General features: G+C 60.2%; 53 protein-coding genes (2 of these 53 cut by a window edge). 29 read left to right on the top strand and 24 right to left on the bottom strand.

What is annotated here, in order from left to right; genetic code table 11:
- Positions 1 to 736, top strand: the 3' portion of a protein-coding gene (gene lipA, locus AC07ZE_RS26145; RefSeq protein WP_095197246.1) for a lipoyl synthase. It extends 287 nt beyond the left edge of the window; the window shows 736 of its 1,023 coding nt (coding positions 288-1,023); its start codon lies beyond the left edge, outside the window; the stop codon is at positions 734 to 736.
- Positions 737 to 911: 175 nt separating this feature from the next.
- On the top strand, positions 912 to 1,862 hold the full coding sequence (locus tag AC07ZE_RS26140) for a S66 peptidase family protein (protein ID WP_207267202.1): 951 nt from the start codon (positions 912 to 914) through the stop codon (positions 1,860 to 1,862).
- A 93-nt stretch (positions 1,863 to 1,955) separates the two neighbouring features.
- On the opposite strand, the gene AC07ZE_RS26135 is transcribed toward AC07ZE_RS26140, so the two are convergent.
- From AC07ZE_RS26135 to leuS, 5 genes are all read right to left on the bottom strand, one after another.
- Positions 1,956 to 3,278, bottom strand: coding sequence for a lytic murein transglycosylase (locus tag AC07ZE_RS26135; protein ID WP_207267201.1), 1,323 nt, complete (start codon positions 3,276 to 3,278; stop codon positions 1,956 to 1,958).
- Positions 3,279 to 3,340: 62 nt separating this feature from the next.
- Positions 3,341 to 3,505 (bottom strand): alternative ribosome rescue factor ArfA, encoded by a 165-nt coding sequence (gene arfA, locus AC07ZE_RS26130; protein WP_207267200.1) that lies wholly within the window; start codon positions 3,503 to 3,505, stop codon positions 3,341 to 3,343.
- A 140-nt stretch (positions 3,506 to 3,645) separates the two neighbouring features.
- Positions 3,646 to 4,683: a DNA polymerase III subunit delta gene (holA, locus tag AC07ZE_RS26125; protein ID WP_207267199.1), complete on the bottom strand. Its 1,038-nt coding sequence runs from the start codon at positions 4,681 to 4,683 to the stop codon at positions 3,646 to 3,648.
- Between the two features lie 39 nt (positions 4,684 to 4,722).
- Positions 4,723 to 5,328, bottom strand: a complete 606-nt coding sequence (locus tag AC07ZE_RS26120; RefSeq protein ID WP_207267198.1) for an LPS-assembly lipoprotein LptE — start codon at positions 5,326 to 5,328, stop codon at positions 4,723 to 4,725.
- An 88-nt stretch (positions 5,329 to 5,416) separates the two neighbouring features.
- Complete coding sequence (gene leuS / locus AC07ZE_RS26115; RefSeq protein WP_207267197.1) at positions 5,417 to 8,023, bottom strand: leucine--tRNA ligase; 2,607 nt, start codon at positions 8,021 to 8,023, stop codon at positions 5,417 to 5,419.
- 280 nt (positions 8,024 to 8,303) lie between these two features.
- On the opposite strand from leuS, the gene AC07ZE_RS26110 reads away from it, so the two are divergent.
- Together AC07ZE_RS26110 and AC07ZE_RS26105 are read left to right on the top strand one after the other, a co-directional pair.
- Complete coding sequence (locus tag AC07ZE_RS26110) at positions 8,304 to 8,624, top strand: hypothetical protein (protein ID WP_207267196.1); 321 nt, start codon at positions 8,304 to 8,306, stop codon at positions 8,622 to 8,624.
- A 106-nt stretch (positions 8,625 to 8,730) separates the two neighbouring features.
- Complete coding sequence (locus tag AC07ZE_RS26105; protein WP_207267195.1) at positions 8,731 to 9,510, top strand: YdcF family protein; 780 nt, start codon at positions 8,731 to 8,733, stop codon at positions 9,508 to 9,510.
- Positions 9,511 to 9,628: 118 nt separating this feature from the next.
- On the opposite strand, the gene lnt is transcribed toward AC07ZE_RS26105, so the two are convergent.
- From lnt to miaB, 5 genes are all read right to left on the bottom strand, one after another.
- A complete protein-coding gene (gene lnt / locus AC07ZE_RS26100; protein WP_207267194.1) occupies positions 9,629 to 11,152 on the bottom strand; it encodes an apolipoprotein N-acyltransferase in 1,524 nt (507 codons plus the stop codon).
- Positions 11,153 to 11,167: 15 nt separating this feature from the next.
- Complete coding sequence (locus AC07ZE_RS26095) at positions 11,168 to 12,007, bottom strand: CorC family transporter (protein WP_095197255.1); 840 nt, start codon at positions 12,005 to 12,007, stop codon at positions 11,168 to 11,170.
- 5 nt (positions 12,008 to 12,012) lie between these two features.
- On the bottom strand, positions 12,013 to 12,507 hold the full coding sequence (gene ybeY / locus AC07ZE_RS26090) for an rRNA maturation RNase YbeY (protein WP_207267193.1): 495 nt from the start codon (positions 12,505 to 12,507) through the stop codon (positions 12,013 to 12,015).
- Complete coding sequence (locus tag AC07ZE_RS26085; protein WP_095197265.1) at positions 12,500 to 13,504, bottom strand: PhoH family protein; 1,005 nt, start codon at positions 13,502 to 13,504, stop codon at positions 12,500 to 12,502. Before AC07ZE_RS26085 ends, ybeY begins: the two co-directional genes overlap by 8 nt.
- 207 nt (positions 13,505 to 13,711) lie before the next feature.
- A complete protein-coding gene (gene miaB / locus AC07ZE_RS26080) occupies positions 13,712 to 15,040 on the bottom strand; it encodes a tRNA (N6-isopentenyl adenosine(37)-C2)-methylthiotransferase MiaB (RefSeq protein ID WP_207267192.1) in 1,329 nt (442 codons plus the stop codon).
- A gap of 135 nt (positions 15,041 to 15,175) precedes the next feature.
- Between miaB and AC07ZE_RS26075 the strand changes: the two genes are divergently transcribed.
- On the top strand, positions 15,176 to 15,505 hold the full coding sequence (locus AC07ZE_RS26075) for a DUF1820 family protein (protein ID WP_003185742.1): 330 nt from the start codon (positions 15,176 to 15,178) through the stop codon (positions 15,503 to 15,505).
- A gap of 122 nt (positions 15,506 to 15,627) precedes the next feature.
- Here AC07ZE_RS26075 and AC07ZE_RS26070 read toward each other — a convergent pair whose 3' ends face one another.
- The 4 genes from AC07ZE_RS26070 to AC07ZE_RS26055 all read right to left on the bottom strand — a co-directional run bounded on the left by AC07ZE_RS26070 (position 15,628) and on the right by AC07ZE_RS26055 (position 19,157).
- Positions 15,628 to 16,182 carry a tetratricopeptide repeat protein gene (locus AC07ZE_RS26070; protein WP_095197258.1) on the bottom strand — a complete coding sequence of 185 codons (555 nt, stop codon included), beginning with the start codon at positions 16,180 to 16,182 and terminating at the stop codon, positions 15,628 to 15,630.
- Positions 16,183 to 16,408: 226 nt separating this feature from the next.
- Positions 16,409 to 17,692 carry a glutamate-1-semialdehyde 2,1-aminomutase gene (hemL, locus tag AC07ZE_RS26065; RefSeq protein WP_207267191.1) on the bottom strand — a complete coding sequence of 428 codons (1,284 nt, stop codon included), beginning with the start codon at positions 17,690 to 17,692 and terminating at the stop codon, positions 16,409 to 16,411.
- A gap of 22 nt (positions 17,693 to 17,714) precedes the next feature.
- Entirely contained in the window at positions 17,715 to 18,341 is a 627-nt protein-coding gene (gene thiE / locus AC07ZE_RS26060; protein ID WP_207267190.1) for a thiamine phosphate synthase, read from the bottom strand.
- An 18-nt stretch (positions 18,342 to 18,359) separates the two neighbouring features.
- Complete coding sequence (locus tag AC07ZE_RS26055) at positions 18,360 to 19,157, bottom strand: hydroxymethylpyrimidine/phosphomethylpyrimidine kinase (RefSeq protein WP_207267189.1); 798 nt, start codon at positions 19,155 to 19,157, stop codon at positions 18,360 to 18,362.
- 313 nt (positions 19,158 to 19,470) lie between these two features.
- On the opposite strand from AC07ZE_RS26055, the gene AC07ZE_RS26050 reads away from it, so the two are divergent.
- The 4 genes from AC07ZE_RS26050 (at position 19,471) to AC07ZE_RS26035 (ending at position 25,869) form a co-directional block, all read left to right on the top strand.
- Positions 19,471 to 21,855, top strand: a complete 2,385-nt coding sequence (locus tag AC07ZE_RS26050) for a hybrid sensor histidine kinase/response regulator (protein ID WP_207267188.1) — start codon at positions 19,471 to 19,473, stop codon at positions 21,853 to 21,855.
- A 74-nt stretch (positions 21,856 to 21,929) separates the two neighbouring features.
- Entirely contained in the window at positions 21,930 to 23,579 is a 1,650-nt protein-coding gene (locus AC07ZE_RS26045) for an acyl-CoA dehydrogenase family protein (protein ID WP_207267187.1), read from the top strand.
- Between the two features lie 86 nt (positions 23,580 to 23,665).
- On the top strand, positions 23,666 to 25,165 hold the full coding sequence (gene amn / locus AC07ZE_RS26040; RefSeq protein WP_170948728.1) for an AMP nucleosidase: 1,500 nt from the start codon (positions 23,666 to 23,668) through the stop codon (positions 25,163 to 25,165).
- A gap of 68 nt (positions 25,166 to 25,233) precedes the next feature.
- The gene (locus AC07ZE_RS26035) at positions 25,234 to 25,869 is read left to right on the top strand and encodes a pseudouridine synthase (RefSeq protein WP_259331995.1); all 636 of its coding nucleotides are present in this window, start codon (positions 25,234 to 25,236) and stop codon (positions 25,867 to 25,869) included.
- On the opposite strand, the gene AC07ZE_RS26030 is transcribed toward AC07ZE_RS26035, so the two are convergent.
- Complete coding sequence (locus AC07ZE_RS26030) at positions 25,864 to 26,073, bottom strand: DUF2788 domain-containing protein (protein ID WP_095196702.1); 210 nt, start codon at positions 26,071 to 26,073, stop codon at positions 25,864 to 25,866. The two genes, AC07ZE_RS26035 and AC07ZE_RS26030, sit on opposite strands and share 6 nt — an antisense overlap.
- Before the next feature lie 197 nt (positions 26,074 to 26,270).
- A complete protein-coding gene (locus tag AC07ZE_RS26025; RefSeq protein ID WP_007937367.1) occupies positions 26,271 to 26,750 on the bottom strand; it encodes an Lrp/AsnC family transcriptional regulator in 480 nt (159 codons plus the stop codon).
- Positions 26,751 to 27,187: 437 nt separating this feature from the next.
- Here AC07ZE_RS26025 and AC07ZE_RS26020 point away from each other — a divergent pair, with 437 nt between their 5' ends.
- Positions 27,188 to 28,225 (top strand): DUF6515 family protein, encoded by a 1,038-nt coding sequence (locus tag AC07ZE_RS26020; RefSeq protein ID WP_207267186.1) that lies wholly within the window; start codon positions 27,188 to 27,190, stop codon positions 28,223 to 28,225.
- 39 nt (positions 28,226 to 28,264) lie between these two features.
- On the opposite strand, the gene AC07ZE_RS26015 is transcribed toward AC07ZE_RS26020, so the two are convergent.
- Both AC07ZE_RS26015 and pmcY read right to left on the bottom strand, forming a co-directional pair.
- Complete coding sequence (locus AC07ZE_RS26015; protein ID WP_207267185.1) at positions 28,265 to 29,158, bottom strand: cation diffusion facilitator family transporter; 894 nt, start codon at positions 29,156 to 29,158, stop codon at positions 28,265 to 28,267.
- A 23-nt stretch (positions 29,159 to 29,181) separates the two neighbouring features.
- Complete coding sequence (gene pmcY / locus AC07ZE_RS26010) at positions 29,182 to 29,601, bottom strand: periplasmic Zn2+ metallochaperone PmcY (protein ID WP_137804359.1); 420 nt, start codon at positions 29,599 to 29,601, stop codon at positions 29,182 to 29,184.
- Between the two features lie 109 nt (positions 29,602 to 29,710).
- Between pmcY and hrpB the strand changes: the two genes are divergently transcribed.
- The 7 genes from hrpB (at position 29,711) to argE (ending at position 37,560) form a co-directional block, all read left to right on the top strand.
- Positions 29,711 to 32,227, top strand: coding sequence for an ATP-dependent helicase HrpB (gene hrpB, locus AC07ZE_RS26005; protein ID WP_207267184.1), 2,517 nt, complete (start codon positions 29,711 to 29,713; stop codon positions 32,225 to 32,227).
- Positions 32,228 to 32,625: 398 nt separating this feature from the next.
- Positions 32,626 to 32,985: a DUF6124 family protein gene (locus AC07ZE_RS26000; RefSeq protein WP_207267183.1), complete on the top strand. Its 360-nt coding sequence runs from the start codon at positions 32,626 to 32,628 to the stop codon at positions 32,983 to 32,985.
- Positions 32,986 to 33,252: 267 nt separating this feature from the next.
- Positions 33,253 to 33,750, top strand: coding sequence for a hypothetical protein (locus tag AC07ZE_RS25995; RefSeq protein ID WP_137804356.1), 498 nt, complete (start codon positions 33,253 to 33,255; stop codon positions 33,748 to 33,750).
- Positions 33,747 to 35,156, top strand: coding sequence for a PAAR domain-containing protein (locus AC07ZE_RS25990; protein ID WP_207267182.1), 1,410 nt, complete (start codon positions 33,747 to 33,749; stop codon positions 35,154 to 35,156). Before AC07ZE_RS25995 ends, AC07ZE_RS25990 begins: the two co-directional genes overlap by 4 nt.
- A complete protein-coding gene (locus tag AC07ZE_RS25985) occupies positions 35,153 to 35,542 on the top strand; it encodes a hypothetical protein (protein WP_207267181.1) in 390 nt (129 codons plus the stop codon). Before AC07ZE_RS25990 ends, AC07ZE_RS25985 begins: the two co-directional genes overlap by 4 nt.
- A gap of 181 nt (positions 35,543 to 35,723) precedes the next feature.
- Entirely contained in the window at positions 35,724 to 36,401 is a 678-nt protein-coding gene (locus AC07ZE_RS25980) for a DUF1028 domain-containing protein (RefSeq protein ID WP_207267180.1), read from the top strand.
- Positions 36,394 to 37,560, top strand: coding sequence for an acetylornithine deacetylase (gene argE, locus AC07ZE_RS25975; protein ID WP_207267179.1), 1,167 nt, complete (start codon positions 36,394 to 36,396; stop codon positions 37,558 to 37,560). The genes AC07ZE_RS25980 and argE overlap by 8 nt, the downstream gene beginning before the upstream one ends.
- 137 nt (positions 37,561 to 37,697) lie before the next feature.
- On the opposite strand, the gene AC07ZE_RS25970 is transcribed toward argE, so the two are convergent.
- The gene (locus AC07ZE_RS25970; protein WP_207267178.1) at positions 37,698 to 38,624 is read right to left on the bottom strand and encodes a LysR family transcriptional regulator; all 927 of its coding nucleotides are present in this window, start codon (positions 38,622 to 38,624) and stop codon (positions 37,698 to 37,700) included.
- A 231-nt stretch (positions 38,625 to 38,855) separates the two neighbouring features.
- On the opposite strand from AC07ZE_RS25970, the gene AC07ZE_RS25965 reads away from it, so the two are divergent.
- The 6 genes from AC07ZE_RS25965 to AC07ZE_RS25940 all read left to right on the top strand — a co-directional run bounded on the left by AC07ZE_RS25965 (position 38,856) and on the right by AC07ZE_RS25940 (position 46,582).
- A complete protein-coding gene (locus AC07ZE_RS25965; protein ID WP_207267177.1) occupies positions 38,856 to 40,346 on the top strand; it encodes an aldehyde dehydrogenase in 1,491 nt (496 codons plus the stop codon).
- 132 nt (positions 40,347 to 40,478) lie between these two features.
- The gene (locus AC07ZE_RS25960; RefSeq protein WP_207267176.1) at positions 40,479 to 41,534 is read left to right on the top strand and encodes an ABC transporter substrate-binding protein; all 1,056 of its coding nucleotides are present in this window, start codon (positions 40,479 to 40,481) and stop codon (positions 41,532 to 41,534) included.
- Positions 41,535 to 41,673: 139 nt separating this feature from the next.
- Positions 41,674 to 43,119 carry an APC family permease gene (locus tag AC07ZE_RS25955; protein ID WP_207267175.1) on the top strand — a complete coding sequence of 482 codons (1,446 nt, stop codon included), beginning with the start codon at positions 41,674 to 41,676 and terminating at the stop codon, positions 43,117 to 43,119.
- Between the two features lie 29 nt (positions 43,120 to 43,148).
- On the top strand, positions 43,149 to 44,531 hold the full coding sequence (locus AC07ZE_RS25950) for an aspartate aminotransferase family protein (RefSeq protein WP_207267174.1): 1,383 nt from the start codon (positions 43,149 to 43,151) through the stop codon (positions 44,529 to 44,531).
- A 322-nt stretch (positions 44,532 to 44,853) separates the two neighbouring features.
- Positions 44,854 to 46,119, top strand: coding sequence for a flavin-containing monooxygenase (locus AC07ZE_RS25945; protein ID WP_207267173.1), 1,266 nt, complete (start codon positions 44,854 to 44,856; stop codon positions 46,117 to 46,119).
- A 37-nt stretch (positions 46,120 to 46,156) separates the two neighbouring features.
- On the top strand, positions 46,157 to 46,582 hold the full coding sequence (locus AC07ZE_RS25940; RefSeq protein WP_095196683.1) for a RidA family protein: 426 nt from the start codon (positions 46,157 to 46,159) through the stop codon (positions 46,580 to 46,582).
- 50 nt (positions 46,583 to 46,632) lie between these two features.
- Here the strand turns inward: AC07ZE_RS25940 and AC07ZE_RS25935 are convergent, their stop codons facing one another.
- Both AC07ZE_RS25935 and AC07ZE_RS25930 read right to left on the bottom strand, forming a co-directional pair.
- The gene (locus AC07ZE_RS25935; RefSeq protein ID WP_207267172.1) at positions 46,633 to 47,712 is read right to left on the bottom strand and encodes an endonuclease/exonuclease/phosphatase family protein; all 1,080 of its coding nucleotides are present in this window, start codon (positions 47,710 to 47,712) and stop codon (positions 46,633 to 46,635) included.
- 66 nt (positions 47,713 to 47,778) lie between these two features.
- Entirely contained in the window at positions 47,779 to 48,453 is a 675-nt protein-coding gene (locus tag AC07ZE_RS25930; RefSeq protein ID WP_207267171.1) for a YciC family protein, read from the bottom strand.
- Between the two features lie 178 nt (positions 48,454 to 48,631).
- Here AC07ZE_RS25930 and AC07ZE_RS25925 point away from each other — a divergent pair, with 178 nt between their 5' ends.
- From AC07ZE_RS25925 to AC07ZE_RS25915, 3 genes are all read left to right on the top strand, one after another.
- A complete protein-coding gene (locus AC07ZE_RS25925) occupies positions 48,632 to 49,414 on the top strand; it encodes a DUF2076 domain-containing protein (RefSeq protein WP_207267170.1) in 783 nt (260 codons plus the stop codon).
- A 188-nt stretch (positions 49,415 to 49,602) separates the two neighbouring features.
- Positions 49,603 to 50,082, top strand: coding sequence for an NYN domain-containing protein (locus AC07ZE_RS25920; RefSeq protein ID WP_207267169.1), 480 nt, complete (start codon positions 49,603 to 49,605; stop codon positions 50,080 to 50,082).
- Between the two features lie 22 nt (positions 50,083 to 50,104).
- Complete coding sequence (locus AC07ZE_RS25915) at positions 50,105 to 50,716, top strand: 3'-5' exonuclease (RefSeq protein WP_207267168.1); 612 nt, start codon at positions 50,105 to 50,107, stop codon at positions 50,714 to 50,716.
- Between the two features lie 63 nt (positions 50,717 to 50,779).
- Here AC07ZE_RS25915 and AC07ZE_RS25910 read toward each other — a convergent pair whose 3' ends face one another.
- Positions 50,780 to 51,238 (bottom strand): Lrp/AsnC family transcriptional regulator, encoded by a 459-nt coding sequence (locus tag AC07ZE_RS25910; protein ID WP_095196677.1) that lies wholly within the window; start codon positions 51,236 to 51,238, stop codon positions 50,780 to 50,782.
- Positions 51,239 to 51,403: 165 nt separating this feature from the next.
- Here AC07ZE_RS25910 and yedA point away from each other — a divergent pair, with 165 nt between their 5' ends.
- On the top strand, positions 51,404 to 52,357 hold the full coding sequence (gene yedA / locus AC07ZE_RS25905; RefSeq protein WP_207267167.1) for a drug/metabolite exporter YedA: 954 nt from the start codon (positions 51,404 to 51,406) through the stop codon (positions 52,355 to 52,357).
- Positions 52,358 to 52,423: 66 nt separating this feature from the next.
- Complete coding sequence (gene rhlE1 / locus AC07ZE_RS25900; protein WP_207267166.1) at positions 52,424 to 53,761, top strand: RNA helicase RhlE1; 1,338 nt, start codon at positions 52,424 to 52,426, stop codon at positions 53,759 to 53,761.
- Positions 53,762 to 53,859: 98 nt separating this feature from the next.
- On the opposite strand, the gene AC07ZE_RS25895 is transcribed toward rhlE1, so the two are convergent.
- Together AC07ZE_RS25895 and AC07ZE_RS25890 are read right to left on the bottom strand one after the other, a co-directional pair.
- Positions 53,860 to 55,101 carry a TIGR03862 family flavoprotein gene (locus AC07ZE_RS25895; protein WP_207267165.1) on the bottom strand — a complete coding sequence of 414 codons (1,242 nt, stop codon included), beginning with the start codon at positions 55,099 to 55,101 and terminating at the stop codon, positions 53,860 to 53,862.
- Between the two features lie 200 nt (positions 55,102 to 55,301).
- Positions 55,302 to 56,222, bottom strand: a complete 921-nt coding sequence (locus tag AC07ZE_RS25890) for a histone deacetylase family protein (protein ID WP_207267164.1) — start codon at positions 56,220 to 56,222, stop codon at positions 55,302 to 55,304.
- Between the two features lie 92 nt (positions 56,223 to 56,314).
- On the opposite strand from AC07ZE_RS25890, the gene AC07ZE_RS25885 reads away from it, so the two are divergent.
- Positions 56,315 to 56,475 carry the 5' end (the start) of a GNAT family N-acetyltransferase gene (locus AC07ZE_RS25885; protein ID WP_207267163.1) on the top strand. 409 nt of this gene lie beyond the right edge of the window, so only the first 161 of its 570 coding nucleotides appear in the window; its start codon is at positions 56,315 to 56,317; the stop codon falls past the right edge of the window.

Genomic DNA, 56,475 nt, shown 5'->3' with positions numbered 1-56,475 from the left:
CGGCGGCACCGCGACTTTCATGATCATGGGCGACATCTGCACCCGTCGCTGCCCATTCTGCGACGTCGGTCACGGCCGTCCGAAACCACTGGACGTCAACGAACCGGAAAGCCTGGCCATCGCCATTGCCGACCTGCGCCTGAAGTACGTGGTGATCACCTCGGTAGACCGCGACGACCTGCGCGACGGCGGTGCCCAGCACTTTGCCGACTGCATCCGTGAAATCCGCAAGCTGTCGCCGAACGTGCAACTCGAAACCCTGGTGCCGGACTACCGTGGCCGCATGGATATCGCACTGGAAATCACCGCCGCCGAGCCGCCGGATGTGTTCAACCACAACCTGGAAACCGTGCCACGCCTGTACAAGGCCGCGCGCCCGGGTTCGGACTACCAGTGGTCGCTGACCCTGCTGCAACGCTTCAAGCAGATGATGCCGCACATTCCGACCAAGTCCGGCCTGATGCTGGGTCTGGGCGAGACCGATGACGAGGTCATCGAAGTCATGAAGCGCATGCGCGAACACGACATCGACATGCTGACCCTGGGCCAGTACCTGCAACCGTCGCGTAGCCACTTGCCGGTGCAGCGCTTCGTGCACCCGGACACCTTCGCCTGGTTCGCCGAGGAAGGTTACAAAATGGGCTTCAAGAACGTCGCTTCCGGTCCGCTGGTCCGTTCCTCGTACCATGCCGACGAGCAAGCGAAGCTGGTCAAGGCTGAGCTGATGTCGTCCTGATCGACAACCTCTCATGAAAAATGGCCCGCAAGGCTTTCAGTCTTGCGGGCGTTTTTTTGCCTTGCCTACAGTAATGACTGCCGTTTCCTGCAACCTGCGGGGCGATGAACCCTCTTCTGTTTGTCCCCGTTCCTGACTACTGTGTGTTGAAGTTTCCACTCAGGGAGATTCATGGATGACCGTACGACCGACCCACACCTTTTGTCCTCACACCGCGGTTCCGGCCTTGCCCTCACAGGGGGTGATCGGCGTCATCGCGCCGGCCGGTCCTGCACCGTTGGACACCGATAAAGCCGTGCAATGGATGCGCGCCCGTGGCTATTCGCTGAAGATTTTTCCCGGAGTCTACGCCAGGGATGGCTATCTGGCCGGCAGTGACGAAGTGCGGCTCAACGACCTGCATACCGCGTTCGCCGACCCCGAGGTCGATGCCATCATTTGCCTGCGCGGTGGTTACGGTACACCGAGGTTGCTTGATCGCATCGATTTTGAACTGTTGCGCAACAACGCCAAGCCGTTCATCGGTTACAGCGATATCACCGCACTGCATCTGGCGATCAGTCGTTATGCAGGCTTCGTGACCTTCCATGGCCCGCTGCTCAATGCGGATCTGCTGGGTGACAAGCAAAAGCCCACCGAACCTTCGTTTTTCAACATGCTGCGCGGGCAAGTGAAGGCGGGCAGTGTATTGGCGCACCCCGTGGCCTATCCGTTGACCACGATCGAGCCAGGCATTGCCCACGGGCGCTTGCTGGGGGGTAATCTGTCGATAATCGCCGCGACCATGGGTACGCCTTATGAGATCGATGCCGAGGGTGTCATCCTGTTCATCGAGGACATCAACGAGCCACTGTATCGCGTCGACAGGCTGCTGACCCACCTTCGACTGGCCGGAACCCTGGGCAAGCTGCGGGGGGTGCTGGTGGGGGATGTGGCGGGGGTCGAGGTGCCTGCGCTGGAGCGTTTGCTCAAACAGACATTCGAGCCGTTGCGGATTCCGGTGTTGTCCGGGTGGCGCAGCGGGCATTGCGATCCGAACCTGACACTGCCCATGGGGGCGCTGGTCAGACTGGATGCGGGGAGCAAGGAGTTGGCGTTGGAGCAGGATGTGGTGATCAAGCGATAGATCGTTGGCGCCTGACAGGCAGTTTTCGCGAGCAGGCTCGCTCCCACAGGTTTTGCGTGAGCCCTGTGGAAGCGAGCCTGCTCGCGAATGCTTTTAGCGGTTGCGAAGGCCTTCGAGCAACTTGTGCGTCGGATAACCATCCGCCGGCCAGCCAAACGACTGCTGCGCGCTGCGGATCGCCTTGCGGGTATTGGCGCCGATAATCCCGTCCGCGGCGCCTGCGTCGTAATTCTGGGCGCTCAGCAGATTTTGCAGCTCGATCCGCTCGGTGCGGCTGAGCGGTAAATCATCCTTGGGCCACATGCCGCTGATCAGGCCCCCGCCATGGAAACGTTCGGACAACAGGCCCACCGCCAGCGCGTAGGACGACGAGTTGTTGTACTTGAGGATCGCCCGGAAGTTATCGAGCACCAGGAAGGCCGGGCCGCGATAACCGGCCGGCAGCAGCAATGCCGCGGACAAGTGCTCGGAACCTGCTGGAACCTGGCCGCCATTGGGCAGCGTGACACCCAGTTGCCGCCATTCGGCGACACTCTTGCGAATGGCGCCATCGGCCAGCACATAGTTGAAACCGCCCGGCAATTGCACTTCAAAGCCCCACGGCTGGCCTTTCTGCCAGCCGGAGCTTTGCAGGTAGTGCGCAGTCGAGGCCAGGGCATCGGTGGAGCTGCCCCAGATATCGCGACGGCCATCGCCATCGAAGTCCACGGCGTGGGTGTTGTAGGTGGTCGGGATGAACTGGGTCTGGCCCATGGCGCCGGCCCAGGAACCGAGCATTTTCTCGGGTTCGATATCACCCTGTTGCAGAATCTGCAGTGCGGCGATCAATTGCGCGTGGGCGAAACCCGGGCGCCGGCCTTCATAGGCCAGGGTGGCCAGCGAGTTGATCACTGACTTGCTGCCCTGGAACTGGCCGAAATTACTTTCCATGCCCCACACGGCGACGAGGGCTTCACGGTCAACGCCGTAGCGCTGTTCGATGCTTTGCAGGATGGCGGCGTTCTCGCTGACCAGCGCCTGACCTTTGCGTACCCGCAGCGGCGACAGGGCGCCGTCGAGGTATTCCCATACCGGCCGTGTGAATTCCGGTTGGCTGCGGTCGGCACGAATCACGCTGGGGTCGACGCTGACATTGGCGAAGGCTCGATCAAACAGATCGGCACGGATACCGGCGGCCAAGGCGTCCCTGCGGAAACCGGCCTGCCATTCGGCGAAGGTCTGGGTCGGCTGGATGTCGAGGTTTTCACCGCTTGGCACCACAGGTGCCATGATCGCCGGGGCAGTGGCGACAGGAGGGGGCTGAAGCGGCTGTGCGTCGGCGGCGGTTGGTTTTTCCGCACAGGCGACGAGCAAAATGAGGCTGGAGGCAGCAATCAATTGGCGTAGGTGCCAACGACGGGAAAGACAAAGGGGCATGCACGGGTCCAGGGAAAACGGATCAGGTGCAGACCTTAACATGTTGAGCGGATGCTTGCCTTTCAGGCCGCCAGAAAGTAAGAAGCCTCCCAGCTTTTAGACTGGAAGGCTTCGCGGCGGTAGCTGCCTTTGCCCTTGCCGGCTCGTTCCTGACGGCTACGGAACAGAGGCTGGGCGATGATGGATTTGGCCTTGTTGGGGCCATGCCTGGATGGCTTTTTGCTCATGATGGGTGCTCGCTAGTGAGTGATTTTGCGGGGCAAATCATCGGCTCAAGCGAGGCTTCTGTCTAGTCCCTGCGTTGTGCAGGACCTTTCGGGCGCCTTCGCGGACTTGCCCGCGAATGGCCGTTATGCGGTCGAACGCCTTACTCAGCGGGCAACGACAACCGCTGGCCAGCCATCAACAACGTCAACCGACTCAAGCTCATCCACGGCGACCCTGCCGCCTGGCCTTTGATCTGCGCGTCAATGCGCTGTGCTTCGAGCAGCAGCTGTGCCCAGCGTTGCGCCGAATAGCGCTGCAGGGCTTTGCTGATCAGCGGTTTGCGTTTGTCCCAGACGGGCGGCCGGGCCTGGCTGAAGGCTTTGTCCAGCGGTGTGCCCTGACTGTATTGCAGGGAAATATTGGCCAGCAAGCGCAGCTCCCGGGCCAGGGCCCAGAGAATCACCGGAGGTTCGACACCTTCACCGCGCAGCCCTTCAAGCATGCGCAGGGCGTGGGCGGCCTCACCGTTGAGAATCGCATCGGTCAGTCCGAAGACATCGAAGCGCGCACTGTCGGCCACCGCAGCCTGCACGGTTTCGACGGTGATTTGACCCTCTTCGGCCATCAGCTTGAGCTTTTCGATTTCCTGAGCGGCAGCCAGCAGGTTGCCCTCGACCCTTGCAGCGATCAACTCGACGGCGTCCTGGGTGGCCGAGAGTCCGGCCTGGGACAAGCGCTGACGGATCCAGCTCGGCAACTGGCTGGCGTCCACCGGCCAGATTTGCACGAACTGAGTCTGCTGGCCTTCGACCAGCGCCTTACCCCACTTGGTCTTCTGTGCGCTGCCATCGAGCTTCGGCAGGCTGATCAGGAGCACTGTGTCTTCGGCCGGTCGCGAACAGTACTCGATGAGCGCGGCGGCGCCCTTGTCACCGGGTTTGCCCGAGGGCAGACGCAGTTCCAGCAGACGCTTCTCGGCGAACAACGACATGCTGGCCCCGGCCTGCAACAACGTGCCCCAGTCGAAACTGGCGTCGGCGGCAAAGACCTGGCGTTCGTCGAAACCCTGATGGCGGGCAGCGGCGCGGATGGCGTCGGCGGCTTCCTGACACAGCAAGGGATCATCGCCACTGATGACGTAGACCGGCGCGAGGGCACCTTGCAGGTGTTTGGCGAGTTGGGCGGGGGCGAGTTTCATAAGAGAGGGCGAACGGGGCGCCTGAACGCCCCGTAAGTCTTACTGCTGCGGCAGTTCGATAGGCGACTGACGCGGCGTTTGCGCTTCAGCCTTCTGCGCCGCCTCCAGCGCCGCGGCTTCTGCCTTGGCTTTGGCTTCGGCGGTCTGTTGCAGCTGTTCCAACTGAGTCGGCGAGATCTGCTGCAGGCGCAGCATCATGCGTTGCACCAGTTCGCGACGCATGTCCTTGCGCGCATCGTTGGCTTCCTGGTCAGAACCCACCAGGTTGTTGCCGTCGTGGATGAAAACCTTCTGCACTTCCAGCTTGTCAGCCATCAGCGACAGGTTGCCCTGGCTGAGGATGTTGTAACTGAGTACGGTACTCAGTTGGTATTCGCCGGTACGACCTGCACCCGCATAGCTGAGAATGCGCTGGGTTTCCTGCTCATCCGTTAACACAAGCTTGAACGGCGCGCCGGTGTAGACCTTGACGCCGCTGCTATCGAGTACCTGGCGCAGTTGCGTCACGGTTTCGCCATAGGCGTTACGGGCGCTGAGGTCGAGCTCCTTGATCGCCAGTTCGGTGGTGCCGGTGCCGCGCAGCTGGAAACCGCAGGCGCTCAACAGGACCGCAAGGCCCATCACCAGCAAGTTGCGTTTGATCATTGTGTTGCTCCCCTTGAAACCATGTGGGCCGGTCAAGCGGCCCGAAAGGTTTTACTCGGCGCCAGGCTTGGCCTGGCGCCTGATCCAATTAGCTGGCGACGATGTTGACCAGTTTCCCGGGCACCACGATCACTTTGCGAATGGTCAGACCGTCGACAAAGCGCAGCACGTTTTCGTTGGCGCGTGCGGCGGCCTCGACTTCTTCGCGGCTGGCGCTGGCCGGCATTTCGATGTGGCCACGCAGTTTGCCGTTGACCTGAATCACCAGCTGCAGGCTGTCCTGAACCAGCGCGCTTTCGTCCAGTACCGGCCAGCCGGCGTCGATCACCGGGTCGGCGTGACCCAGTCGATGCCACAGCTCATGGCAGATGTGCGGGGTGATCGGGGCCAGCAGCAGCGTCACGGTTTCCAGACCTTCCTGAACCAGCGCACGATCCTGTTCGGTGCCTTGCGGGGCTTTTTCCAGCACATTCATCAGCGTCATCACCTGGGCGATGGCGGTGTTGAATTTGTGGTTCTGGCCGACGTCATGGCTGGCCTGCTTGATGGCCTGGTGGATCGAACGGCGAATGGCTTTCTGCTCGTCGTTCAGGCCGGCGACGTCCAGTTTGCCCGGCAGGCCCTGGGTAACGTGCGCTTGAGCCAGGCGCCAGACACGCTTGAGGAAGCGGTGCGAACCTTCCACACCGGAGTCGGACCATTCAGCGCTCATGTCAGGTGGCGAGGCGAACATCATGAACAGGCGGCAGGTGTCTGCGCCGAACTGGTCGATCATCGACTGTGGGTCGACGCCGTTGTTCTTCGACTTGGCCATTTTCTCGGTGCCACCGATTTCCACCGGCAGGCCGTCTGCGATCAGCTTGGCGCTGATGACCTTGGCCTTGCTGTCGCGTTCGAGTTCGACGTCAGCCGGGTTGAACCAGGTGTAGGCACCGTTGGCTTCGCGACGATAGTAGGTCTCGGCGATCACCATGCCCTGGGTCAGCAGGTTTTTGAACGGCTCGTTGGAGCTCACCAGGCCTTCGTCGCGCATCAGCTTGTGGAAGAAGCGTGCGTAGAGCAGGTGAAGAATCGCGTGTTCAATACCGCCGATGTACTGATCCACCGGCAACCAGTGGTCAGCCGCCGATTTTTCAACCAGCCCACCTTCAAAGTGCGGCGAGGCGTAGCGGGCGTAGTACCACGAGGACTCGACGAAGGTGTCCATGGTGTCGGTTTCACGCTTGGCAGGCTGGCCGCATTTCGGGCAGCTGCATTCGTAGAACTCGGGCATGCGTGCCAGTGGCGACCCGGCGCCGTCGGGTACGACGTCTTCCGGCAGCACGACCGGCAGTTGATCTTCCGGCACCGGCACGTCACCGCAGCTATTGCAGTGGATGATCGGGATCGGGCAGCCCCAGTAGCGCTGACGGCTGATACCCCAGTCGCGCAGGCGGAACTGGGTACGCGAGGCACCGAGATTTTTCTTGATCAGCGCCACTTCGATGGCGTCGAAGGCGCCGGCGAAATCGAGGCCGTCGAATTCGCCGGAATTGATCAGCGTGCCGTGCTCGCCGTAGGCGTCTTGCCATGGGGCCGGGTTGGTGTCACCAGAACTGGTGCGCACCACGGATTTGACCGGCAGGTTGTACTTGTGGGCGAACTCGAAATCGCGTTCGTCGTGAGCCGGAACCGCCATTACTGCGCCATCGCCGTAGTGCATCAGCACGTAGTTGGCGACCCAGACCGGCAGTTTTTCGCCGGTCAGCGGGTGCTCGACGAACAGGCCGGTCGGCAGGCCTTTTTTCTCCTGGGTGGCGACGTCGGCTTCTGCGACGCTGCCGCCCTTGCATTCGGCGATGAACGCTTGCAGCTCAGGATTGTTCTGCGCGGCCAGGGTGGCCAGGTGGTGTTCGGCGGCCACGGCGACGTAGGTCGCGCCCATCAGGGTGTCCGGGCGGGTGGTGAAGACTTTGAGCGCGCCGGTTTCGCCGATGGAGTCGACGTTGTACGGGAACTGCACTTCCATGCCGCGGGATTTGCCGATCCAGTTGCGCTGCATGGTCTTGACCTGTTCAGGCCAGCCAGTCAGTTCGTCGAGGCTCTCCAGCAGCTCATCCGCGTAGGCGGTGATCTTGAAGTAGTACATCGGGATTTCGCGCTTTTCGATCAGTGCGCCGGAACGCCAGCCGCGACCGTCGATCACCTGTTCGTTGGCCAGAACGGTCTGGTCCACCGGATCCCAGTTCACGGTGCCGCTCTTTTTGTAAATAACACCTTTTTCGAACAGTCGGGTGAACAGCCATTGTTCCCAGCGGTAGTAGTCCGGCTTGCAGGTGGTCACTTCACGCGACCAGTCCACCGCCAGGCCCAGGCTGCGCAGTTGGCTTTTCATGTAGGCGATGTTTTCGTAGGTCCATTTGGCGGGCGCTACGTTATTCTTCATCGCGGCGTTTTCCGCCGGCATGCCGAAGGCGTCCCAACCCATGGGTTGCAGGACGTTCTTGCCTTGCATGCGCTGATAGCGGGAGATCACGTCGCCGATGGTGTAGTTGCGCACGTGCCCCATGTGTAGCTTGCCGCTGGGGTAAGGGAACATCGACAGGCAGTAGTACGTCTCCTTGCCTGGCTGTTCACTGACTTCAAAGGACTTTTGCTCGTCCCAGAACGACTGGGCGGCGGCTTCGATTTCACGGGGCTGATATTGTTCGTGCATGGCTACTTTTGAACTGAATAGGGGTGGCCTAATCCTCTTCAATGCAACGCTGGACGATGAAGGCGCCAATTCGGCGTTTCGGTGTCCAGGCGAGCTGGAAGTGGAGTTACAGGAAGCGCCGTAGCATACATGACCGCACTCTACCGAGGGAAACCCTGATTACTGCCGCGCGTCTCGTGAAAACGGCTGCGAGGGCCGTTGGTCGCGGCGCTCAGCCGGTTTGTGCATGGAAGCTAAGCTCTAACTGGGGAGTAGGTCTTATCTTCCAATGAGGTGAGGGATGGTTGAGTCACAGCAAAAAGCTACAAAACCGGAGCTGTACGAAAGACTGATCGATCGTCTGGGCATGGCCTTGGAGGCGGCAAGAACCGCTGGTCGGCTGCGCGACGAACGCCCACTGGAACTGGAGTTGCGCGGCTTGAGCCCCGCAGAGTTTGCCCTGGTCAAGGCGTATCTGGATCGTAGTGAACGTGAGACACACGGATGTTTGTCCGAGGCAGTCAAGCAACTTGACGCACCACGTTCGGCCAAGATCATCTGGCTCAAGGATAAAGTACCTGGCAGAGACGCGGTAAAGGTCCGGTCACTGCGGTGCAAATAGGGCAACAGAGCCATGCTCCATGATTTTCTGAAGCATAGTCCTTCCGTATTTATTGTCGCATCGCGTCAACCCACTTAGGCTTCGAGCATCTTCATGGAGATGCTCGATGCCTTTTCGTTATTTTGTGAAACAACTTCTCTTGCCGCCCGGCATTCTGTTACTGCTGATTTTGCTTGCCTGGTGCTTGCGGCGCTCAAGACCGCGGCTCGCCGGCGTGTGTTTTGCACTTGGGCTAGGCGGTTTCTGGTTGATGAGCCTGCCGATTGTGGTGCAGTGGAGCGCCGAAATGCTCGAGCGTGAGCCGCCGCTGGCGTTCGAGGAGTGGGCGACGCTGAGTCAGCACGCCGATGCGATTGTAATCTTGGGCTCGGGGCGTGAGCGGGGCGATCCAGCGTGGGGAGACGATCAGCCGACGGGTGTTGGTCTTGAGCGCCAGCGCTATGCGGCGCGACTGGCCAAGGCCTCAGGCTTGCCGATTCTGACCAGTGGCGGCCTGCATTACGGCACGCCACCGACCGAAGCCCGATTGATGGCTGATTCATTGCGCGATGACTTTGGCGTGCCTGTTCGCTGGCAGGAAGGGCGTAGCCGTACGACCTGGGAGAACGCTCAATTCAGCGCACAGGTGTTGTTGCCCGAAGGGATCAAGCGAGTGGTGCTTGTGACTCAGGCCTGGCATATGCCGCGAGCGGTCTGGAGTTTCCAGAAGGCCGGGTTTGAGGTGGTGCCGGCGCCAATGGGCTTTTTAGGTGTCGATAACGCTCGGCCGTTTGGTGGCTGGTTGCCGGAGTTCAAGGCAATCTGGCAGAGTGGGCAATTGATGAATGAGGCGGTGGGGCAGGTCGGGTATTCGCTGTTTTATCGGGGAGATGTTGGCTCTGATTGAGGCGGTGCCTGTGATACTGCCTTCGCGAGCAAGCCCGCTCCCACATTTGATCTCTGACTCTCACATATCATGCGTTCACAGAAGATCCAAAGTGGGAGCGGGCTTGCTCGCGAAGCTTTTAAACGGTTTTGGCCATCCGGTTCGCCACCAGCGCCCAACCAAACAACAACACGCAAACAATGATCAACGGCCACGAGCGCCATTGCAGATAAGGCGTCAGGTTGTGCATCGGCACGACTTCACCATACAGGATGCCGCGTTCGAACTGCGGGATCTGCACGGTGATCTGGCCGAACGGGTTGATCAGGCCGGTCACGCCATTGTTGGTAGCGCGGATCATCCAGCGACCGGCCTCAAGTGCGCGCATCTGGGCCATCTGCAAGTGTTGCAACGGACCGATAGACGTGCCGAACCAGGTGTCGTTGCTGATGGTCAGCAGCAGATCGCTTTGCGCGGCCAGGCCGGCGGCGAACTCCGGGTATACCACTTCGTAACAGATGAAGGGTGCAATCTGGTAGCCCTTGGCTTGCAACATGGGCTGATCGGCGGGGCCGCGCGCAAAGTCCGACATCGGCAGGTCGAAGAAGGCAATCAATCCCCGTAAAACATCTTGCAGTGGAACGTATTCGCCGAAGGGCACCAATTTCTGCTTGAGGTAAGTACCATCGCCTTCGCCGACCACTGTGATGCCGTTGAAGAAGCGTTTTTCCTGGTGGACGATTTCACGGATCGGAACGCCGGTAATCATCGCTGAATCCCGCTCCGCAGCGAATTTTCCCATCATGTCCAGGTAACCTTGGGCAGACTCCTTGAGTACCGGGATCGCGGTTTCAGGCCAGATCAGCAGGTCGACGCGTTTGGAACTGAAGCTCATGTCGCGGTACAGCTCCAACTGTGCATTGAGCTGCGCCGGATCCCACTTCATGTTTTGTTCAATGTTGCCCTGAATCGCTGCGACGCTCAGCGGCGCGCCCGCGGGACTGGTCCAGGCATGATGTTTGAGTGCGATGCCAGCCACCCACGGGCCGACCAGCAGCAGGGCGCCCAGCGCGATGAAAGCCTTGCGGCCGCCACGGGCCAGGCGCAAGCCGTTGTAGATCAGCGCGGCGGTCAGGGCCAGCGTAAAGGAAATCAGCCACATGCCGCCCACGGGGGCGAGCCCGGCCAGGGGGCCGTCGAGTTGGCTGTAACCGGAATAGAGCCACGGGAAACCGGTGAGGAACCAGCCGCGAAACGCTTCCTGGCCAACCCACAACGCCGCGAAAGCCAGGGCGTCGGCCAAGGGCGCCTCGTTGCGCCGCAGCCAGCGCGCCCAGATCCACGCCGGCAAGGCGAAGAACCAGGCGATTGCCGCAGTGAAAATCAGCATCAGAAACCCGGCCAGCAGCACCGAGGCGCCACCGAAATGGTGAATGCTGTAATAGATCCAGCTGGTACCGGCGCCAAACAGGCCGAAGCCGAAACACCAGCCACGGCCGAGTGCCTGGCGGGGGCTCAGTTCACGCAGGGCGGCGTAGAAAAGCCCGACTGCCAACAGTGCCAGTGGCCAGATATCGAAAGGCGCCAGGGCCAGGGTGGTGATTGCACCGGCCGCCACGGCCAGCAGGTTACCGGGCCAGCCGGGGCGGGTTATCCAGCGCATTTCTATCCTTAGTGTTTACCGAGCAATAGGCGTCAGGCGCAGCAAATGAATCCGACGACTGTCGGCGTTCAGGATGCGAAAACGATAGGTGCCGATTTCAGTGATTTCGTTGCGTTTTGGCAAGTGTCCGAACGCACTCATCACCAGGCCGCCAACCGTGTCGAACTCATCGTCGGAGAATTCGCTGTCGAAGAATTCGTTGAAGTTCTCGATCGGCGTCAGGGCCTTGATCAGAAAATCACCGCTGGGCAGCGGTTTGATGTAGCTGTCCTCTTCGACGTCGTGCTCGTCTTCGATGTCGCCGACGATTTGCTCCAGTACGTCTTCGATGGTCACCAGACCTGCCACGCCGCCGTATTCGTCGATGACGATGGCCATGTGGTTGTGGTTGGCGCGGAATTCGCGCAGCAGCACATTCAGGCGCTTGGACTCCGGCACGAAGGTGGCCGGGCGCAGCAGATCCTTGATGTTGAAGTGGTCGCCGTTTTCCTTGAGGATCAGCGGCAGCAAGTCCTTGGCCAACAGCACGCCCATCACGTCATCGTGGCTTTCGCCGATCACCGGGTAGCGGGAGTGGGCCGAGTCGACCACGGCAGGCAGGAACTCGCGGGGTGTCTGGGTCGCCTTGATGCTGATCATCTGCGAGCGCGGGACCATGATGTCCCGGACCTGCAGGTCGGCTACCTGGATGGCGCCTTCGACGATGGCCAGCGCTTCGCTGTCCAGCAGTTTGTTCTGATGTGCATCGCGCAGCAGCTCCAGCAGCTCCTGGCGGTTCTTCGGCTCGTGGGCAAAAGCCTGGGTGAGCTTACCCAGCCATGACTTCTGCCCATTGCTCGATCGATCTTCGCTCATAGCGATTACTCTGAATCCTTTGTTGTGACGGTTGAGGATGTTTCGGTTTCGTCGTCCGCGTACGGATCGGGATAGCCCAGTTCTGCAAGCAATGTGCGTTCCAGTGCTTCCATTTCTTCGGCTTCGTCGTCATCTATATGGTCGTAACCAAGCAGATGCAAGCAGCCGTGAATCACCAGATGCGCCCAGTGGGCCTTGAGAGCCTTGCCCTGCTCGGCGGCTTCGCGCTCGACCACGGCGACACAGATCACCAGGTCGCCCAGCAACGGGATGTCAAGGAACTCGTCCGGCACATCGGCCGGGAAAGACAAGACGTTAGTGGCGTAATCCTTTTGCCGCCAGGTGTGGTTCAGCTCGCGGCCTTCGGCTTCGTCGACCAGGCGAATGGTCATTTCGGAGTCGGCCGTGCGCTGACGCAGGGCCAGTTCGCACCACTGGCGGAACTCGGCTTCGCTGGGGGCGGGTGCTTGGGTCGCGATTTGCAGGTCAAGCTCAAGCATCGCGGCGGTTATCCTTCGATGCTTCATCAGCCACACGATTTTCAAAGCGCTCATAGGCTTCGACGATGCGCTGTACCAGCGGATGACGCACGACGTCCTTGGGCTGGAAGTGAGTGAAGCTGATGCCCGGCACGTCCTTCAACACTTCGATTACGTGATGCAGCCCGGATTTGGTGCCGCGTGGCAGATCGACCTGGGTGATATCACCGGTAATGACGGCCGTGGAACCGAAGCCGATCCGTGTCAGGAACATTTTCATTTGCTCGACGGTGGTGTTCTGGCTTTCGTCGAGGATGATGAAGCTGTTGTTCAGCGTACGGCCTCGCATGTAGGCCAGCGGCGCGACTTCGATGACCTGGCGTTCGATCAGCTTGGCGACGTGTTCGAAGCCGAGCATTTCGTAGAGTGCGTCATAGAGCGGGCGCAGGTAGGGGTCGATCTTCTGGGACAGATCGCCAGGCAGGAAGCCGAGTTTTTCGCCGGCTTCGACCGCCGGGCGAACCAGCAGGATGCGGCGGATCTGCTCGCGTTCCAGGGCATCCACGGCGCAGGCAACGGCCAGATAGGTCTTGCCGGTACCGGCCGGGCCAATGCCGAAGTTGATGTCGTTACCGAGGATTTCCTTCACGTAGCGCTGCTGATTCACGCCGCGAGGACGAATCATGCCTTTTTTGGTGCGCAGGGCGACGGCGGCGTCGGCGGGCGAGTGGTTGTCCAGCTCTTCGACGGCCGATTCCTGCAGGAACAGGTGAACCATGTCCGGCGACAGCTCGGTACCCTTGGTTTCCCGGTACAGGCGGCGCAGAAGGTTTTCCGCGGAGGTGGTGTGTTTACGCTCGCCGATCAGTTCGAACTGGTTTCCGCGGTTGCGGATCTCGATGGTCAGGCGCTGTTCGATCAAGCGCAGATGCTCGTCGAATTGCCCGCACAGATTGGCGAAGCGACGAGCCTCAAAAGGCTCGAGGATGAAACGATGTGGTTCTATGGGTGCGTTCAAGGTCGTATTTAGCCGCCCTGGGGCAATAGTGATGAAATCAAGGATAACGCCAGTGGCCTGGGTGCGAAAGCTCTTAAATTTCCCGGCGCCAAACACCATCCCTTGTGGGGGCGAGCCTGCTCGCGAAAGCGGCCTGACAGTCGAATCATAAGCTGAATGTCAAACCGTATTCGCGAGCAGGCTCGCTCCCACAGGGGGAATGCGGTGTTACTGGATCAGCGAACCCCGCAGCGAATGCGGCTGGGCCGCGTCGATGTGCACATCAGCGAACTGGCCGATCAACGTCGGATTGTCGCAGCGGAAATTGACGATACGGTTATTTTCGGTGCGGCCTTGCAGCTCGCCAGGATCTTTTTTCGAATAATCGGTGACCAGAATGCGTTGGATCGAACCGACCATTTGTCGGCTGATTTCGAAACCTTGCTGGTTCAACCGATGTTGCAGGGCATTCAAGCGCTCTTTTTTCAGTTCTTCCGGTGTGTCATCGGCCAGGTCGGCGGCCGGTGTGCCGGGACGCTGGCTATAGACGAACGAGTAGGAGAAGTCGAAACCGACGTCTTGAATCAATTTCATGGTTTGTTCGAAGTCTTTTTCGGTCTCGCCGGGGAAGCCGACGATAAAGTCCGAGCTGATGCAAATGCCCGGCACGGCGGCCCGCAGTTTGCGCAGTTTGGATTTGTACTCAAGCGCGGTATGGTTGCGCTTCATCGCGGCCAGGATCCGGTCCGAACCCGATTGCACCGGCAGATGCAGGTGTTTCACCAGCTCCGGTACCTCGGCATGGGCCTGGATCAGACTGTCGGAGAACTCCAGTGGATGCGAGGTGGTATAGCGGATACGGTCGATGCCATCGACGGCGGCTACCACCCGGATCAATTCGGCCAGATCAGCCAGGCGACCGTCATGGGTCGTGCCGCGATAGCCGTTGACGTTCTGCCCCAGCAGCGTGACTTCACGCACGCCGTTTTCCGCCAGGTGAATGATCTCGGCGATCACGTCGTCGAACGGGCGACTGACTTCTTCGCCCCGGGTGTAGGGCACTACGCAAAAGGTGCAGTACTTGCTGCAGCCTTCCATTACCGATACGTAAGCACTCGGGCCGTCGATGCGTGGCTCGGGCAAGTGGTCGAACTTTTCGATTTCCGGGAACGAGACGTCGACCTGCGGCAGCTTGCTGATGCGCGCGGCGTCGATCATTTCCGGCAGGCGGTGCAGGGTTTGCGGGCCGAACACCACGTCGACATAGGGTGCGCGATCGCGAATGGCGGCGCCTTCCTGGCTGGCCACGCAACCGCCAACGGCAATCACCATGTCCGGATTGGCCAGTTTCAGTTCGCGCCAGCGACCGAGCTGCGAGTAGACGCGATCCTGGGCGCGTTCGCGGATCGAGCAGGTGTTGAGCAGGATCACGTCGGCGTCTTCAGCCCGAGCGGTGACTTCCAGGGCCTGGTGTTCGCCCAGCAGATCCACCATGCGCGAGCTGTCGTACTCGTTCATCTGGCAACCGTGGGTTTCGATATAAAGCTTCTTGGCCATGGAATAGGGTCATCACGTGATTCGAAGAACCGCGCATTATAGGGAACATGTTCCCAGGTTCCTACCGCTGCGCGTCCGGTGGCTATGCTATAGTTCGCGCCCTCTTTTTTATCCCCGATGTGTTACTCGCCCACCATGACCAAACGTGAAGCTCCAATCTACAAGGTGATTTTCCTCAACCAGGGCCAGGTGTTCGAAATGTACGCCAAGCAGATCTATCAGAGCGATCTGTGGGGCTTTCTGGAAGTGGAAGAGTTCGTCTTTGGCGAGCGCACGCAAGTGGTCGTCGATCCGAGCGAAGAGAAGCTCAAGGCGCAGTTCGAAGGCGTTGTGCGCAGCTTCGTGCCGATGCACTCGATCGTGCGCATCGATGAAGTCGAGCGCCTGGGTACGCCGAAAATCAGTGAAGCCCGCGGTGCGGTCGGCAATGTGATGCCGTTTCCGATGCCGATGCCTGAGAAGTAAGTCTCAAGGCCGAGTCGCCCCTTTCGCGAGCAAGCCCGCTCCCACATTTGATCTGCGTCGTACACAGAACAAAGGTGGGAGCGGGCTTGCTCGCGAAGGGGCCAGTCATAACAACGAAGAAATCAGGGAAGAGGCGAGAAAGGCGTACGCCCATCGGCGCTCTGCAATTCCATCAGGTATTTGCGGAAAATTTGCCCAAGCACCTGAGTGGCGACTTCCAGCTCTTCGCGGGGCATTTTCTCGGTGACTTCGTCGGCGGTGTCCAGCGCGTCTTCAGCGCCGTTGACCGCGGCCATTTTCAGCAGAATGTAAGCCTGAACGTTGTTGGCCGGGACACCTTCGCCGTGGAAGAACATGGAGCCGAGCTTGAATTGTGCCTGGGCGTGGCCTTGCAGTGAGGCCTTTTCGAAGTAGCTCAGGGCTTGATTGAGGTCGCGCGGCGCATTTTTGCCTTCGTAGTAGAACTCACCCAACTCGTATTGCGCTTGCGCATCCCCTTCATCCGACGCTTTCTGGCAGGCGGCCAGCGCCTGTGCCAGGTCTTGCGGCTGGGTATTGAGGGTGCACCGACCCATCGCTGGGATTAACAACGAGTTACCGCCTGCTTGTGCGAGCGCGAGCAGGGGCTGAAGGAGCAACAGGCAGCCCAGTGAAAGGGCGCGGCCGGTGCGGTTCATGGGAATCGACTTACCTCTGAAGGGCGCGCGGACCCATCGAGGGGATCCAATAAGCGCGCATTATGAAATAAGCAGGGCCAACCTTACAAAGTCTTTACTCGTTTTTCTGCTGCGAGGGAAATATATCGCCCTGTTTGCGGGGGATTAATGGCAGATGAGTAGGAAAAAGCGTTGGGATGTAGGTGAACGCTGACGCTGGCGATGGCCAACGTCAGCGTTTCGAGCATTACTTCAAGGCAGCAAATGCGCGCTCGGCGGCATCCAGCGTCAGTTTCAACTCGGCTTCGCCGTGGGCGATCGAGGTGAAGCCGGCTTCGAAGGCGCTTGGTGCCAAATACACACCGCCTTCCAGCATCAGGTGGAAGAAGCGGCCGAACAGGGCGGCATCGCTGGCCATGACGTCATCGAAAGTCACAATGTCGTCGGCACCGCTGAAGTACAGACCGAACATGCCACCGGCCTGGGTGGTCACGAACGGAATACCCGCTGCATCCGCACGCACTTGCAGGCCATCGAGCAGGCGAGTGGTGTAGTCGGTCAGCTCGGCGTGGAAACCCGGACGGCTGATCAGGCGCAGGGTGGTCAGACCGGCCGCCATCGCCAATGGGTTACCCGACAAGGTGCCGGCCTGGTAAACCGGGCCCAGCGGGGCGATGCGGGACATGATTTCTCGTTTGCCGCCGAAGCAGCCCACCGGCATGCCGCCGCCGATGATCTTGCCGAAGGTGGTCAGGTCCGGCGTTACGCCGTAGTGGGCCTGGGCACCGCCGAGGGCGACGCGGAAACCGGTCATCACTTCGTCGAAGATCAGCACCACGCCGTGCTTGTCGCAAAGGGTGCGCAGGCCTTCAAGGAAGCCAGGGGCCGGTGGCACGCAGTTCATGTTGCCGGCTACGGGCTCGACGATGATGCACGCCACGTCCTGGCCGACCTCGGCGAGCATGGCTTCAACTGCGTCGATGTCGTTGAACGGCAGGGTCAGGGTGTGTTTGGCGAACGCTGCCGGAACACCGGCCGAGCTTGGGACGCCTTGAGTCAAGGCGCCGGAACCGGCCTTGACCAGCAGGCTGTCGGAGTGGCCGTGGTAGCAGCCTTCAAACTTGATGATGCTATCGCGACCGGTGAAGCCACGGGCCAGGCGGATCGCGCTCATGGTCGCTTCGGTGCCGGAACTGACCATGCGCACCATTTCCATCGATGGTACAAGCGAGCAGACCAGATCAGCCATCTGGGTTTCCATCTCGGTCGGCGCGCCGTAGGACAGGCCATGCTCAAGCTGCTTGCGCACGGCGTCCAGTACCTGCGGATGGCTGTGACCCAGAATCATCGGGCCCCAGGAACCGACGTAATCCACGTAGCGTTTGTTGTCTTCGTCGGTGACGTAGGCGCCTTCGGCGTGCTTGAAGAACAACGGCGTGCCACCAACACTTTTGAACGCACGAACCGGCGAATTCACGCCGCCGGGAATGTGTTTCTGGGCATTGGCAAACAGGGTTTCGGAACGAGACATGATCGGGCTCTCAGGCTTTTAGCTAATTAATAGAAAGCAGTTCGTTGAACGCGCGGGCGCGGCGGGTCACTTCAGCCGTGCTCTGTGCGCCAAACAGGCCATGCACCACGGCCAGCAGATCGACCCCATGGGCCACCAGCGGGGCCGCATTGTCGAGGGTGATGCCACCAATCGCGCAGATCGGCAGGTGCAACTGCTGGCGGGCCTGGTCGAGCAGGTCGAGGCTGCAGGTCGGGGCGCCGGGTTTGGTATTGGAGTTGAAGAAGCGGCCGAAGGCGACATAACTGGCACCTTCCCTGGCGGCCTGTTGGGCGAGTTCAAGTTGCGCGTGGCAAGTCGAACCGATGATGGCCTTGGAACCGAGCAGTGCGCGGGCCGGGGTCAGCGGACCGTCGGTCTGCCCCAGGTGCACGCCGACGTTCAGGCGTGCGGCCAGTTCGGCGTCGTCATTGATGATCAGCCGGGTCTTGTAGCGTTCGCATAGTTCACGCAAGGCTTCGGCTTCACGCAGACGGCGGGCATCATCGCTGCTCTTGTCGCGGTATTGCAGCAGGGTGACGCCGCCCTCCAGCGCTGCCTCAACATACTGAAGCAATTTACCGTCCAGTAGATGGCTGTCGGTAATGGCGTACAGACCACGTAGTTTCATCGGACAGCCCTCATGGCGTTACGAACAGAAGTCCAGTGGCAGGCGGCGCGGCACGAACTGGCCTTTACCCAGCTGCTCGGCATCGCGCAGGGTGCGCCACGTGTAGTTAAGCGCGGTCTGCACGGCACTGGCGAGGTTTTCACCTTGGGCCAGACGGCCGGCGAGGGCACTGGCCAAGGTGCAGCCCGAACCGTGATAGCTGCCGGGCAAGCGCTGGCAGGTATAGGTCTGACGCAGGCCATCGCGGCTGTAGAGGCGATTGTGGATTTCGGTCTCGTCGCCATGGCCACCGGTGATCAGCAGGTGTTTGACGAACGGCAGTAGTTTTTCAGCGCACTCGTCTGCGGTGCCTTCAGGCAGTTCGGCGAGAATTCGGGCTTCGGGGAGGTTGGGGGTGGCGATGATCGACAGGGGCAGCAGGCGTTCGCGCATGGCGTAGCCGACTTCGTCCTTGCCCAGGCGTCCTCCGCCGCCGGCGCGCAACACTGGGTCGCAGACCACTGACAAATGCGGGTGCACCGAAAGCAGTTCGACAACGGTGTCGACCATTTCCAGGGAACCGAGCATGCCCAGTTTGACGGCCGCGACTTCGGAGTCGTTGAGCACGGCATTGGCCTGGGCCAACACCCACTCACGGTCGAGCACGCGGAAATCAGTGACATTGACGGTGTCTTGCACGGTCAGGGCGGTGACGGCCGGAGCCGCATGGCAACCCTGGGCGAGCAGGGCTTCGATATCTGCCTGCAAGCCGGCGCCACCACTTGGGTCGTGGCCGGAGAGACAGAGGACAACGGGGCGTGAGCTGTAGATATTCATGGTGCGCGAGCTTACCACCAAACATCTTTTTTCGGGTGTGGTGTCATCCTGTCCGGCCGATACATTGTGGCGAGGGGGCGCTGTTCGGAGTGGCGTTTTCACAATCTGAGCCACCCAACAGCTCTATCTCAGTAACATCCGCTGGAATGCCCGTGCTAGAGCCTTTTCTGGAAAAATTTAGATAGTGTTCAATGGCCATCAACGGCTATGCTAGAGTGGATCCAAACCAATAACAGGTAACACCGGTTTTACGTCTTCTCAAAGGGAATGGGGGGCTTCCTGACGGAACCGGAAAGGCCACGCTGGGGCATAAATGCGCTATTTGCTGATGTTGCTGTTGTGTTTGCCCCTCTTGGCGAACGCCGTCGAATTCGATGAGTTCACTCAAAGCCTCCCCCTGGGCCGAACTCTGCAGGTGTTTGAAGATGCTGGTGGTCAGGCGAGCATCGCAGACGTGCGCGCGCTGGCTGCGGCCGGCCACTTCAAACCTCACGACAAGGCCACCCTCAACGCCGGGTATTCGCGTTCGGCGTACTGGCTGAAAATCGACCTGCATTACCGTCCGACCAACCCGACGGCGCAACGGACCTGGCTGCTGGAACTGGCCTATCCGCCCCTCGATCACCTTGACCTGTACCAGCCCGATGCAGTTGGCAACTATCAACGGGTTCGCCAGACCGGCGATGCCTTGCCATTTTCCAGCCGCGAAATCCGCCAGAACAACTACCTGTTCAATCTGGATTTCACCTCCGACCAAACGCAAACCCTGTATCTGCGCCTGCAAAGCCAGGGCTCGATCCAGGCGCCGGTCACGCTGTGGTCGAGCACCGCGTACCTTGAAGCCCAGCCAGTCAGGCTTTACGTGTTGGGGCTGATCTACGGTGTATTGCTGGGAATGCTGGTCTACAACCTGTTTATCTACCTCAGCGTGCGGGATACCAGCTATCTCTATTACATCTTCTACATCGCCTCGTTCGGCTTGTATCAGCTCTCGGTGAATGGCGCCGCCGTACAGTATTTCTGGCCGGACAATCCCTGGTGGGCCAACGCGGCGACGCCGTTTTTCATCGGCTGTGCGGGGCTGTTCGGCAGCCAGTTCGCCCGCAGTTTCTTGCAGACGGCCACTCACAGTCGCTGGCTTGACCGCTTGTTGCTGGCGTTGGTGGTGTTCAGTGCACTGGTGGTCGGCTTATCGCTGATGACCAGTTATGCCTTGGCCTTGCGCCTGGCGACGGCCCTGGCGCTGACCTTCACGGTGGTGATTTTTGCAGCAGGGATTTTCGCCTGGCTGCGGGGGTTGCGGGTCGCGCGCTATTTCATCATTGCCTGGTCGGCTTTTTTGCTCGGCGGCATCATTAATACCCTGATGGTTCTGGGTTATCTGCCGAACGTGTTCCTGACCATGTATTCCAGCCAGATCGGCTCGGCCATCGAAGTGGCGCTGCTGTCGCTGGCCCTGGCCGACCGCATCAATGCCATGCGCGAGCAACAGGCGCAAACCCTGCTCGACGCCGGGCAAAAGCTGGAAGTCCTCAACCAGCAACTGGCCCGCAGTAACCAGCTCAAGGACGAATTCCTCGCCACCCTGACCCATGAGTTACGCACGCCCATGAACGGCGTGATCGGTTCGCTGGAGCTGATGCAAACCGTCGACATGGACCCGGAACTGGAGCAATACCAACAAACCGCCGCCGGGTCGGCGCGGGACATGATGCGCATGGTCAATGGCATTCTCACGCTGACCGAGTTGCAGGCCGGCAAGCTCAAGGTTTCCCCGTCGACGTTCAGTCTGCGTAGCGTGGTCGAGGCATTGCGCGTGCAATTTGAAGGTAATGCTTGCAGCAAGTCTCTGGATTTCAAGGTCGATGTGGCGCCGGGCGTGCCGGATCGCTTGCACGGCGACAGTGCCAAGTTGGCGCAATGCCTGGAATGCTTGCTGGATAACGCCATCAAGTTCACCCGCGTCGGTGGTCTGGCGCTACGGGTGACCGGGAAAACGGTCAGTTCCGATCGGCTGGCGTTGTCCTTCGCGGTGATCGACACCGGCATCGGCTTTACCGATCTGGGCGAGGCGACGATGTACCAGCGGTTCTTCCAGCTCGATGGTTCAATGACACGCGAGTACGGCGGTCTGGGCGTGGGTCTGGCGATCTGCCGACAATTGGTCGAGTTGCTCGGCGGCCGTCTGACGCACCGTTCCGAACCCGGTCGCGGCAGTCGTTTCCAGCTCGACGTCGAGTTCGAATTACCGGCGATCGAGCCTCCATCAGTACCCTTCATGACGCGCGACTTCCCACGTTTGCGGCTACCCCAGGATTGCACCGTGCTGTTGGTGGATGACAACAACATCAATCAATTGGTGATGCGCGGCATGTTGCTCAAGCTCGGGTTCCGGGTGCGGACCGCTGACAGCGGCATCGCTGCCCTCGAATTCCTGCAGCGTGAAAGCTTTGATGCGGTGTTGCTCGATAGTCAGGTGCCCCCCATGGAGGGTGTGTCCGTCTGTTGCCAGATCCGGGACTTACCGAGGTGCGCGGACTTGCCGATATTCATGATCGCCCAAGGCGCGGATCGGGAGCGTTGCCCGACGGGCGCGCTGATCGATTGCCTGAGCAAGCCGGTAAAATTCGAAGACTTGCAAGCAGCGCTCTATCGCCGGGTGCTCTGTCCGAAACAGGGCGAAAGCGCCGACAGTTAGGCAGATATGACACTTTGTTCGGCCAAGGGGCGGTGCTTAACTGAAATCCCTTGGCTGACCAAAGGAGCCCCGTCATGAACCTGCATCAGTTCGCCGAAACCCACGAAGTCACCAACCAGCCACCGTCACTGGACGGCGCCAACCTGTATCGCATCGATTTGCCGTTGCAGGAGTGGTCGCGGCGTTTCGGGGCCGGCTGGGCCGAGTCGCGGATCGAGGCTTACGGCGCACTGGCCGGCGGGCCGTTGATGGAAGCGGGGTTTCTGGCCAACCAGAACAAACCGGTATTCAACAGTCACGACCGCTATGGCCACCGCATCGACCTGGTGGAGTTTCACCCGGCCTATCACCAGCTGATGCAAGCGGCGATCGCACATGGCCTGACCTCGTTGCCTTGGGCGCATCCGCAGGACGGCGCCCACGTCGCCCGGGCGTCCATGACGTATCTGCATAGCCAGGCTGAAGCCGGCAGCGGCTGCCCGCTGACCATGACCTTCGCCAGTGTCCCGGCGTTGCGCCTGCAACCGGACCTGGCGAACAAATGGCTGCCCAAGATCCTCGCCACCGAGTACGACCCGCGTAACGTCGGCATGGCCCACAAGGCGGGTGTCACCATCGGCATGGCCATGACCGAAAAACAGGGTGGCACCGATGTCCGGGCCAACACCACCAAGGCCTATCCGGTGGGAGCCAGCGGTCCTGGCCAGGCCTATGAACTGGTGGGGCACAAATGGTTCTGTTCGGCGCCGATGTGCGATGCCTTCCTGACCTTGGCGCAGACCGACAAGGGCCTGACTTGTTTCCTGTTACCGCGCCATCGCCCGGATGACACGCGTAACCAGTTCTATATCCAGCGCTTGAAAAACAAACTCGGCAACTGCTCCAACGCCTCCAGCGAAGTGGAGTTCCGTGGTGCTCTGGCATGGATGGTCGGCGAAGAAGGCCGGGGCGTTCCGACCATTATCGAAATGGTGGCCATGACCCGATTCGATTGCATGGTCGGCTCAAGTGCCTTGATGCGCCAGGCACTGACCCAGGCCAGTCATCACTGCGCCCACCGCAAGGTCGGCGGCAAGTTGCTCAGTGAACAACCCCTGATGCAAAACGTGCTGGCCGACCTGGCGCTGGAGAGCGAGGCGGCCTTGGCCTTGAGCCTGCGCATGGGCCGGGCGCTGGATCATCTGGATGATTCCAGGGAAGCGAAATTCGCCCGGCTGGTGACGGCGGTAGGCAAGTACTGGATCTGCAAACGTGCGCCGGCCATGATCAACGAAGCCGCCGAATGCATGGGCGGTGCCGGTTATGTCGAAGACAGCATCCTGCCGCGTCTTTACCGTGAGGCACCGGTAAATTCGACGTGGGAAGGCTCCGGCAACGTGCAATGTCTGGATGTACTTCGGGCTTTGTCGAAAGAGCCAGGTGTGTTGGATGCATTGTTCAGCGAATTGGGCGACGGCCATGGTGACAGGCGCCTGGCTGCTCACATCACTCAATTGCAGGCGGCGTTCAAGGACACCGACGACATCCAGTATCGAGCCCGGCTACTGACCGAGGACATTGCGCTGGGGCTGCAGGCCAAGTTGTTGCTGGAGGCGGGGAATTCGGTGGTCAGCGATGCGTTTATCGCCAGTCGTCTGAATGGGGGTGGCCGGGTTTATGGCGCGCTGCCGCGTGGGCTGGATGTGGAAGCAATCGTCGCCCGCTCGACCCCGCAGGGTTTCTGACGGCTATTTTGCAGGCAACATTTTGACCTTGGGTGAGTCTGGCATTTGTGTCTGCGCTGTTCCCGTGAAGCGACGATGCAGGCAAGATGAAGCTCTGCAAGTCAGAACACAGGATGCTGATCGTGACCGAAGCTTTTATTGTCGTTCAAACCGCCGAGCAAGCCGTGGATCGGCTTGCGCTCTTGCACAATCGTGCAACCACCGCGCTGAGTCAGGCGCTCAAGCGCTATCTCAAGGATCGTGTCGAGCCGGATGCCGAGCAGCGGGCAATGTTTCGTTATCCCGAGCTGCGCCTGACCTACCACTGCCAGGGTGAAGTCCCGCAGACCACCCGCGCTTACGCCAAGGTCCAGCTGCCGGGCACCTACAGGGTCACCGTCACTCATCCCTCCGCTTTCCGTAAGTACCTGCTGGAACAGCTGGTGCCATTGATGCACGACTTCACCGTGACCGTAGAAGTCGGGGTCAGCGAGCAGAACATTCCTTATCCCTACGTGGTCGAGCAGGGCGACGAACTGGCCGGCTCCGGTGTCACCGCCGCCGTGCTGGCGCGAGTGTTCCCGAGCACCGACCTGTCGGCAGCGTCCGATGGCATTGCCGATGGCCTGTACGATTGGGAAAACACCGATCCACTGCCGTTGGCGCTGTTCGATGCGGCCCGGGTGGACTTCTCCCTGCGCCGACTGGTGCACTACACCGGCAGCGACTGGCGCCATGTGCAGCCGTGGATCCTGCTGACCAACTATCACCGTTACGTCGACCAGTTCATCGTCCATGGTCTGGAGCAGTTGCGCAGCGACCCGCGTTTTGTGCGCATGGTGCTGCCGGGCAACGTGATCATCGAAAAGAGCATGGACCACGGCGAAGCCTCGGCCATTGCCGCCGGGGTGGTCTGGCACCGTTACCAGATGCCGGCCTATCACCTGATCGCCACCGACGGCCACGGTGTGACGCTGGTGAACATCGGTGTCGGCCCGTCCAACGCCAAGAACATCACCGATCACCTGGCCGTGCTGCGTCCCCATTGCTGGTTGATGATTGGCCACTGCGGTGGCTTGCGTCAGTCGCAGACAATCGGCGACTACGTACTGGCTCACGCTTACATGCGCCGTGACGGGATTCTCGACCGCGTGGTACCGCCGAACATTCCGATCCCGGCCCTGGCTGAAGTGCAGATGGCCTTGCAGCAAGCGGCGGCCAATATCACCGGCGAACATGGAGATGAGCTGAAGAAACGCCTGCGCACCGGCACCGTGCTGACCTACGACGACCGCAACTGGGAACTGCGCTGGGCCCAGGAGCGACCGCTGATCAACCTGTCCCGCGCCGTGGCGGTGGACATGGAAAGCGGTACCATCGCGGCCCAGGGCTATCGCTTGCGGGTGCCATACGGCACGTTGCTCTGCGTCTCGGACAAACCGCTGCACAGCGAAATCAAGCTGCCGGGCTCAGCCAACGCGTTCTATGAGCGCGCGGTCAGCCAGCATTTGAAAATCGGCATCGAAGCGGTGGACCTGTTGCGTACTGAACTCAACTCGCTGCATTCGCGCAAACTGCGCAGCTTTGACGAGCCGCCGTTCCGCTGACAGTCATGGTCATTTGGCGGTCAGGCCACTAGCATAGTGAGCCCTGACCGTTAGATGTTCCTTTGCTTATGTCTCGTCCTCAACGTCCCGTTTCCCGCCGCCCTGGCGTGAAGCCCTCTCCTTCAGCAACGCGCCGTGTCGCCAAGGCGCCGCCGGCCGAGCCGAAACTGATCCTGTTCAACAAGCCATTCGATGTGTTGACGCAGTTCAGCGACGGCGAAGGGCGCGCGACGCTCAAGGATTTTATCGAGATTCCCGGGATTTATCCGGCAGGACGGCTGGACCGCGACAGCGAAGGTTTGCTGTTGTTGACCAACGACGGCCAGCTTCAGGCACGCATCGCCGACCCCAGGCACAAACTGGCCAAAACCTACTGGGTACAGGTCGAAGGCGAGCCGAGTGTCGAGCAGCTGCAGCGTTTGCGTGATGGTGTGGAGTTGAACGACGGCATGACCTTGCCTGCCCAGGCGCGGCAACTGGATGAGCCTGCGTTGTGGCCGCGCAATCCGCCGGTACGCTTTCGCAAAAGCGTGCCGACGAGTTGGCTGGAACTGGTGATTCGCGAAGGTCGCAACCGGCAGGTGCGGCGCATGACAGCGGCGGTCGGGCTGCCAACGTTGCGGCTGGTGCGGGTCAGGATCGGCGACTGGACGATCGAAGGGCTCGATCAGGGTCAGTGGAAGGAAGTGCCGGCGCGTTTATAGCGTGCCGGTTTCAATCAGGCCGATCACGACACTCTTGATGATGAATGCTGCCACGCCAAGGCCCAGCACGAAGAACAGAATGAACGAACCGAAGCGCCCGGCCTTGGACTTCTTCGCCAGATCCCAGACGATGAAACCCATGAAAATGATCAGAATGCTGACCAGTCCGGTCATCATCCACTCTTCGAATACTGCAGGATCCATCGGACATCTCCAGTGCGGGCGGGGCTAAAAGGCGCTGGAGTATAAGGCATGGCGGGTGCGTGAGGTGCGGGCCTGCGGCAGTGTGTCGCAGCTATTCGTCGCCTGTACGGACCTCTTCGCGAGCAAGCCCGCTCCCACAATGGATCTTCAGTGCCTGTGAGATCCCCGTGGAAGCGGGCTTGCCCGCGAAGGCGTCTTCAGCTGCGCAAATGAGTCAAAGGCAGTTCGGTGCTGTTCAACACCTGGTTCAACACAAAGCTCGACCGCACGCTGGTCACCCCTTCAATCCGCGTCAGATGACCCAGCAACAATTTCTGGTAATGGTCCATGTCCGGCACCACGACCTTGAGCTGATAGTCGGCATCCATTCCCGTCACGAGGCTGCATTCCAGCACCTGCGGCAAGGTACGAATGGCCGCTTCGAAATTCTCGAAACGCTCCGGCGTGTGCCGGTCCATGCCGATCAGCACGTAGGCCGTCAGGCTCAGGCCGAGCATCTTGCGGTCGAGCAGGGCGACCTGGCGGGAAATGTAGCCGTCATCCTCCAGTTGCTTGACCCGACGCGAGCAGGGTGAAGGCGACAGGCCGATGCGTTCGGCCAGCTCCTGATTGGAGATGCGCGCGTCGCGCTGCAATTCAGCCAAAATGCTCAGGTCATAACGGTCGAGTTTGCTCATCAAACGGTCCCTTGTCGTATCTATTGCGGCAGATTATCTATCCAGGGTTAAAAATTGCGCAAGTGATGTTTATTTGAGCAATCTTCGCAATCCTCTGTCGGCGCTCCGAGCCTATTCTTATCACCAGAATCACTGCTCGGACAAACAGTCCAGTGCGGCTCGCCCAAACAGGCCAGCTGCGGTCGCCACTCCTACAGGGGATGAGCCGGCCCCCGAGCTACACACTGTCCAGAAGACGGCGTGAGGTGAGCCGACGTCAAAAGCGTCGAGCACGGACGAAGTTCTCAAGGGGAGGCCGACGGGTCTCCCCTTTTTCTTTGCCTGGAATTTGATCGGCCACCCTCAATAAATAAGTGGCGCGACTGATAACCTGTTGCAGAACCGGCCAATGCATTGCCAGTCTTACCTACAGGCCCTAACCCGCAATGAGGAAAAGCATGAAGTCGCGCATCTGGCGTTTGGCCGGTGTTGGTTTGCTGATTATCGGTGTTGAGGTCAGTGTCGCTGCGCAATCGCAAGCCGATGAGCCGCAGAACCGGGGGGCCGAGGGTGGGCAGCACGGGGACGGTGGCCATCAGGGCGACAATAATCAGGGCCGTGGTGGTAACAATCAGCCACGCCAGCAGAACAATGACATCATTCGAGGCGACAACAGTCGCCAGTTCGAGCGCGACGGTCATCAAAACAACGCACAGAATCAGAATGGCGGCCAATGGCAGAGCCGTCCGCAGCCTGACTTCAACAACCCGGTTCGGCCACCACCGCCACCGCCGCAACTGCCGGCTAACGATTTACCCATCCAGGGTCGGCCCGACACCGTGCAACAGACTCAACAGCCACGGCGTGGTTACTACCAGGACCAGCCGCGGCGCAACGATCCCAACCAGCACTGGAACGGCTATATCGGCGCACCGTCCAATGACCCTCGGGGGCCAGGGCGCGGCAACGGTTGGGGCCCCGGCCCGCAGTATCGGCCCGGTCATGTGATCGACCGCTTCCCGGATCGCGATTATCGCGTGCCTTACCGTGGCATGGATTACTACTATTCCGGTGGCTATTGGTATCGCCCGTTGGGCCCGCGCTATGTGGTGGTCGAGCCGCCGCGCGGGATCCGGGTCCGCTATCTGCCTGACTACGCCGAGCAGGTCTTGATCGGTGGGTCGGTGCTGTTCCTTGCCGCCGGGTCGTATTACGCCTGGCAGGACAGCACCCAGGATTACGTCGTGGTCGAGCCACCCATGAACACCGTGCAGCCGCAACCGGTCAACAACGGTTACGACGTGGTGGCATACCCTGCCAGCGGCCAGACGCAGGAGCAGGTCAATCAGGACGGCTACGAGTGCTATCAATACGCGGTGCAGCAGAGTGGCTTCGATCCGCGAACTGCCACCTATCAACCCGCCCCGTCAGTGGTGCAAACCTACCGCCAGGCACAGGGCAATTGCCTGAGCAGTCGCGGCTATCAAGTTCAGTAGCAGCTACAAGCTGTACGAATTAGGTTTCTGGCTTGCAGCTTAAAGCTTGGCGCTTGGAGCTACTTTCATAGGATCGGCGTGCACCAGCACTTCGGCCCGCGGATAGGCGGCGTGGATTGCATCGGCGGCTTGATCGCTGATGCCGTGGGCGACCGACAGCGTCAGCTCGCCCGGCAGTTCCAGGTGCAACTGCACGAACCACTGGTTGCCGGAAATCCGCGTGCGCAAGTCATGGGCGCCTAAAACGCCCGGCACGCTGCAGGCCAGTTCCAGCATATGCTGGCTGACATCCGGTGGCAGTTCTTGATCCATCAGCACCGCGAAGCTTTCCCGGGCGATCCGAGTCGCACTCCAGAAAATGTAGGCGGCGATCCCGAGGCCGAACCAGGCATCGACCTGATGCCAGCCAACCCCGGCCAGGACCAGTGCCACCAAAATACTGCCATTGAGCAACAAGTCCGAGCGGTAATGCAGAGAGTCGGCGCGCACCGCGTTGGAGCCGGTGGCCTTGACCACCCGATGCTGCAACATCAGCAGTGCCAGGGTCAGGCCCAGCGAGAACACAATCACCCCGGTGCTGATCCACGGCGCGTCCACCGGCTCCGGATGCTTGAGCCGATCGAATGCCTGCAGCGCAATCAGCACTGCACTGCCGCCGATGAACAAGGCCTGGGCCATGCCGGCCAGTGATTCCGCCTTGCCATGGCCGTAGCGATGATCGTCATCGGCAGGACGCAGGGCGTAATGCACGGCCAGCAGGTTGAGCAGTGATGTCACGCCGTCGAGTGTCGAGTCGGTCAACCCGGCGAGCATGCTCACCGAACCACTCAACCACCAAGCGATAGCCTTGGCGATGATCAGCGTACAGGCCACTGCCACCGAGGCACGGGTCGCCAGCCGCAGCAGGCGGGCGTGTTCGGAGCTGGAGATCATAAGTGCGGCTTTTCCTTAAGCGCTTACGCGGCCGGTTGCAGGCCCAACAGGGCCAGTTGCTGGGTGCTGCCCTTGTGCTGGATCAGGCGTGGATCGTCCAGTGGGAAGCTGCGGCCCAGTTCACGCTCCAGAATAGTCTGCAACTTGTGGTTATCGACCTTGCCGTCGGCACCGATGGCTTCCTTGAGTTTCTCCGGAGCCACTTGGGCGGTCTCGCCTGGCGCGTAGTAAATCGCGCCGGTGGCGAAGTCCACGGCAAACGCGATCAGGCCGGGGATAATGTAGAACAGCAGGCCCACGGCATCGAGAACGGCAATCGCCGGGTCGATCTTGCCGTCGATCTGCCCACGGCGATCCGGGTAGAAGATCGAACCGCACGCGGTGACTTGGGTCAGCAGGCTCGCGATCAATACACCGCCAATCAGGCGAAAGGGAACACGCATAGGAAATCTCCTGAGTAATCTCAAAACGAAGCGTCGTCGATACGAATTAAGACCGCAACGAACACCGGGCAGTTCGCCGTTATACTCGCGCCTCTGTTTGGGAGCCAGCATGATTTCTTTGCCGATTGATGAAGTTTTACCCGCCCTGCGTGAAGCCCTCGCTACACGCCACGAAGCCGTGCTCGAAGCGCCGCCCGGTGCCGGTAAGACGACCCGCGTGCCTCTGGCCTTGCTCAATGAGCCGTGGTTGGCCGGGCAGACCATCCTGATGCTTGAACCGCGACGCCTGGCGGCGCGGGCAGCGGCGGAACGGCTGGCCAGCGAACTGGGCGAGAAGGTCGGCGAAACCGTGGGCTATCGCATCCGGCTCGATAGCAAGGTTGGCCCCAACACCCGTATCGAAGTGGTCACGGAAGGCATTCTCACCCGGCGTTTGCAGGACGATCCGGCACTGGAAGGTGTGGGACTGCTGATCTTTGACGAGTTCCACGAACGCAGCCTGGATGCTGATCTGGCCCTGGCCCTGAGCCTCAATGGTCGCGAACTGTTTCGCGACGATCAGCCGCTGAAAATCCTGTTGATGTCCGCCACTCTGGAGGGCGAGCGCCTGGCCGGGTTGCTTGACGATGCGCCGATCCTGCGCAGCGAAGGCCGCATGTACCCGGTGGCGATGCGCTGGGGCCGGCCGTTCCAGGCCGGTGAATTCATCGAGCCACGGTTGGTACAAACCATTCTCGAAGCCTTGAACGATGAAACCGGCAGCGTTCTGGTGTTCCTGCCCGGGCAGGCGGAAATCCGTCGCGTTCATCAACAATTGGCCGACGCGCTGGGTGAGAACACGCAGATTTTGCTCTGCCCGCTGCATGGCGAGCTGGACCTGTCGGCGCAGCGTGCGGCGATCGATCCGGCACCGGAAGGCAAACGCAAAGTGGTGCTGGCGACCAACATCGCCGAGACCAGCCTGACCATTAACGGTGTACGGGTGGTGATCGATGCCGGGCTGGCGCGGGTGCCGCGTTTCGATCCCGGCAGCGGCATGACCCGTCTCGACACGCAACGCATTTCCAAGGCCAGCGCCACGCAACGCGCGGGCCGCGCCGGGCGACTGGAGCCGGGCGTGTGTTATCGCTTGTGGTCGCAGGATCAGCACGAACAACTGGCGGCCTACGGCAGTGCGGAAATTCTCTCTGCCGACCTCGCCGGGCTGGCGTTGCAACTTGGCCGTTGGGGCGTAGCGCCGGGACAGTTGGTCTGGCTCGACGCGCCACCAGCCGCGGCCTATGCACAGGCGCAGGATCTGCTCGAACGCCTGGGCGCCCTGGAAGGCGAAGCGTTGACCCGTCACGGTCAGGCCATGGCCGAATTGCCGGCCCATCCGCGCATCGCCCATTTGCTGTTGCGTGGGCAGGCGCTGGGGCTAGCGGACATGGCCTGCGATGTCGCAGCGTTGCTCGGCGAGCGAGATATTTTGCGTGGCGCCGGTGCCGATCTGCACAGCCGCCTGGTGTTGTTGTCCGGCGAAGAGCGGGCGGCACGTGGCGCTCAGGGCGGTGTACAACGTGCCCGGCAACTGGCGCGGCAGTATCGCGGTTACCTGCGCGGCAAGGCGTCGGAGCCGGTCAGCGAACCCGACCATCCGCGCTGGCTCGGCGCGCTATTGGCGCTGGCCTATCCGGATCGCGTGGCCCAGCAACGCCGTGCCGGGGGCGCCGAGTATCGACTGGCCAACGGCCGCGCCGCGCTGTTCGCCGAAGCGGACAGCCTGATGAAGCAACCGTGGCTGGTCATCGCCGACCTCGGCAGCCGACAGGGTCAACGTGAAGAACGGATTTACCTGGCGGCGGATTTCGATCCTGCATTGTTCGATTCGGTGCTGGCCGAGCAGGTGCGCTGCGTCGATCAACTGGATTGGGACGAACGCGAAGGCGTGTTGCGCGCCGAACGCCAACGCAAGGTCGGTGAGTTGATCCTCAGCCGTGAACCCCTGACCGGGCTCGACGAAACCGCCCGCAGCCAGGCACTGGTGAATCTGGTGCGGCGCAAAGGCCTGGAGCTGTTGCCGTGGACCCCGGAACTGCGACAGTGGCAAGCGCGGGTCGCGTTGCTGCGCCAGTTGGACCTGGCCAGCAAGGCTGAAAGCGAATGGCCGGATGTCAGCGACTCCGCACTGCTCAAAAGCCTCGAACACTGGCTGATGCCCTACCTGGGCAAAGTTTCGCGGCTCAGTCACTTCGCCAATCTCGACCTGTCGAGCATCGTCCATAACCTGCTGCCGTGGCCATTGCCGCAACGGCTCGACGAACAGGCACCGCATCATTTGAGCGTACCCTCGGGTTCGTCGATTCGTCTGGATTACAGCGAGCAGCCGCCGATCCTGGCGGTGCGTTTGCAGGAGCTGTTTGGCCTGGCGCAAACCCCGCGCATCGCCGGTGGCCGGCAAGTGGTCAAGTTGCATTTGTTGTCCCCGGCGCGCAGACCGGTGCAGGTGACCCAGGATCTGGCGAACTTCTGGCGCAGCACTTACGCCGAGGTGAAGAAAGATTTGAAGGGCCGGTATCCGAAACATTATTGGCCGGATGACCCGTTGGTGGCTGAAGCCACGGCACGCATCAAGCCGCGTAAGTGAATTCACTGTTTCGTTCTGTAGGAAGCGCGCATTCGCTTGTTAAACATCAACAAGGAGTCTGTGTTTAAGCGTCCTTAAGATTACTTCCTGAAAGCCACAATTCCTTGCGCCGTTGCCTACCGTTACGCCAGAATCCGCCGGCTTGTGCGCCTTGGGGACGCTGGGTAACTTGATTCGCGTCACTGATCGTCAGTGATCGGGTTTAGCAGCCCGTGCCTAACCTAAGTCGTATGACGCTTCTATCAGTCAGGTTTGCGCCTGCATTTTGATGGTAGCTGTACGCAGGGCGCCCTTGGGCGCGCCGGCTTCTTAGGTTTCCCGGTCTGCTAACCTGCGTGCAGCTGCCACCCTCTTCGTTTAGCAGCAGGAGGGTTGGCACACCATCAGGAACCTAAGATATGTTCAAGGTCACACCCAATCCCCCGGATGCCGATCCAACCTCCCCATACGAACCCGACTCAAACAAACTCAACGAAGCCGCCGAACGCGCCCTCGACTACCACTTCCCTTCGACTGCCGACATCAAAGCCACCCCGCGTACACCCAGCAATCTGTTTACCGTGAACCCGGAGTCCACGATCGAAACGCTGATGGTGTACTTGGTCGAGACCCTGGCCTCGGTCGACGTGATGGTGCATCAGTTGGTGGACCTTCTGGACGGCGGTTCGCGCAATGCGCTGCTGGGGATTTCCAACAGTGTGATGCTGGCGGAGATCACGGCCAATCGGGTACTGGATCAGATTGATCCGGCTGAGTAAAAAAACAGGGACATCCTTTGGCCTTGAGGTGGGCGATGGATGTCCCTTTTTCACATATTTAGGCTGGCCGGCCAGCCAGCTGTAGGAATTGGTTTCGTTTATTGGCGGAATTTTCCTAATCACTCTTGATGGCCGATCCATCGACATTGCCCCTCAACGCTCGCAGACGTTTCATTCCTTGTCGCCCCGACATTCACCCGGCACACCGCGTTTGCCAAGGTGAAAGAAAAGGCTCAACTCAAAACCGACAAGGATAAGGATCTGCAAATGAATGCGCCTCTGCACACCTCGTACACCAACGAACTATCGCCCGAAGTTCTCAGCAGGCTGGACATTTCGCCGTTCACCGAGGAGGAACTCGCGCAATTTAGCGAAGAAGCCCGGGCGGTCATTCTTCTGCAGCGTGCATACGTTGAAACGTATCGCCCTTGCGCCATCTATCGATTCGCAACCGAAGGTAGCCAGACCCGTGATGGCGGGGTGATCCAGCAGGGGACGTCGCCGATGGAAATGACTTTGGATTGCGGTCGGACGGTACGTGCGGCACAGAAAGGTGATCTCGTCACATATGCCGACGGCAGTACGGCTCAGATTGTAACCACTGCCGGGGAGGGGAACAGTTATTTGGCACTGGTTGGCAGCCGTCTCAGCAATGGCGACGAAATCATCAATACGCCGCAAGGCATTGGCTTGTTCGTCGTACGCGAAGGTGACTCGATGTCAGACGATTTTCTGTCCTCTACCGAGGGGGAAGAAATCTCATGACCAAAGGCTATTTCATTGGCAAGGATGACGAGACTGCCTGCGGTGGCAAAGTCCTGGATGGTGATATTCACGCCACAATGCATGGCGTCGCCCGTGCCCATGAGGGTGATCGAGTCACCTGTGGCAAGGATGGTAAGACTTACACGATCGTTGGTGGCATTCCGTACATGACCAGTAACGGTAAGGCCGTGGCTGGCACGTTGGATAGCCGTAGCGGTTGTCCCTGTAAAGCTGAACTGATTCCGTCGGTATTTTCGGCCGGTTACCATACTGAGATGTCTGCACCGCCAGTGGCAAGGCGAACCGCTCCACCGGCAGAGCCTGCGGTCAGCAGCCGCTCGGTGGCGCCGGGGCAATCCGGTTTCGTCCCGACTGGGCCAACGGCACCACCGGTGTTTGGCAGCGCCCTTGCTGAAGAACCCGGTTTCTATGTCGTACCAAAAAGCATGACCCGCGAAGCATTGGAAGCTTCGCTGTTTGGCATGCCTGATCCGGCAATAATGCGTAAATTTCAGGCGCTGAATCCAGATCTCGGAGACGTCAAAGCGAGCTCGATGATCGTGCTGGGCGACCCGAACAACAGCTCCTGTACCTATCAGGAAGCGCAGCTGATGCAGGCCGCGCAACACGTCAAAGCAGCTCTCGATCCCCTGACGCCGGACGAGGCGGACTTCATGTTCCGTCATGCGGCGGAAATTGCCAGCTTCACCGGGCAGACCTCAACCTGGCTCGGTGTCAGCGCGGCGATGATGGAGCAACATCTGAACCGAATGCGCGACACGCTGCTCGCCATGGAACGCCTGCATCAGGACAGCTATCGCCAGTACGGACACCTTCGATCCCCCCTGTTCATTGCCGAGCGTGGGCGCCTGCTGAACCAACTCGATGCCCAATTGTTGACCTCCACCCGCCTGCGCAGCCACACGACCTTGGGCGATCATCCGAAGCTTAAAACCGCTCTGGGCATTTCCAGCCGCAGCCTGGTGCATCGCTGGGACAAAGCCGGTGGGCCGGGGCAGATACCGGGTTATGCGACGCATGTGAATGCCACTAGTCGCGCGGCCAAATACATGCAGACCGGTGGCTACATCGGGATCGGGCTGGGTGCGGTTTCTTCGTTGCTGGCTATTCAGGAGGTTTGTAGCGGTGGGTCTGAAGCTGCTTGCGAGAAGGTCTGGTTTACCGAGGGTGGGAAGTTTGCCGGGTCTACCGTGGGTGGCTCCGCTGGTGCAGCGTTAGGCCGTGAGATCAGTAGAACCGCCTGCGCGGCACTTAAGCGCACGCCAGTTGGCGGGGTTATCTGTGTTCTGATCGGGACAGGGGGTGGTGCATGGACAGGTGCGACTGTCGGTGGGGACGGCGGTGAATTCATGGGAGAAGTTTTGTACGAATCGACACTGCCATGATAGGCGAAGACTTTTGGTCGTCCTGGTCGGCTTTTTGGTTGGTAGGCAGCACATTCGTGATGGATATTCTGAGCCTTGGATTCACTTTTTATCTGAGCCGGCGTTATCTGGATGCAATGATAGAGGCCTTGCCTAACAGTCGATACCTCTACCTCTGGGCGCCGTTCTTGCGAAGACCGGGATGGTTTGAACGATTCTGGCTTATGAATAGCATCGCAGCGATGGTGGTATGGGCTCCGATACATATTCGTGCCGGTGATATCGACCCTGTCGATATCCAGAACTTTCCTGCGTGTCTCAAGCGATTGGTGCTTATTGATACAGTGCTGCTGTATGGCGCTGGGATCTGGATGCTTGTTGTCTACGCGCTGAGGAAGCTCGAGTGATTGTTTGGGTAGTGTAGTTGTGCACTACAAAAACGGGCGCCATCGAGGCGCCCGTTTTGATTTACCCATCAAACCTGCCCAGTTTTTTCCTACCCCAAAGCCACAAAAAACCTGCTTTCTCCCTTTCCTGTGCATGAACAGAATACAAATCCACCTGCACAGCAAACCCAAGGAGTGAGCCATGACGTTCTCAATTATCGGGCGTTGCCCTGAAACCGGGCAGCTCGGTATTGCCATCAGTTCTTCAAGCATTGCGGTAGGCGCGCGTTGCCCTTGGGTGCGGGCGGGGGTCGGGGCTGTCTCTACGCAGAACATTACGCTGCCGGCGTTGGGGCCGCAGATACTGGATCTGCTGGAGCATCAGCATCTGGAGGCCGACGCGGCGCTGGACAAGGCGCTCAATTCCAATGGGTGGAGTCAGTACCGGCAGGTCACGGTGATCGATGCGTCAGGCCGGATTGCCTGCTTCAGCGGCAAGGAGTCGTTGGGCGTGCATAACGCGGTGAAAGGCGAGCAGTGTGTCGCGGCCGGTAATCTGCTCAGCGATGTGCGGGTCATCGAAGCCATGGTCGCGGCGTTCGAGGCCGAGCCTGGTCAGTTGGCCGATCGCTTGCTGGCGGCGATGCAGGCGGCCATGGCCGCCGGTGGTGAGGCGGGACCGGTTCACTCCGCAGCGCTCAAGGTAGTGGGCGATTACACCTGGCCCATCATCGACTTGCGGGTCGACTGGGCCGAGGAAGACCCAATCGGACAGCTTGCCGGGCTCTGGCAGGCGTATCGGCCACAGATGCAGGACTACCTGACCCGCGCGCTCAACCCGACGGCTGCGCCGAGCTATGGAGTGCCTGGGGATGAGTAATGCTTCCAGTCGCGATCTTCTGGAACGTCTGGTTGGCTTCGTCACCGTGAGCAGGGACTCCAACCTCGAATTGATCCGCTTCATCGAGGCGTATCTGGCCGGGCATGGCGTTCAGAGTGAACTCTTCTATAACGAAGAAGGCACCAAGGCCAATTTGTTCGCGACCATTGGCCCGCTGAAGTCCGGCGGGGTAGTGCTCTCCGGTCACACCGATGTGGTGCCGGTTGAGGGGCAGGCCTGGACGGTTGATCCGTTCCATCTGACGGAAAAGGATGGGCGTCTCTACGGTCGCGGCACGGCAGACATGAAAGGGTTTATCGCCTCGGTGCTTGCCGCGGTGCCCGACTTTGTACAGCGTCCTCTTCTTGCTCCAGTGCATCTGGCGTTTTCTTACGATGAAGAAGTGGGATGCCTGGGTGTCAGGCCAATGCTCGCCGAGTTGCAGAAGCGGCCGCACAAACCCGCTCTGTGTTTGATCGGTGAGCCGACCGAGCTCAAGCCTGTGCTGGGTCACAAGGGCAAATTGGCGATGCGCTGCGAAGTGCGCGGTGCGGCTTGCCATTCCGCCTATGCGCCTTATGGCGTCAATGCGATCGAATACGCCGCGCAGCTGATTGGTCGGCTGGGCGCAATCGGTGCCGAGCTTGCGCATCCCGATCACCATGACGAGCGCTTTGATCCGCCGTATTCGACAGTGCAAACGGGTGTGATCAAAGGTGGCCGGGCACTGAACATTGTTCCGGCTGAATGCGAATTCGATTTTGAGGTCAGGGCGCTGCCTGACTTCGATGCTCAGGAGGTGGCGAACCAATTGCAGGCATACGCCGAGGAACAGGTTTTGCCAAAGATGCGGGCGGTACAAGCGGATACGGATATCCGTCTACGCCCGCTGAGTGCTTATCCCGGATTGGCAACTTCGCCCGAGAGTGAGGCGGCGCGGCTGCTTGCGCTCTTGAGCAACTCTTCAGCGTTTGGAACAGTAGCGTTCGGCACCGAGGGAGGGCTGTTTGACCAGGCCGGCATACCCACGGTTGTCTGTGGCCCTGGCAGCATGGATCAAGGGCACAAGCCCGACGAGTTCATCGCGCTGGAACAGTTGAACGGTTGTGATGCGATGCTGATTCGATTGGCTGACTACCTGTGTGCCGCTGTCATTTAAGGGTTCCCCGAACCCTGTGGGAGCGAGCCTGCTCGCGAAAGCGGAGTGGCAGGTACATTGATGTTGGGTGTGCCGACGACTTCGCGAGCAGGCTCGCTCCCACAAGGAGAGTCGCTGCCTGATTTTCGGTGGCAGGATCAGGGTTGGTTTTGCTGAGCAACCTTCTGGCTCAACTGCTCGCGGCAAAAGTCCACGAACAATTGCGCAGGCTTGGTCAGTTGATTGCGTTTCAGGCGTGCACAAGCCAGTCCGGAGGTTGAGACCGGTTCCTTGATATCGACCGTCACCACCTTTTTCCCATCGTAAGTGCATTCCGAATGCGGGCGGGTCACCAGGATGGAGAACCCGAACCCCTGACCGACCATGCCGCGCACCATCTCGATCGAAGGCGAGCTGAACACGATGTTCGGCGTCAGTTCCAGTTCGTGGAACAGGCTGACAAAGTAGGTTCGGCTCGGCTGCACATCGAGCAGAATCATTGGCTCCCCGCACAGATCCCTCAGCGATACCTCCTTCTGATCAGCAAAACGATGCCCTTCAGGCAGCAGGACGTAGGGTTTCTGCGGTGGCATCAGCGGCGTGGTTTCTATGGTGCTGTCGAGCCCGTGATCGTAGAGGAAGGCGACGTCGAAAGTGCCTGCGGTCAAACCTTGGACCAGCTCCTGCTGCTCGCCGTCGCGTATACGAATGTCCACGCCTGGATACAGCTTGCGAAAGTCAGCAATGAGCTGTGGCAAGTACAACGGGGCTACCGTCTCGAAGCACCCGATGTCGATCTGCCCGGACACCGTATCGTTATCGGCCAACGCATTCTGTTCAAACTCCCTGGCCATGCGCAGCAGCTCTTGCGCCTTGTGATAGAAACGCGTGCCGGTGGGTGTCAGGGAAACGCCTTGGGCGTGGTGGCGGATGAACAGCTGGACATTGAACGACTCCTCCAGGCTTTTGATCGCCGTTGAAACCGATGGCTGCGCGATATAGAGCTGTCTCGAAGCTTGCGCCACGCTGCCGGCTTCTACCGTGGTGACGAAGTACTTGAGTTGTCGCAAGGTATAGGAAGCCACACGCACCTCTTTTTGCTCTGCTTGCGGTGAGAGCCGGGATGGCTCCTGTCGCACGAATGCTTGACTGAACCTTACCCTATGACGGTTCCGGGCTGGTCCAGCGCTTGCCCAGTTTTTTCTTATACCCGGAGCATATTTTTAATAATTTTCCTCTGGGCACGGTTGACGCACTATCTCTCCAACCACTGATATCTACCCCGACTGCCCTGGCGGTCGTAAAGGGAGCGTAGCGTGTTTGACCTCGACTATTGGCAGCAAAGAGCTGCCCGGCAAACCTTCTCAGACAAAGCCTTGATCGATGGCCGGCAGGTATCGGCCTCTTCAGGCGCAACATTCGACGCCATCAACCCTGCGACCAACCAGTTGCTGGCCCGTGTCGCGGCCTGTGGCGAAGTGGAAGTGGAGCTGGCGGTTCGCAGTGCGCGCCGGGCCTTCAACGAAGGGCCTTGGGCACGCATGGCGCCGGTCGAGCGCAAGCGGGTGATGCTGCGTCTGTCTGAACTTGTTCTTGCGCACCGTGAAGAACTGGCGCTGCTGGATTCGCTCAACATGGGCAAACCGGTCATGGATGCCTACAACATCGATGTCCCGGGCGCCGCCCATGTATTGGCCTGGTATGGCGAGTCGCTGGACAAGCTGTACGACCAGGTCGCGCCCACCGCCTCATCGGCGTTGGCGACCATCACCCGTGAAGCACTGGGTGTCGTTGCGGCTGTCGTACCGTGGAATTTCCCGCTCGACATGGCAGCCTGGAAGCTGGCGCCGGCCTTGGCTGCCGGCAATAGCGTGGTACTCAAGCCTGCCGAGCAATCACCGTTCTCGGCATTGCGTCTGGCGGAGTTGGCCCTGGAAGCCGGTTTGCCGCCAGGCGTCCTGAATGTGCTGCCCGGGCTGGGTGAGTCCGCCGGCAAGGCGCTGGGCCTGCACCCTGATGTCGATTGCCTGGTGTTTACCGGCTCGACCCAGGTGGGCAAATACTTCATGCAGTACTCGGCGCAATCGAACCTCAAGCAGGTCTGGCTCGAGTGTGGCGGCAAGAGCCCGAGCCTGGTGTTCGACGACTGCCAGGATCTGGACCTGGCGGCGCAGAAAGCTGCATTCGGTATCTTCTTCAACCAGGGAGAAGTCTGCTCGGCCAACTCTCGCCTCTATGTGCAGCGTTCGATCAAGGATGAGTTTATCGAGCGGCTTCTGGAAAAAGCCAAAGCGTGGATGCCTGGCGATCCACTGGACCCTGCAAGCCCGGCGGGCGCCATCGTTGATGCGGCGCAGACCTCGCGTGTGATGAGCTTTATCGAGCGTGCCAGGGAAGACGGGGCAAGGCTGCTGACTGGCGGTCGTCGCTTGAGCTTCAATGGCTCCGACAATTTCATCGAACCGACGATTTTTTCCGACGTCCCCCACGATTCTCACCTGTCACGTGAAGAGGTGTTCGGTCCGGTGCTGGCGATTTCCACCTTCGACACCGAAGAGCAAGCGGTGCAACTGGCCAACGACAGCATTTATGGGTTGGCGGCCTCTGTGTGGAGTGATGACCTGAATCGCGCGCATCGCGTCGCTCGCGCTCTGAAGGCGGGTACTGTGTCGGTCAATACCGTGGATGCCCTGGATGTGACCGTGCCGTTCGGGGGTGGTAAGCAGTCGGGTTTCGGCCGTGACCTGTCGCTGCACTCGTTCGATAAATATACCCAGCTGAAAACAACCTGGTTTCAATTGCGTTGAGCTGACTTGGTAGTTTGATTACGAATTAACAATAAAAAGATGTCCTCGCGCGGCTGGTTATGCGCGTGTTTACGGCCGCGTGGTCGTGACTGCCTCAGTAACTAATCACAATTAAAAAGTGAGGGAGCTTTTATGTTCAGATATTCGTCTTCGAGCGTTACCGCGGTTGCGGGTTTAACCGCATTACTGACATTCACCGTGCCACTCGCCGCACATTCGGAAAGTCTTACGGTTATTTCGTTTGGTGGTGCGACAAAGGCCGCGCAAGAGGGTGCTTACTTCAAACCCTTTGAAAAAAGTGGTGCTGGCAAAGTTGTAGTCGGCGAGTACAGCGGCGAACTTTCCAAAGTGAAGGCCATGGTGGATGTGGGCCAGGTCAGTTGGGACGTTGTCGAAGTTGAAAGCCCTGAGTTGTTGCGCGGTTGCGAAGAGGGTTTGTTCGAGCGGCTGGACCCGGGACTGATCGGCGAAGCGGGCAACTACTTGCCTGGCGCGGTCAGTGAGTGCGGTGTGGCCAGTTACGTCTGGTCGATGGTGCTCGCCTACAACTCAGGCAAGGTTGCCGCGACGCCGACCTCCTGGGCAGACATGTGGAATCTGCAGCAGTTTCCAGGCAAGCGCGGTCTGCGCAAGGGCGCCAAATACACACTGGAAGTGGCGTTGCTCGCCGATGGCGTCAAGCAGGCTGACCTCTACAAAGTGCTGGGGACCAAGGAAGGGGTGGATCGGGCGTTTCACAAGCTTGACCAGATCAAGCCTTCGATTCAGTGGTGGGAAGCCGGTGCCCAACCGCCTCAATGGCTAACGGCGGGCGACGTCGTCATGTCGGCCGCCTATAACGGCCGTATCGCAGTCGCACAAAAGGAAGGCTCGAAACTCGCCATTTCATGGAACGGCCACCTTTACGATCCTGATCACTGGGCCATCGTTCGCGGCAGCCCGAACAAGGCGCTTGCCGAGCGCTTCATCGTGTTCGCCAGCCAGGCGAGCGGCCAGAAGTCCTTCTCCACGCAGATTCCCTACGGCCCGATCCGCAAGGACGTGCTGGCGCAGTTGCCGGCCGACACGCTGTCCCAGCTGCCCACGGCCCAGGCCAATCTGGCTGAGGGGCAACTGGTGGATGCCACCTTCTGGGTCGATCACGGCGAAGAGCTGGAGGAACGCTTCAACGCCTGGGCGGCCCGCTAAGCCGTTCGGGTCGCCCATCGCGACTCCAGGACGAGTCGCGCCGGGCGAAACGTGAGGCTGCCGGGAAACCGGGGCCTCGCTCATTCATCCCTGCCTCCCGCGTGGAGGCGATCAACAACAAAAACACGGGGAGATTGTCATGAGTTCAAACACATCCGCCGCCATCCTTGGCAATTCCGGCGGATTGCGTCGTGTCCTGGGGCTGGGCTCCTTGCTGGCTGTTGCGATCGGCGTCGTGGTGTCCCAGGGCGTCATGGTGCTGATGCTGCAAGGTGCGGGCATCGCCGGTTTTGGCTTCATCATTCCGCTGGCCATCGCCTATGTGCTGGCAATTACCTATGCCTGGTCGTTTTCCGAGCTGGCCTTGATGATTCCCAGGGCGGGCAGCCTCAGTAGTTACACGGAAGTGGCGATCGGGCATTTTCCGGCGATCCTGGCGACTTTTTCGGGCTATATGGTGGTTGCCATGTTTGCGCTCTCCGCCGAACTGCTCCTGCTGGACCTGGTGATCAGCAAGGTGTATCCCGGTGTCCTTGCGCACATGCTGGTGGCCTATGGCGTGCTGGGGCTGTTCACTGTGCTGAACCTGTTCGGCATCGATGTGTTCGCCAAGCTGCAGAACGTCCTGGCGCTGGTCATGGTCGTGGTCCTCGTCGCCATGGGGCTTGCGTCATTGAGTAACGGCCAGGCCGATTTCCAGTTGCCGCTCGATCAGGGTTGGAACCCGTTGGAGTTCGGCGCCATCACCCTGGCTGCCATGGCCGTCTGGGGATTTGTCGGGGCCGAGTTTGTCTGCCCCTTGGTGGAAGAAACACGCAACCCTGAGCGCAACATTCCACGCGCCATGACCATCGGTTTGACCGTGATCTTCGGCGTGATCGCTCTGTATTGCCTGGGTGCATTGCTCTGTATCCCGCGTGAACAACTGGCCAGCGATACGCTGCCGCACTACCTGCTCGCGACCACCGTTTTCGGTGAGGCAGGCAAGCTGTTTCTGGTCATCGCGGCCATCACCGCGACTTGCAGTACGGTGAATTCGTCCCTGGCCGCCTTGCCGCGCATGCTCTACGGCATGGCGCAAAACGGCCAGGCCTTCCCGCAGTTCAAGCAACTCACAAAGCGCGGCCGTACACCTTGGGTGGCGGTGCTGTTCGTCGCCGCGATCACCGGCCTGCCGATCCTGATCCTGGGTCACGACTCTGCGGCGATCAGCCTGCTGCTGTTGGCTGCCGCCCTTGCCTGGCTGCTGGCCTACATCATTGTTCACATCGATGTGATCGCCTTGCGCCGGCGCTATCCCCATCTGGCACGTCCATTCCGTTCACCGTTTTATCCATGGCCACAAGTCGTCGGCATCGCCGGCATGCTGTTTGCCATCTATCACGTCTCTCCGGCACCGGAGATGACCGCGCGCATTTTTGGTTGTGCCGGTGTGGTGCTGGGCGTGATATCGGTGATTGCTGTGCTGTGGGTCAAATTCGTGATGCGCAAGCCGCTGTTTACCCCGGAACCCCTCATTCAACACACATCGCAGGGCAACGATGCGCCTGGTGTGGCACCGCTGACCACGGTGTCCGGCAACTGAACCTTTATTCATTGTGAGGAGAACAAGAGATGACAACAGACTACAAACCCCAGCGTGAAACCAGGGACTATCAAGCGAGCGACGCCGCACACCACATTCACGCATTCCTTGATCAGAAAGCGCTGAATGCCGAAGGCCCTCGCGTCATCGTCGGTGGCGAGCGTCTGCATCTGTGGGACAACGACGGCAATCGCTACCTCGATGGCATGTCGGGCTTGTGGTGCACCAACCTCGGTTATGGTCGCAAGGATCTGGCCGCCGCGGCGACTCGTCAGCTGGAGCAGTTGCCGTACTACAACATGTTCTTCCACACCACTCACCCGGCAGTGGTCGAGTTGTCGGAGCTGCTGTTCAGCCTGCTGCCCAAGCACTACAGCCACGCGATCTACACCAACTCCGGCTCGGAAGCCAACGAGGTATTGATTCGCACGGTGCGCCGCTACTGGCAGATTCTGGGCAAGCCGCAGAAGAAGGTCATGATCGGTCGCTGGAACGGTTATCACGGCTCCACCCTGGGCGCCAGCGCGCTGGGCGGCATGAAGTTCATGCACGAAATGGGCGGTGTGATTCCCGATGTCGCGCACATCGATGAACCCTACTGGTTCGCCCATGAGGGTGATCTGACCCCGGCGGAGTTCGGCCTGCGTGCAGCCCGGCAACTGGAAACGAAGATTCTCGAACTGGGCGCCGAGAACGTCGCTGCCTTTATCGCCGAACCCTTCCAGGGCGCTGGCGGCATGATTTTCCCGCCAGAAAGCTACTGGCCGGAAATTCAGCGCATCTGCCGCCAGTACGACGTTCTGCTGTGTGCTGACGAGGTGATTGGTGGCTTCGGGCGTACCGGTGAGTGGTTTGCCCACCAACACTTCGATTTCGAGCCGGACACCCTGTCCATCGCCAAGGGCCTGACCTCGGGCTACATCCCCATGGGCGGCCTGATTCTGAGCCGGCGCATGGCCGAGGTGCTGGTGGAGCAGGGCGGTGTGTTTGCCCACGGTCTGACTTACTCCGGTCACCCGGTGGCGGCCGCAGTGGCTATCGCCAACCTCACGGCGTTGCGCGATGAGGGTGTGGTCACCCAGGTGAAGAACGACACCGGCCCGTATCTGCAGCAGTGCCTGCGCGAAGTATTCGGCCACCACCCGTTGGTGGGGGAGATCCAGGGTGTCGGGTTGGTGGCGGCGTTGCAGTTTGCGCAAGACAAGGCGACGCGCAAGCGCTTTGCCAACGAAGGTGACATCGCCTGGCGCTGCCGCACGATCGGTTTTGAAGAGGGCGTGATCATCCGCTCGACGCTGGGCCGCATGATCATGGCGCCGGCCCTGATCGCGACGCGCGGTGAAATCGACGAACTTATCGCCAAGACCAGGATTGCTGTTGATAGAACGGCTCAAGAAATCGGCGTGCTTTAAACAAGTCACTGTGGGAGCGAGCCTGCTCGCGAATGCGGTTGATCATTCAACATTGATGTCGACTGATGCACCGCTTTCGCGAGCAGGCTCGCTCCCACAGGTTTGCGTTAATAACGATTAAATAGAACACATAAAGAGCTGGGTCGTTAGTTAGGTTTTTTCTGGCCAGCAACTATAAAAAACATAATTTCGCTATTTGCATTTACCTCACAGAATAAAACTACCCCGCAAACAAAGTAATAAGCGCGGAACTAACTCATTAAAACGGCTGATCTGTCGCGACTTGGCGCGCCATAGTCGCGCCTCACTGAAGGGCACAAGCATGACTGTTAATAAAATCGAAGTAGATACGCTTGTTGTCGGGGCCGGCCAGGCTGGCGTCGCCATGAGTGAGCACTTGAGCAAGCTCGGTGTTCCGCACCTCGTGCTGGAGCGTAATCGCATTGCTGAAGCGTGGCGCACCGGGCGTTGGGATTCGCTGGTTGCCAATGGTCCTGTCTGGCATGACCGCTTTCCCGGGTTGGCGTTCGAAGACCTTGAGCCCGATGCCTTTGCTTCAAAGGATCGCGTTGCCGCCTATTTCGAAGCTTATGCCGAGAAGTTCGAAGCGCCGATCCGTACCGGTGTCGAAGTCAAAAAAGTGGTGCGCAATGCCGATCGCCCCGGCTTCACCATCGAAACGTCCGAAGGCGTGATCGAGGCTAATCGTGTGGTGGCGGCGACGGGTCCTTTCCAGCGTCCGGTCATTCCACCGATTGCCCCGAAAGACGAGCGGATCACGCAAATTCATTCGGCCCAGTATTTCAATCCGCAGCAATTGCCCGAGGGCGGGGTTCTGGTGGTGGGAGCAGGCTCTTCCGGGGTACAGATCGCTGATGAACTACAGCGTGCCGGTAAACAGGTCTATCTGTCTGTCGGTCAGCATGACCGTCCGCCTCGCGCCTATCGTAACCGTGACTTCTGCTGGTGGCTGGGGGTTCTGGGACTCTGGGATGCCGAGGTCATGCAGCCAGGCCGTGAGCACGTGACCATCGCGGTCAGCGGTGCGCGTGGCGGGCAGACTGTTGATTTCCGTGCGCTCGCCAGGCAGGGCGTCACGCTGGTGGGTCTGACCCAATCCTTCAACGACGGCGTGGTGACGTTCCAGCAGGATCTGGCGCGAAACGTCGCTGCCGGAGACGAGAACTACCTGTCGCTGCTGGATGCGGCGGATGCCTACGTAGCGCGAAATGGCCTTGATCTGCCGGAAGAGCCCGAAGCCCGCTTCATGCTGCCCGACCCGGATTGCATCACCCACCCGATCCTTGAGCTGGATTTGGCCGAGGCGGGAATCACCTCGATCATTTGGGCCACCGGCTACGCGGTCGATTACAGCTGGCTGCAGGTCGACGCGTTCGACGAAAAGGGCAAGCCACGTCATCAGCGCGGTGTCTCGAGTGAGCCTGGTGTTTATTTCGTGGGGCTGCCGTGGCTGTCCCGTCGCGGTTCGAGCTTTATCTGGGGCGTTTGGCACGACGCCAAACATGTCGCGGGCCACATTGCCACTCAGCGCCAGTACCTGGAATACCGGGATCCGTCGCAGCGTTAAGAATCGATCATCAATCAAGCTTCAGGGGAGCCAGCAGATGCCTACTCACACTCGAATTCGCATGTTCAATACCAAAGACACCTATCCCAACCAGTCTCTGGACAATGATCTTTGCCAAGCCGTACGGGCGGGCAACACGGTGTATGTCAGGGGCCAGATCGGCACCGATTTCGAAGGTAACCTGGTGGGTCTTGGCGACCCGGGTGCCCAGGCCGAACAGGCGATGAAGAACGTCAAGCAATTGCTGGAAGAGGCGGGCAGCGATCTTTCCCATATCGTCAAAACCACGACCTACATCATTGACCCGCGTTACCGGGAGCCGGTTTATCAAGTCGTGGGCAAGTGGCTCAAAGGCGTTTTCCCGATCTCGACGGGGCTGGTGATTTCCGGGCTTGGGCAACCTCAGTGGTTGATGGAAATCGACGTGATTGCTGTCATCCCGGATGACTGGCAGGCGAACTAAGTATTGAACCCGACGCTCCCACAGGTTATGCACCTTGCGGGGAGCAGGCGTTATGGCGTGGCGGGCAGGAGGAACCGTGCAATCACCGGCAAATGATCGGAAATACGCAACGTATCGTCCTGCCTGACCATCGCCTCAACACGTTTGATGCGGGGGCTGTAAAACAGGTAATCGACGGTGCGGTCCGGGCCGTTCAGGCCCGGGTCGTTGGGGTAGTGGGTCAGCCAGCGGGCGCGGTCGATGCCGCTGGCTTCATTGTTGGTGGGGATCATCGGGTATTTGTCCCACAGGGCGTGCAAGGCGCTGTCGGCGGTGTAGGGCGTGCGTTGCTCACTGGGCAGGCGCTGGTATTGTCCCAGCGGCAGCAAATTGAAATCGCCGCCGATCAGCCAGGGCGTACCGCGGCTTTCGAACTTGTCGAGGACTTTGGCCACGGCGGAAATCTGCGTTTGCAGTGTTTGGTCCGGTTGCGTCACGCGGTCCAGGTGGGTGTTGAGCACGGCCAGCTGACCGCCGTCGCTCAACGGCAGGTAGGCGACCAGCAAGGCGTTTTTCGGTTGAAACTGGCGTTTGATCAGATTGGTCGGGGCGACCGGTAATTGCAGGCGCTGGGCATGATCAATCTGATAACGGCTCAAGGTCGCCAGTTGTCGGCCGACGCTGCCGAAGATATGCGGATCGGGGACGAAGTCAGCCTTCCAGTCGAAGGCGTGGACACTGCAGGGATACAGATCGGCGACCCGTTCCAGCAGCAGTTTGAGCTGGTTCTGGTAATCGCTGGCCTTGGCGCCGTCATCGAGTTCCTGCAACAGCACCACATCCGGTTGTTCGTCGCGAATCACCCGTGCCACTTCATCCAGGCTGAAGGCCATGTCTTCGGGGGTAGGGGCGTCGTCGGCGCCGGCGGCCAGGTCATTCCAGAACACGTAACGCTTGCCCGCCAGGTACTGGACGTTCCAGGTCATCACCTTCAGCGCCTGGCCGGGCGCCAGGGACGGTGCCCGGGTACTGCAGCTGACCGGCAGCACTTCCCTGGCTTCGGGGCGCCAGGTCAGGCTGTAGATCATCACGCCGGCCAGACCGGTGACAATCAGCAATCCCAGCAAGGTGTAGCGCAGTAGTCGGGTCATGGCTCGGCTTTTAGCGTTACGGAAATTGACCCCGAGCATACCCGACTGACGGTCGGTCGCCCAAGGTCAGAGTGGCCCGTCGATTTTTTCCGGCACTTCGCTGATCAGCATGAACAGGCGGAAGATGACCACGCTGGTGAACAATTGCAGGAAGCTGTGGGCGCTGTCGATCAGCAGTGAGATCACCGGGTTCTGCGGCTCGGGATATGCCGCCAGCGTCGCGCCCTTGAGCAGCCACAACGGCGCCATCACGCACAGAATGCACACCAGAATGCGCATGAAATGGCCGCGGGTCAGGCGCAGGCTTTCCTTCATCGCCGCCAGCGGCGCCAAGCCACGCAACACCAGCAGGTACTCGCCGAACGCCAGGGTCACCATCAGCCAGATGCCCGGCAGGAAGTACAGCGACAGACCCAGAAGAATCAGTAGGGTGTTGAGGGCGGTCAGCAGGGCGAATCGTGGCCACAGGTAGGCGGATCGCGACAGCAGCTCGCGGTTACTTGGCGATTCGCCACGGCTGCGGGCATCGAGAAACAGGATCAGCGCGGCGGTGTACAGCGGATAAACCAGCAGGCCGACCATCACACTGACGCCGGGGAAACTGTCCGGCTCGGTGGAGCGGTCGACCACTTGTTGCAACAGGGCTTCGACGATCACCAGCGGCAGGCACAGCCGCACGATCTGGCCCAGATTGCGCTTGAAGAAATACAGGGAGTCACGCAGTACATCGAACGGATTCATCAGTCGGTATCGCAGGTTGAAAGCAGTGGCTCACTTTAACCGATGAAGTGGAGGAGGGCGCAAACGTAAACGTTCGGTAAAGGTTATTGAAACAACTTGTTTCAGTCTCCATTAAGGTCGAGCACCTTATCCTGAGTGGGAAAGGTCAACGATTTCCCCGGCAATCTACGAGGTCGCCATGAACAACGAAGAACAAACCCTTATCGATGGACTGTTTTCCCGGCTGCAACAGGCCGAATCGGACTCAGCCCCGCGCGATGCCCAGGCCGAGGCGCGGATCAAGGAACATCTGACTCGCCAGCCCGCGGCAGGTTATTTCATGACCCAGGCGATCCTGGTGCAAGAGGCGGCGATCAAAAGCCTCGATGAACAGAACAGACAACTCACCGCGCAGATCCAGCAATTGCAGGCTGACCTGCAACAGGCGAAGGCGCAGACAGCGACTGCGGCGCCGAGCAGCGGTGGTTTTCTGTCGAGCATTTTCGGAAGTGGCACCCGTGATCCGCAGCCTGCGCCAAACCCAAGTGCGCCCGTGTCGAGCGGTGGCGGCTGGCGAGAGCCGGGGCGGTCCTCGTTCAATTCGCAACCGCCGCAGCAGAATTTCGGTGCCCCGGCGCAACCAAACGTTCCACCGCAGAACTATGCCCCACAACAAGCGGCACCGACCGGTAGCAGCTTCCTCGGCGGCGCACTGAAGACCGCGGCCGGTGTGGCGGGGGGCGTGATGCTGGCACAAGGCATCAGCAGCCTGTTCCATCACAATCAGCAACCGCAGGAAGTCGTCGAAGTCATCAAGGAAGAGCCGGCCCAGGTCAACGACCAAAGTAACAATGGCTGGGGCGACGATCAGCGCATGGCCGGTAACGATTCCTACGGCAATGATCAGGGCGGTTTTAACGACGCCGACTACAGCGATGACAGCTCATCGTTCTTGGGTGGCGACGACGATTCTTTCGTCTGATTCAAGCTGTCAGATCTAGCACCTGACCCTGTGGCGAGGACGCAAGCTCCCTCGCCACAGGCTGCCATTCGTCCGAGGCTGCCAGGTGCCTGCGGCCGATTTTTCGCGGAACTCTCCTTCGGACTGGCATACTGGACGACTTTCGGGCCAGGGGCCTGATCCTGCCTGTGCACCAAGGGGATGTTGCGGTGAAGAAAATCGCTGTGTTCGCCGATGTCCAGAACCTCTATTACACCGTGCGTCAGGCCTACGGTTGCCACTTCAACTATGCCGCGCTGTGGGCTGAAATCAGCAAGCAGGGGCAGATCGTCGAGGCCTATGCCTACGCCATCGATCGTGGTGACAGCAAACAGCAGCAGTTCCAGCAGATCCTGCGCAACCTCGGTTTCACCGTGAAGCTCAAGCCCTACATCCAACGCAGCGATGGCTCGGCCAAGGGCGACTGGGACGTGGGCATCACCCTCGACATCATGGATGCGGCGGCCCATGTCGACGAAGTGGTGTTGGCCTCGGGTGATGGAGATTTCGACATGCTGCTGGAACGCATCATCACCAAGCACGGCATTCAGGCGGTGGCCTATGGCGTGCCTGGCCTGACCGCCAACTCGCTGATCCGCGCCGCCAGCCGCTACGTGCCGATCGAAGGCGCCTTGCTGCTCAAGAATTGATTTTTACGGAGTTGAAACAGGTTTGGAACGCATTGCAGTCATCGACTTTGAAACCACCGGCATCTCCCCAAGCAGCAGCTGCCGGGCCACGGAAATTGCTGTGGTGATCCTTGAACAGGGGCGCATCGTCGAGCGTTATCAGAGCCTGATGAATGCCGGCGTGCGCGTCCCGGCCTTCATCGAACAACTCACCGGTATCAGTAACGCCATGCTGCGCACCGCGCCCTCGGCGGAGCAAGTGATGAACGAGGTCAACGAATTCGTCGGCACCACACCTTTGCTGGCGCATAACGCCGCCTTCGACCAGAAGTTCTGGGACTTCGAGCTGGGGCGGATCAAACGCACCCGCCTGCAGAATTTCGCCTGTTCGCTGCTACTGGCCCGTCGCCTGATGCCCGCCGCGCCGAACCACAAACTCGGGACCCTCACCACGTTCGCCAACCTGCCTCACACCGGCAAGGCCCACCGGGCGATGGCCGATGCGGAAATGGCCGCCAACCTGACGGCGCACCTGGCTGAAGAGTTGCGCCACAAGCATGGTTTGCGCGAGCTGTCCCATGATTTGCTGTGCAAGTTGCAGAAAGTGCCGGCGGCGAAGGTAGGCGAACATCTCAAGCGGTATCGCGGGTTCTGACAGCGATACAAATCCCCTGTGGGAGCGAGCAGGCTCGCTCCCACAGGGGATCATCGACAAAAATTAAATCGCCTTGCCATTCCCTTCCAGCTGGCCCAACGGCACGCGCTTTTCTATCGCACTCGACAACACAATCGACGTCTTGCTGAACCCGAATTGGGCAACCCGGTTGATCAACTCTTCCAGCTCCGGCATCGAGCCCACCGCCGCTTGCATGATCACGCACGGGTCGCCGGTCACCCGGTGGCATTCGGTGAGCTGTGGGATTTGGATCAGGTCGTCGTAGGCTTTCTGGTTGCCGTGCTGGTTCAGGCGCAGTTCGATGACGCACCGGATCGGCAGGCCGACCTTGGACATATCGACTTTCGCCTGGTAACCGGTGATCACGCCGCTGGCTTCGAGTTTGGCCACGCGCTCGGCCACGGCCGGGGCCGACAGGTTGACCTTGCGCGCCAGGTCGGCGTAGGACGCGCGACCGTTTTCCAGCAGGGCGCTGAGCAGCATGCGGTCGTACTTATCCATCGTGCTGACTCCTGAAAAATAACGGACTTTCGAAAACACGGTATATAGCCTTGAACTCCGTGTTTTGAAAAGTGTACTGGCGCTTTAAACAGGTTTTGTAACTTATTTTCTGGCGGCAGCCTTTCTAGAATAGCCGTTCAGTTGTCCTGCCTGTGAGCTGCCACCATGTCCGGCCTACGTCGCTTTCCCTTACCGTTGATCGCTGCCTTTTTCGCCTTGTACGTGATTTGGGGCTCGACTTACCTGGTGATCCGCATCGGTGTGGAGTACTGGCCGCCCTTGCTGCTCGCGGGCATCCGCTTCGTCATCGCCGGCACCTTGATGTATGCCTTCCTGCGCTGGCGCGGGGCGCCGGCGCCGACTTGGGCGCAATGGAAAGCCGCGGGGATCATCGGCGTGTTGCTGCTGGCATGCGGCAACGGCGCGGTCAGCGTGGCCGAGCACACCGGCGTCGCTTCCGGAGTGGCCGCGCTGGCGGTGGCGACGGTGCCGCTGTTTACCTTGCTCTGTGGCTATTTCTGGGGCGCGCGCAATACCCGTCTCGAATGGGCTGGCGTTGCACTGGGAATGATCGGCATCGTCATGCTCAACCTGGGCTCCAACCTGCAATCGAGCCCGTTGGGCGCCGCCCTGCTGATTTTTGCCGCGGCCACCTGGGCCTTCGGCTCGGTGTGGAGCAAACACTTGCCGTTGCCTGAGGGGGCAATGGCCAGTGCCGTGGAAATGCTGGTGGGTGGCGTGGTGTTGCTGATCGGTAGTGCGGTCAGCGGCGAGCATCTGGAAAAGATGCCGCCGATCGAAGGCTGGGCCGCGCTGGCGTACTTGACCGTGTTCGGTTCGATCATCGCCTTCAACGCTTACATGTACCTGCTGAAACACGTACGTCCGGCGGCGGCCACCAGTTATGCCTACGTCAACCCGGCCGTGGCGGTGTTGCTGGGGATCGTGTTTGTCGGCGAGACGATCGGTATCGAGGAAGCACTGGCGATGCTGGTGATCATCAGTGCTGTGGTACTGATTGGCCTGCCGCAATGGCGAAGGACGCCACAGCAGCCGGTGGCGAAGGTCGTGCCGACGGTGGTGCCGACAGTGGTGCCAACAGAATCCCGTGTGAATTAGGGTAAACTGCGCGCCATTGCATTCTTGTTTTGCACCACTCGCGCTGAAATTTCCTACGGTACTCCCATGACTTTCGCCACCCTTGGCCTGATCGAACCCTTGTTGCGCTCTCTTGAGAAGCTCGGCTACCAGACTCCGACGCCGGTTCAGGCGCAAGCCATTCCGGCGGTGCTGGCCGGTCGCGACCTGATGGCAGCGGCCCAGACCGGCACGGGCAAGACCGCCGGTTTCGCCTTGCCACTCCTGCAATTGCTGGCCATGGAAGGGCCGAAAGTCAGCGCCAACTCGGTCCGCGCGCTGATCCTGGTGCCGACCCGCGAACTGGCCGAGCAGGTTCACGAAGCCGTGCGCCAGTACGCCGAGAACCTTCCATTGCGCACCTATGCGGTGTACGGCGGCGTCAGCATCAACCCGCAAATGATGAAGCTGCGCAGTGGCGTCGATCTGTTGGTTGCCACGCCGGGCCGATTGCTCGACCTGTTCCGCCAGAACGCGCTGAAGTTCAACCAGTTGCAAACCCTGGTGCTGGACGAAGCCGACCGCATGCTCGATCTGGGCTTTTCCGAAGAACTGGCGAACATCTACAAAGCGCTGCCGAAGAAACGTCAGACCCTGTTGTTCTCCGCGACCTTCTCCGACGACATTCGCCTGTTGGCCGGGCAAATGCTCAACGATCCGCTGAGCATCGAAGTCAGCCCACGCAACGTGGCGGCCAACACCGTCAAGCAGTGGGTGGTGACGGTGGACAAGAAGCGCAAGCCGGAGCTGTTTGTGCACTTGATGCGCAAGGGCAAGTGGAAGCAGGTGCTGGTGTTCGCCAAGACCCGTAACGGCGTGGACGCGCTGGTGGAAAAACTCCAGGGCCTGGGCATCAATGCCGACGGCATCCACGGCGACAAACCCCAGGCGACTCGTCAGCGTGCGCTGGACCGCTTCAAACTCAGCGAAGTACAGATCCTGGTCGCCACCGACGTTGCGGCCCGTGGCCTGGATATTGAAGACTTGCCGCTGGTGGTCAATTTCGACTTGCCGATCGTGGCCGAGGACTACATTCACCGGATCGGCCGTACCGGTCGTGCGGGATCCACCGGGGAGGCGATTTCTCTGGTGTGTGCCGATGAAGTGAATCTGCTGTCGGCTATCGAGATGCTGACCCGTCAGACCTTGAAGCGTCAGAACGAGCCGGACTTCGAGCCTGAGCATCGGGTGCCGGATACCGATGCCAGTGGTCAGGTGATCAAGAAGCCGAAAAAACCGAAGAAGCCAAAGGCTTCCGGTGGTGGCGGCAAGCGTAACCTCGGTAAGTGGGTCGATAGCGGGGAGGTTTCTGCGCCGGAACCTTCGGTCAAGCCTGTGCGTAAAGTACCGGTGTTCAATACCGGGCCGCGCAAGCGTAAGCCTTGATTATCTGCGGCGTCTGTCAGGCCGCCTTCGCGAGCAGGCTCGCTCCCACATTTGATCTGCGCCATACGAAGATTCATTGTGGGAGCGCGCCTCGGTTTTCAGTTCTTGCGCTGCAACCACTCGACAATCCCGAACCCCGCCGCCCGCCCACTGGCGAAACACGCGGTCAGCAGATAGCCCCCGGTCGGCGCCTCCCAATCGAGCATTTCCCCTGCGCAGAAGACGCCGGGCAGTGGCTTGAGCATCAAACGTTCATCCATCGATTCGAACATCACGCCGCCAGCACTGCTGATCGCTTCGTCCAATGGACGGGTTTTCACCAGGCTCAGAGGCAATGCCTTGATCGCAATGGCCAGTGACGTCATGTCTGCAAAGGTTTCGGCAGATGTCAGCTCTCGCAGCAGCGCGGCCTTCACGCCGTCGATTCCGAGTTGACTGTGCAGATGCTTGGCCATCGAGCGTGAGCCGCGCGGTTTGCTGAGGGCGGCCTGGACTTTATCCACAGGCCGACCCGGCAACAGATCGATATGGAGGGTCGCGCAGCCGTGCAGGTTTATGGCTTCGCGAATCGGTGCCGACAGGGCATAAATCAGACTGCCTTCAATGCCCGTGGCGGTGATCACACATTCACCCAATCGTGGAATGTCGTCGTTCAAACCGATGGCGATGTTTTTCAACGGTGCGCCAGCGAATTTGCTGACCATCAATTCGCTCCAGGCCTGCACTTCGAAGCCGCAATTACTCGGTTGCAACGGCGCCAATCCTACGCCGCGCTGCTCAAGTGGCAGCATCCACGCACCATCCGAACCCAGGCGTGCCCAACTGCCGCCACCGAGGGCGAGCAGGGTCGCGTCGGCTTGAACGGTTTTCTCGCCATCGGGGCTGTCGATACGCAAGCCGCCGAGTTCATCCCAACCCAGCCAACGGTGACGGGTGTGGATAACTACACCGCTGTCGCGCAGGCGCTTGAGCCAGGCGCGCAGCAATGGCGCAGCTTTCATGTCGGTTGGAAACACCCGGCCGGAGCTGCCGACAAAGGTCTCGATGCCCAGATCATGAATCCACTGACATAGCGCATCGGCCCCGAAACCCCGCAGCAACGGCGCAATTTGCGGTGCACGTTCGGCGTAGCGCGAGAGGAACGCCGGGTAGGCTTCGGAGTGGGTGATATTCATGCCGCCGACACCGGCCAGGAGGAATTTGCGGCCCACTGAAGGCATGCTGTCGTACAGGTCGACCTTGATCCCGGCCTGGCTCAACACTTCAGCCGCCATCAGACCGGCGGGGCCGCCGCCGATGATGGCGACGTGGGAAGGGGAGGTGGTCGAGGATCGGGTCATGGGGAGCGCTGCGGTGATGGCCAATGAAGCCGGGCATTCTACCGCACCGCCGCTCCCACATTTGATCTTCAGTGTTTTCAGAAAGGGTGATTAAAAAATAACCGCTGGTCTGTAGCCCATACTCCGCAAGGGTTGTAGTCCCTTTCGCTCAGGTTATCCACAGGCAGCTCCACAGGCATTGTGGGTAAAGCATCCACAGCTCAATGACAACCCGATGACTGCCAGACCCGCTGCGCGCTGTGATGGAGAATACCGTGGCGGCGGGCCAGGGCCTTGCGGTCCTTGCTGTAGCCGCCGCCGATCACTCCGACCACCGGGATATCCCGGCCCAGGCAATGGCGCATCACGCTTTCATCGCGGGCGGCGACGCCTTGGTCGGTCAGTTTCAGGTAGCCCAGCGCGTCATCTTTGTGCACATCGACACCGGCGTCGTACAGCACCAGATCCGGTTGGTAGAGCGGCAGCAGATAGTTGAGTGCATCGTCGACGACCTTGAGGTAATCGGCGTCGCCCATGCCATTGGGCAACGGGATGTCCCAGTCACTTTCGGCCTTGCGGGCAGGAAAGTTCTTCTCGCAATGCAGGGAAACGGTCACTGCTTCCGGGGTGTTGTGCAGGATGCGCGCGGTGCCGTCGCCCTGGTGCACATCGCAATCGAAGATCAATACCCGGTTCACCCGGCCACTTTCCAGCAGGAAATGGCTGATCACCGCCAAGTCATTGAAAATGCAAAAACCTGCCGGGTGGTCGTAGTGCGCGTGGTGTGTACCGCCCGCCAGATGACAGGCCAGGCCATGCTGCAGCGCCTGCTCGGCCGCCAGCAGGGAGCCGCCGACCGCCCGCACCGTGCGCCGGGCCAGGGCTTCGCTCCAGGGCAAGCCCAGGCGCCGCTGATCCTCGCGGGAAAGTTCGCCACCCATGTAGCGCTCGATATACGAAGGGTCATGGGCGAGGGCGAGAATCTCCTGCGGGCACAGTTCCGGGCGCAGCAGATCGGCGTCGCAGGTCAGGCCGCTGTCCACCAGGTGATCGCGCAACAGGCGAAACTTGTCCATGGGGAAGCGATGATCCGCCGGGAACTCGGGGCTGTAGTCTTCGTGATAGATCAGCGGCAGGGGCATAGCTGCTTTGTCTTTAAAAGGCATACGGGAATGAGTGAAGGATCCTACCAGCGTTGTAGACTTGCGACATCCAAACGGAGGGCGGGGGGACGATGGAGCCGATACTGAAGCTCGAGAGCGCGCGACTGTTGATGCGCCAGTGGCGCGACGAGGATCTGCCGGAGTTTGCGGCGATGTGTGCCGATCCACAGGTCATGCGTTATTTTCCGGCGCCCTTGAGTCGCCTGCAAAGCGCCTCATTGATTGGGCGAAT

This window comes from Pseudomonas sp. GW101-3H06 (genome assembly GCF_059424605.1).
This window is presented reverse-complemented; position numbering and strand designations above follow the sequence as displayed.

Coding starts and splice junctions, on each gene's coding strand:
- AC07ZE_RS25995 (WP_137804356.1), top strand. CDS start 33,253: ATGAATGCGCCTCTGCACACCTCGTACACCAACGAACTATCGCCCGAA.
- arfA (WP_207267200.1), bottom strand. CDS start 3,505: ATGAGCAAAAAGCCATCCAGGCATGGCCCCAACAAGGCCAAATCCATC.
- AC07ZE_RS26000 (WP_207267183.1), top strand. CDS start 32,626: ATGTTCAAGGTCACACCCAATCCCCCGGATGCCGATCCAACCTCCCCA.
- AC07ZE_RS25950 (WP_207267174.1), top strand. CDS start 43,149: ATGACAACAGACTACAAACCCCAGCGTGAAACCAGGGACTATCAAGCG.
- AC07ZE_RS25935 (WP_207267172.1), bottom strand. CDS start 47,712: ATGACCCGACTACTGCGCTACACCTTGCTGGGATTGCTGATTGTCACC.
- AC07ZE_RS25985 (WP_207267181.1), top strand. CDS start 35,153: ATGATAGGCGAAGACTTTTGGTCGTCCTGGTCGGCTTTTTGGTTGGTA.
- leuS (WP_207267197.1), bottom strand. CDS start 8,023: ATGCACGAACAATATCAGCCCCGTGAAATCGAAGCCGCCGCCCAGTCG.
- AC07ZE_RS26140 (WP_207267202.1), top strand. CDS start 912: ATGACCGTACGACCGACCCACACCTTTTGTCCTCACACCGCGGTTCCG.
- amn (WP_170948728.1), top strand. CDS start 23,666: ATGAAGCTCTGCAAGTCAGAACACAGGATGCTGATCGTGACCGAAGCT.
- AC07ZE_RS26030 (WP_095196702.1), bottom strand. CDS start 26,073: ATGGATCCTGCAGTATTCGAAGAGTGGATGATGACCGGACTGGTCAGC.
- AC07ZE_RS25895 (WP_207267165.1), bottom strand. CDS start 55,101: ATGACCCGATCCTCGACCACCTCCCCTTCCCACGTCGCCATCATCGGC.
- AC07ZE_RS25930 (WP_207267171.1), bottom strand. CDS start 48,453: ATGAATCCGTTCGATGTACTGCGTGACTCCCTGTATTTCTTCAAGCGC.
- AC07ZE_RS25910 (WP_095196677.1), bottom strand. CDS start 51,238: ATGGATAAGTACGACCGCATGCTGCTCAGCGCCCTGCTGGAAAACGGT.
- holA (WP_207267199.1), bottom strand. CDS start 4,683: ATGAAACTCGCCCCCGCCCAACTCGCCAAACACCTGCAAGGTGCCCTC.
- ybeY (WP_207267193.1), bottom strand. CDS start 12,507: ATGCTTGAGCTTGACCTGCAAATCGCGACCCAAGCACCCGCCCCCAGC.
- AC07ZE_RS26020 (WP_207267186.1), top strand. CDS start 27,188: ATGAAGTCGCGCATCTGGCGTTTGGCCGGTGTTGGTTTGCTGATTATC.
- AC07ZE_RS26120 (WP_207267198.1), bottom strand. CDS start 5,328: ATGATCAAACGCAACTTGCTGGTGATGGGCCTTGCGGTCCTGTTGAGC.
- AC07ZE_RS25890 (WP_207267164.1), bottom strand. CDS start 56,222: ATGCCCCTGCCGCTGATCTATCACGAAGACTACAGCCCCGAGTTCCCG.
- AC07ZE_RS26070 (WP_095197258.1), bottom strand. CDS start 16,182: ATGAACCGCACCGGCCGCGCCCTTTCACTGGGCTGCCTGTTGCTCCTT.
- hemL (WP_207267191.1), bottom strand. CDS start 17,692: ATGTCTCGTTCCGAAACCCTGTTTGCCAATGCCCAGAAACACATTCCC.
- AC07ZE_RS25955 (WP_207267175.1), top strand. CDS start 41,674: ATGAGTTCAAACACATCCGCCGCCATCCTTGGCAATTCCGGCGGATTG.
- AC07ZE_RS26025 (WP_007937367.1), bottom strand. CDS start 26,750: ATGAGCAAACTCGACCGTTATGACCTGAGCATTTTGGCTGAATTGCAG.
- thiE (WP_207267190.1), bottom strand. CDS start 18,341: ATGAAACTACGTGGTCTGTACGCCATTACCGACAGCCATCTACTGGAC.
- AC07ZE_RS26055 (WP_207267189.1), bottom strand. CDS start 19,157: ATGAATATCTACAGCTCACGCCCCGTTGTCCTCTGTCTCTCCGGCCAC.
- AC07ZE_RS26105 (WP_207267195.1), top strand. CDS start 8,731: ATGCCTTTTCGTTATTTTGTGAAACAACTTCTCTTGCCGCCCGGCATT.
- AC07ZE_RS26015 (WP_207267185.1), bottom strand. CDS start 29,158: ATGATCTCCAGCTCCGAACACGCCCGCCTGCTGCGGCTGGCGACCCGT.
- hrpB (WP_207267184.1), top strand. CDS start 29,711: ATGATTTCTTTGCCGATTGATGAAGTTTTACCCGCCCTGCGTGAAGCC.
- AC07ZE_RS26045 (WP_207267187.1), top strand. CDS start 21,930: ATGAACCTGCATCAGTTCGCCGAAACCCACGAAGTCACCAACCAGCCA.
- AC07ZE_RS26050 (WP_207267188.1), top strand. CDS start 19,471: ATGCGCTATTTGCTGATGTTGCTGTTGTGTTTGCCCCTCTTGGCGAAC.
- AC07ZE_RS25925 (WP_207267170.1), top strand. CDS start 48,632: ATGAACAACGAAGAACAAACCCTTATCGATGGACTGTTTTCCCGGCTG.
- lnt (WP_207267194.1), bottom strand. CDS start 11,152: ATGCGCTGGATAACCCGCCCCGGCTGGCCCGGTAACCTGCTGGCCGTG.
- AC07ZE_RS26135 (WP_207267201.1), bottom strand. CDS start 3,278: ATGCCCCTTTGTCTTTCCCGTCGTTGGCACCTACGCCAATTGATTGCT.
- AC07ZE_RS25945 (WP_207267173.1), top strand. CDS start 44,854: ATGACTGTTAATAAAATCGAAGTAGATACGCTTGTTGTCGGGGCCGGC.
- yedA (WP_207267167.1), top strand. CDS start 51,404: ATGTCCGGCCTACGTCGCTTTCCCTTACCGTTGATCGCTGCCTTTTTC.
- argE (WP_207267179.1), top strand. CDS start 36,394: ATGAGTAATGCTTCCAGTCGCGATCTTCTGGAACGTCTGGTTGGCTTC.
- AC07ZE_RS26035 (WP_259331995.1), top strand. CDS start 25,234: ATGTCTCGTCCTCAACGTCCCGTTTCCCGCCGCCCTGGCGTGAAGCCC.
- AC07ZE_RS25940 (WP_095196683.1), top strand. CDS start 46,157: ATGCCTACTCACACTCGAATTCGCATGTTCAATACCAAAGACACCTAT.
- AC07ZE_RS26110 (WP_207267196.1), top strand. CDS start 8,304: ATGGTTGAGTCACAGCAAAAAGCTACAAAACCGGAGCTGTACGAAAGA.
- AC07ZE_RS26095 (WP_095197255.1), bottom strand. CDS start 12,007: ATGAGCGAAGATCGATCGAGCAATGGGCAGAAGTCATGGCTGGGTAAG.
- rhlE1 (WP_207267166.1), top strand. CDS start 52,424: ATGACTTTCGCCACCCTTGGCCTGATCGAACCCTTGTTGCGCTCTCTT.
- AC07ZE_RS25990 (WP_207267182.1), top strand. CDS start 33,747: ATGACCAAAGGCTATTTCATTGGCAAGGATGACGAGACTGCCTGCGGT.
- AC07ZE_RS25960 (WP_207267176.1), top strand. CDS start 40,479: ATGTTCAGATATTCGTCTTCGAGCGTTACCGCGGTTGCGGGTTTAACC.
- AC07ZE_RS25980 (WP_207267180.1), top strand. CDS start 35,724: ATGACGTTCTCAATTATCGGGCGTTGCCCTGAAACCGGGCAGCTCGGT.
- miaB (WP_207267192.1), bottom strand. CDS start 15,040: ATGGCCAAGAAGCTTTATATCGAAACCCACGGTTGCCAGATGAACGAG.
- pmcY (WP_137804359.1), bottom strand. CDS start 29,601: ATGCGTGTTCCCTTTCGCCTGATTGGCGGTGTATTGATCGCGAGCCTG.
- AC07ZE_RS26075 (WP_003185742.1), top strand. CDS start 15,176: ATGACCAAACGTGAAGCTCCAATCTACAAGGTGATTTTCCTCAACCAG.